The following is a 57,671-nucleotide window of genomic DNA, read 5'->3' on the forward strand; positions in this document are numbered from 1 at the left end:
CGGCCGCAAGGCTGAAACTCAAAAGAATTGACGGGGGCCCGCACAAGCGGTGGAGCATGTGGTTTAATTCGAAGCAACGCGAAGAACCTTACCAGGTCTTGACATCCGCTGACAACTCTGGAGACAGAGCGTTTCCTTCGGGGACAGCGTGACAGGTGGTGCATGGTTGTCGTCAGCTCGTGTCGTGAGATGTTGGGTTAAGTCCCGCAACGAGCGCAACCCTTGATTCTAGTTGCCAGCATTCAGTTGGGCACTCTAGAGTGACTGCCGGTGACAAACCGGAGGAAGGTGGGGATGACGTCAAATCATCATGCCCCTTATGACCTGGGCTACACACGTGCTACAATGGATGGTACAAAGGGCAGCAAAGCCGCGAGGCTAAGCGAATCCCATAAAACCATTCTCAGTTCGGATTGCAGGCTGCAACTCGCCTGCATGAAGCCGGAATCGCTAGTAATCGCGGATCAGCATGCCGCGGTGAATACGTTCCCGGGCCTTGTACACACCGCCCGTCACACCACGAGAGTTGGTAACACCCGAAGTCGGTGAGGTAACCTTTTGGAGCCAGCCGCCGAAGGTGGGATCAATGATTGGGGTGAAGTCGTAACAAGGTAGCCGTATCGGAAGGTGCGGCTGGATCACCTCCTTTCTAAGGATAATTGGAACTACTACTTCGTAGTAGACATCGTAATTGGTTGTTTGTTCAGTTTTGAGAGATCAATCTCTCTTGTGAACCTTGAAAACTAGATAAGAAACAACATGCCAGAACATCAAACTTTAAAGCCGACAATTTATTGTCGCGATTTATAGATTTATCATGCGTTATTAGTTAAGTGAAGAAGGGCGCACGGTGGATGCCTTGGCACTAGGAGCCGATGAAGGACGGGACTAACACCGATATGCTTCGGGGAGCTGTAAGTAAGCTTTGATCCGAAGATTTCCGAATGGGGGAACCCGCTATCCGTTATTGGATAGTACGTATCACTGAATACATAGGTGATACGAGGCAGACCCGGGGAACTGAAACATCTCATTACCCGGAGGAAGAGAAAGCAAATGCGATTTCCTGAGTAGCGGCGAGCGAAACGGAATTAGCCCAAACCAGAAGGCTTGCCTTCTGGGGTTGTAGGACACTCCTTTGGAGTTACAAAGAAACCATATAGACGAAGCGGCTTGGAATGGCCCGCCATAGAAGGTAAGAGCCCTGTATTTGAAATGTGGTTTCCTCCGGAGTGTATCCTGAGTACGGCGGAACACGTGAAATTCCGTCGGAATCCGGGAGGACCATCTCCCAAGGCTAAATACTCCCTAGTGACCGATAGTGAACCAGTACCGTGAGGGAAAGGTGAAAAGCACCCCGGAAGGGGAGTGAAATAGATCCTGAAACCGTGTGCCTACAAGTAGTCGAAGCCCGTTAATGGGTGACGGCGTACCTTTTGTAGAATGGACCGGCGAGTTACGATCCCCTGCAAGGTTAAGTTGTATAGACGGAGCCGCAGCGAAAGCGAGTCTGAATAGGGCGATATAGTAGGTGGTCGTAGACCCGAAACCGTGTGATCTACCCATGTCCAGGGTGAAGGTCAGGTAACACTGACTGGAGGCCCGAACCCACGCACGTTGAAAAGTGCGGGGATGAGGTGTGGGTAGGGGTGAAATGCCAATCGAACACGGAGATAGCTGGTTCTCTCCGAAATAGCTTTAGGGCTAGCCTCAAAGGATGATGGTTGGAGGTAGAGCACTGATTGGACTAGGGGCCCTCATCGGGTTACCGAATTCAGTCAAACTCCGAATGCCAATCAATCTACTTTGGGAGTCAGACTATGGGTGATAAGGTTCATGGTCGAAAGGGAAACAGCCCAGACCGCCAGCTAAGGTCCCAAAGTGTGTGTTAAGTGGAAAAGGATGTGGCGTTGCTTAGACAACCAGGATGTTGGCTTAGAAGCAGCCATCATTGAAAGAGTGCGTAATAGCTCACTGGTCGAGTGACGCTGCGCCGAAAATATACCGGGGCTAAACACACCACCGAAGCTGCGGATTGACATCTACGATGTCAGTGGTAGGAGAGCGTTCTAAGGGCAGTGAAGGTCGATCGTGAGGACGGCTGGAGCGCTTAGAAGTGAGAATGCCGGTATGAGTAGCGAAAAAAGAGTGAGAATCTCTTTCATCGAAAGCCCAAGGTTTCCTGAGGAAGGCTCGTCCGCTCAGGGTTAGTCGGGGCCTAAGCCGAGGCCGAAAGGCGTAGGCGATGGACAACAGGTTGATATTCCTGTACCACCTAAATCCGCTTGAACGATGGGGGGACGCAGGAGGATAGGGAAAGCGCGCTGCTGGTTATGCGCGTCCAAGCCGTGAGGAAGTTGAGCAGGCAAATCCACTCAACACTATTCCAGGCGGTTATGGGGAGGGAAATTTAGTACCGAAGTTCCTGATTTCACACTGCCAAGAAAAGCCTCTAGTGAGGAAATAGGTGCCCGTACCGCAAACCGACACAGGTAGGCACGGTGAGTAACCGAAGATGATCGGGAGAACTCTCGTTAAGGAACTCGGCAAAATGACCCCGTAACTTCGGGAGAAGGGGTGCTTCTTTTAAGGAGAAGCCGCAGTGAAAAGGCCCAAGCGACTGTTTAGCAAAAACACAGGTCTCTGCAAAGCCGTAAGGCGAAGTATAGGGGCTGACACCTGCCCGGTGCTGGAAGGTTAAGGGGAATGGTTAGGGACTTCGTCCCGAAGCTGTGAACCGAAGCCCCAGTAAACGGCGGCCGTAACTATAACGGTCCTAAGGTAGCGAAATTCCTTGTCGGGTAAGTTCCGACCCGCACGAAAGGTGCAACGACTTGGGCACTGTCTCAACGAGAGACCCGGTGAAATTATACTATGCGTGAAGATGCGCATTACCCGCGACAGGACGGAAAGACCCCGTGGAGCTTTACTGTAGCCTGATATGGAATGTTGGTACAGCTTGTACAGGATAGGTGGGAGCCTTAGAAGCCGGAGCGCCAGCTTCGGTGGAGGCATCCGTGGGATACCACCCTGGCTGTATTGACATTCTAACCCAGAACCGTTATCCGGTTCGGAGACAGTGTCAGGTGGGCAGTTTGACTGGGGCGGTCGCCTCCCAAAGAGTAACGGAGGCGCCCAAAGGTTCCCTCAGAATGGTTGGAAATCATTCGTAGCGTGCAAAGGCAGAAGGGAGCTTGACTGCGAGACCTACAAGTCGAGCAGGGACGAAAGTCGGGCTTAGTGATCCGGCGGTGCCGTATGGAAGGGCCGTCGCTCAACGGATAAAAGCTACCCCGGGGATAACAGGCTTATCTCCCCCAAGAGTCCACATCGACGGGGAGGTTTGGCACCTCGATGTCGGCTCATCGCATCCTGGGGCTGTAGTCGGTCCCAAGGGTTGGGCTGTTCGCCCATTAAAGCGGTACGCGAGCTGGGTTCAGAACGTCGTGAGACAGTTCGGTCCCTATCCGTCGTGGGCGTTAGAAGTTTGAGAGGAGCTGTCCTTAGTACGAGAGGACCGGGATGGACGCACCGCTGGTGCACCAGTTGTTCCGCCAGGAGCATAGCTGGGTAGCTACGTGCGGAAGGGATAAGTGCTGAAAGCATCTAAGCATGAAGCCCCCCTCAAGATGAGACTTCTCATCATTTTAAATGAGTAAGATCCCTCAGAGACGATGAGGTAGATAGGTTCGAGGTGGAAGCGTGGTGACACGTGCAGCTGACGAATACTAATCGATCGAGGACTTAACTAAAACGAAAAGCGGAGGGAACCGCTTAGAAACGCAAGTATAAGTGAGAGGCCGGAAAGGGTGATTTTACCCTTGCAGGGCTAACGCTTAGGCTGGAGTTTCTGGTTCCTGGAGCTGGATCTGACGAGTAAGTCAACGCCAAAGTCCAAGCACTCCGGTGCTTGGCCGTATGAAATGTCTGGCAGGACATGTTTCTTATCTAGTTTTGAGGGTTCATTTCCAATTGAATTCTTGCATTGTCTGGTGGTAATAGCGAAGAGGTCACACCTGTTCCCATGCCGAACACAGTAGTTAAGCTCTTCAGCGCCGATGGTAGTTGGGTTCGCCCTGCGAGAGTAGGACGCTGCCAGGCAAGATGAAATCCCTGATCCAATAAGGATCAGGGATTTTTCTTTCTTTATTGTTATAAAGTGTTGCAAAGTGCCCTAAATCATGATATATTATTCAAGTCGCTTCGGAACGGAGCTGACAAAAACGAAAAACATGTTGACAGCATAAGTTAAAACATGATACAATAACTTAGTCGCCAAATGAGTGACGAAACGAAATTGATCTTTGAAAACTGAACAAAACAACCAATTACGAACTAAACGACATGATTGCAAGATCAACGTCAGCTCTAACGAGCAATGCATCAAAACTTTCATGGAGAGTTTGATCTTGGCTCAGGACGAACGCTGGCGGCGTGCCTAATACATGCAAGTCGAGCGCAGGAACCAGTTGACCCCTTCGGGGTGATTCTGGTGGAATGAGCGGCGGACGGGTGAGTAACACGTGGGCAACCTGCCTGTAAGACTGGGATAACTTCGGGAAACCGGAGCTAATACCGGATAGTATTTCCTTTCTCCTGATTGGAAATGGAAAGACGGTTTCGGCTGTCACTTACAGATGGGCCCGCGGTGCATTAGCTAGTTGGCGGGGTAATGGCCCACCAAGGCGACGATGCATAGCCGACCTGAGAGGGTGATCGGCCACACTGGGACTGAGACACGGCCCAGACTCCTACGGGAGGCAGCAGTAGGGAATCTTCCGCAATGGACGAAAGTCTGACGGAGCAACGCCGCGTGAGCGATGAAGGCCTTCGGGTCGTAAAGCTCTGTTGTTAGGGAAGAACAAGTACGAGAGTAACTGCTCGTACCTTGACGGTACCTAACCAGAAAGCCCCGGCTAACTACGTGCCAGCAGCCGCGGTAATACGTAGGGGGCAAGCGTTGTCCGGAATTATTGGGCGTAAAGGGCTCGTAGGCGGTTTCTTAAGTCTGATGTGAAAGCCCACAGCTCAACTGTGGAGGGTCATTGGAAACTGGGGAACTTGAGTGCAGAAGAGGAGAGTGGAATTCCACGTGTAGCGGTGAAATGCGTAGATATGTGGAGGAACACCAGTGGCGAAGGCGACTCTCTGGTCTGTAACTGACGCTGAGGAGCGAAAGCGTGGGGAGCAAACAGGATTAGATACCCTGGTAGTCCACGCCGTAAACGATGAGTGCTAGGTGTTAGGGGGTTTCCGCCCCTTAGTGCTGAAGTTAACGCATTAAGCACTCCGCCTGGGGAGTACGGCCGCAAGGCTGAAACTCAAAAGAATTGACGGGGGCCCGCACAAGCGGTGGAGCATGTGGTTTAATTCGAAGCAACGCGAAGAACCTTACCAGGTCTTGACATCCGCTGACAACTCTGGAGACAGAGCGTTCCCTTCGGGGACAGCGTGACAGGTGGTGCATGGTTGTCGTCAGCTCGTGTCGTGAGATGTTGGGTTAAGTCCCGCAACGAGCGCAACCCTTGATTCTAGTTGCCAGCATTCAGTTGGGCACTCTAGAGTGACTGCCGGTGACAAACCGGAGGAAGGTGGGGATGACGTCAAATCATCATGCCCCTTATGACCTGGGCTACACACGTGCTACAATGGATGGTACAAAGGGCAGCAAAGCCGCGAGGCTAAGCGAATCCCATAAAACCATTCTCAGTTCGGATTGCAGGCTGCAACTCGCCTGCATGAAGCCGGAATCGCTAGTAATCGCGGATCAGCATGCCGCGGTGAATACGTTCCCGGGCCTTGTACACACCGCCCGTCACACCACGAGAGTTGGTAACACCCGAAGTCGGTGAGGTAACCTTTTGGAGCCAGCCGCCGAAGGTGGGATCAATGATTGGGGTGAAGTCGTAACAAGGTAGCCGTATCGGAAGGTGCGGCTGGATCACCTCCTTTCTAAGGATAATTGGAACTACTACTTCGTAGTAGACATCGTAATTGGTTGTTTGTTCAGTTTTGAGAGATCAATCTCTCTTGTGAACCTTGAAAACTAGATAAGAAACAACATGCCAGAACATCAAACTTTAAAGCCGACAATTTATTGTCGCGATTTATAGATTTATCATGCGTTATTAGTTAAGTGAAGAAGGGCGCACGGTGGATGCCTTGGCACTAGGAGCCGATGAAGGACGGGACTAACACCGATATGCTTCGGGGAGCTGTAAGTAAGCTTTGATCCGAAGATTTCCGAATGGGGGAACCCGCTATCCGTTATTGGATAGTACGTATCACTGAATACATAGGTGATACGAGGCAGACCCGGGGAACTGAAACATCTCATTACCCGGAGGAAGAGAAAGCAAATGCGATTTCCTGAGTAGCGGCGAGCGAAACGGAATTAGCCCAAACCAGAAGGCTTGCCTTCTGGGGTTGTAGGACACTCCTTTGGAGTTACAAAGAAACCATATAGACGAAGCGGCTTGGAATGGCCCGCCATAGAAGGTAAGAGCCCTGTATTTGAAATGTGGTTTCCTCCGGAGTGTATCCTGAGTACGGCGGAACACGTGAAATTCCGTCGGAATCCGGGAGGACCATCTCCCAAGGCTAAATACTCCCTAGTGACCGATAGTGAACCAGTACCGTGAGGGAAAGGTGAAAAGCACCCCGGAAGGGGAGTGAAATAGATCCTGAAACCGTGTGCCTACAAGTAGTCGAAGCCCGTTAATGGGTGACGGCGTACCTTTTGTAGAATGGACCGGCGAGTTACGATCCCCTGCAAGGTTAAGTTGTATAGACGGAGCCGCAGCGAAAGCGAGTCTGAATAGGGCGATATAGTAGGTGGTCGTAGACCCGAAACCGTGTGATCTACCCATGTCCAGGGTGAAGGTCAGGTAACACTGACTGGAGGCCCGAACCCACGCACGTTGAAAAGTGCGGGGATGAGGTGTGGGTAGGGGTGAAATGCCAATCGAACACGGAGATAGCTGGTTCTCTCCGAAATAGCTTTAGGGCTAGCCTCAAAGGATGATGGTTGGAGGTAGAGCACTGATTGGACTAGGGGCCCTCATCGGGTTACCGAATTCAGTCAAACTCCGAATGCCAATCAATCTACTTTGGGAGTCAGACTATGGGTGATAAGGTTCATGGTCGAAAGGGAAACAGCCCAGACCGCCAGCTAAGGTCCCAAAGTGTGTGTTAAGTGGAAAAGGATGTGGCGTTGCTTAGACAACCAGGATGTTGGCTTAGAAGCAGCCATCATTGAAAGAGTGCGTAATAGCTCACTGGTCGAGTGACGCTGCGCCGAAAATATACCGGGGCTAAACACACCACCGAAGCTGCGGATTGACATCTACGATGTCAGTGGTAGGAGAGCGTTCTAAGGGCAGTGAAGGTCGATCGTGAGGACGGCTGGAGCGCTTAGAAGTGAGAATGCCGGTATGAGTAGCGAAAAAAGAGTGAGAATCTCTTTCATCGAAAGCCCAAGGTTTCCTGAGGAAGGCTCGTCCGCTCAGGGTTAGTCGGGGCCTAAGCCGAGGCCGAAAGGCGTAGGCGATGGACAACAGGTTGATATTCCTGTACCACCTAAATCCGCTTGAACGATGGGGGGACGCAGGAGGATAGGGAAAGCGCGCTGCTGGTTATGCGCGTCCAAGCCGTGAGGAAGTTGAGCAGGCAAATCCACTCAACACTATTCCAGGCGGTTATGGGGAGGGAAATTTAGTACCGAAGTTCCTGATTTCACACTGCCAAGAAAAGCCTCTAGTGAGGAAATAGGTGCCCGTACCGCAAACCGACACAGGTAGGCACGGTGAGTAACCGAAGATGATCGGGAGAACTCTCGTTAAGGAACTCGGCAAAATGACCCCGTAACTTCGGGAGAAGGGGTGCTTCTTTTAAGGAGAAGCCGCAGTGAAAAGGCCCAAGCGACTGTTTAGCAAAAACACAGGTCTCTGCAAAGCCGTAAGGCGAAGTATAGGGGCTGACACCTGCCCGGTGCTGGAAGGTTAAGGGGAATGGTTAGGGACTTCGTCCCGAAGCTGTGAACCGAAGCCCCAGTAAACGGCGGCCGTAACTATAACGGTCCTAAGGTAGCGAAATTCCTTGTCGGGTAAGTTCCGACCCGCACGAAAGGTGCAACGACTTGGGCACTGTCTCAACGAGAGACCCGGTGAAATTATACTATGCGTGAAGATGCGCATTACCCGCGACAGGACGGAAAGACCCCGTGGAGCTTTACTGTAGCCTGATATGGAATGTTGGTACAGCTTGTACAGGATAGGTGGGAGCCTTAGAAGCCGGAGCGCCAGCTTCGGTGGAGGCATCCGTGGGATACCACCCTGGCTGTATTGACATTCTAACCCAGAACCGTTATCCGGTTCGGAGACAGTGTCAGGTGGGCAGTTTGACTGGGGCGGTCGCCTCCCAAAGAGTAACGGAGGCGCCCAAAGGTTCCCTCAGAATGGTTGGAAATCATTCGTAGCGTGCAAAGGCAGAAGGGAGCTTGACTGCGAGACCTACAAGTCGAGCAGGGACGAAAGTCGGGCTTAGTGATCCGGCGGTGCCGTATGGAAGGGCCGTCGCTCAACGGATAAAAGCTACCCCGGGGATAACAGGCTTATCTCCCCCAAGAGTCCACATCGACGGGGAGGTTTGGCACCTCGATGTCGGCTCATCGCATCCTGGGGCTGTAGTCGGTCCCAAGGGTTGGGCTGTTCGCCCATTAAAGCGGTACGCGAGCTGGGTTCAGAACGTCGTGAGACAGTTCGGTCCCTATCCGTCGTGGGCGTTAGAAGTTTGAGAGGAGCTGTCCTTAGTACGAGAGGACCGGGATGGACGCACCGCTGGTGCACCAGTTGTTCCGCCAGGAGCATAGCTGGGTAGCTACGTGCGGAAGGGATAAGTGCTGAAAGCATCTAAGCATGAAGCCCCCCTCAAGATGAGACTTCTCATCATTTTAAATGAGTAAGATCCCTCAGAGACGATGAGGTAGATAGGTTCGAGGTGGAAGCGTGGTGACACGTGCAGCTGACGAATACTAATCGATCGAGGACTTAACTAAAACGAAAAGCGGAGGGAACCGCTTAGAAACGCAAGTATAAGTGAGAGGCCGGAAAGGGTGGTTTTACCCTTGCAGGGCTATCGCTTAGGCTGGAGTTTCTGGTTCCTGGAGCTGGATCTGACGAGTAAGTCAACGCCAAAGTCCAAGCACTCCGGTGCTTGGCCGCATGAAATGTCTGGCAGGATATGTTTCTTATCTAGTTTTGAGGGTTCATTCCAATTGAATTCTTGCATTGTCTGGTGGTAATAGCGAAGAGGTCACACCTGTTCCCATGCCGAACACAGCAGTTAAGCTCTTCAGCGCCGATGGTAGTTGGGTTCGCCCTGCGAGAGTAGGACGCTGCCAGGCAAGATGAAATCCCTGATCCAATAAGGATCAGGGATTTTTTTATATGGCGGAATGAAGTTGATGAGAGAATTTCCATTTAGGCTCCACCTCTTGAATTTCAAATCGTTGAATTGCTTTGATTAGCTGGATATACAGCTCCTGCTCCATGTCTTCTTTCCATGCATATGATGCGGAGCTGCTCAATTTTCTGATCTTTGGCTGAAATCGGATTAGTATAGCTTCCAGTGCGGCTTTATCTTCTGCCTTTGCTCTAATTGTAAGTTCAAGCAATGTGGTCAATTTTAGTTACCTCCTTTTTGAATCTGTTCTATTAGAACTTGCAGTGTTTGTTCCAGGCGCTTAATATTCTGCTCGAGACGAATGAGCAAGTAAAATGAGACTACTATAGGAAAGCCAAGGTTACCAATCATGGAAATAATCGTTTCTGTTGTCATGGCGTGTCTCCTTCCGGTAAGACTGAACGGAGTTTCCTAAGTGCTGATTGAACTGACTTAGAAACAGCTTGTTGGGAAATGTCCAGCTTCTCTGCAATTTCAGTATGGGTCAGCTGATGGATAAAATGGAGCTCTAGATATTGTTTCTGTTTAGAAGGCAAATCCTGAATAGCAGTTAAAAGAGCAGGATCATGAATGGCCTGTTCCCAGCTGTACACAGTCTGGTCTTCCTTGGCAACGAGCATATCCTTCTTACTGGTTTCTTGGTCTTCGCTAGCAGGCTGGTCAAGCACAGTTAATTCCCTTCCTTGTAGTACGGTTGTTTGTTTGCTGTAATTCCTCGCATAGTAACTAAGAGTCATCGTTAGGTAGTTCGTTAATTGTATTTCTGTATAAAATTGCTGAAAAGCAGAATTAAGCTTTCGCAGGTTTGCCTCGGAAGGATAACGTTCTGCTTGTTCGTAAACAATGCGGTGCTGTTCCTCTTTCAGGAATCCTTGTATCAAAGCTGGATTTGGATGAAATTTTCCTTGTTCGGGTTTTTCCTTGCTGCACATCTTTATGTTCCCCCTCTCAACCAAAAACGAACATATGTTCTATTTTAGTGTAAAAAAAATCAGCCTTTTTGAAAAGACTTTTTCGGATAGTCCCAACCTGCTTGTCCAATTGCGTTTCCTGTTGCAGTTTTCAGAAGCAAGTTTCCTCTTTCTCCTATAGTTTATAAAAGGCAATCAGCACCTCATATGACAACGTCAATACGTACAAACCGTACAAACAACATCTGTCTCAGTTGAACATAAACTTAGAATACAAGATTAGCAGGTATGAAGTTCGTTAGTTTAGGAGAAACTAACCTAACGGAGGTGGAGAATGATGAGCAAAAGCTGTTTATGCGGTATTTGTGACCAAGAGAAACAAGAAGGTATACATCTTTATCGCTTATTTATCTGCAGAGAATGTGAGCAGAAAATCATCGAGACGGAACCGAAGGAAGTACAATACCATTACTTTGTGAAGAAACTTCGGAACTTAAACCAAATGACATTTCATTAAAGCCTAAGCTAGGCTTTTTTCTTTTTGTATGTGTGCGTATAATAAATGAAAAAGCTCAAAGGAAGAATGAAATGAATCAGTTAGATACGCCGCTATACGATAGGTTAGTACAGTTTGCTAAGCAGGAACCAATTTCGTTCCATGTGCCAGGACATAAGCATGGAATGCTCTTTGAAGAGGAAACATTCTTTCAAACTGCTGCATTGCTCGATCAGACGGAGCTGACAGGGTTGGATGATTTGCATGCTCCTGAAGGGGTTATAGCAGAGGCACAGGAATTGGCTGCGTCTTTTTTTGGGGCAAAGCATACACGATTTTTAGTGGCTGGAAGTACGGTTGGAAATATTGCGATGATACTCGGGAGCATCAAAAGAAATCAAATCGTTCTCGTGCAGCGCAACTGTCATAAATCAATACTGAACGGACTGGAGCTCGCTGGCGCAAAGCCAGTCTTTTTGGCACCAGCGTATAATGAGGTGAAAGGGAGATATACCCATCCAACGCAGAAAACGATACAGAAAGCGATCCAAAGGTATCCAGAGGCAAAAGCACTCATATTGACGTATCCGGATTATTTCGGTACGGTATTTGATTTAAAAGAAACCGTAGAGATGGCACATGCAAGCAGGATACCAGTTTTAGTCGATGAGGCGCATGGTGTTCATTTAAAGGCCGCCAAGACACTTCCTTTAAGCGCATTGGAAGCAGGAGCGGATGTTGTCGTCCAGTCCGCTCATAAGATGGCACCTGCACTTACGATGAGTTCCTATCTTCATCTGAATAGCGAGTATATCTCCATTTCTTCTATTGATCGTTACTTGAGGATGCTGCAGTCCAGCAGTCCGTCTTATTTGCTGCTGGCTTCACTTGATACAGCCAGGAAGTACTTGGCTACGCGTACAGAAAGAGATATGGAAAAACTCCGCACTGCTGTCGACGCTCTTCGAAAACTACTGTCTGCGTCGGATTTATGGGATGTGGAAAAGCAGGATGGCGATTGGCTGAAAATAGTTTTACGTGTACATGCGGGTTATCAGCCAAGGCAGCTTGCCAATATGCTGGAGTCATCAGGTATTTATCCGGAATTGGTCACGGATCGGCATATTCTGCTTGTCCATGGATTAGAAGCACTATCAGAGGACGATTTGAATCTTGTCAGAACAGCTATTAGTGATATGGAAGCACCTGCATGTATCCCACCTGTCCAAGCAGCTCACCTTTTCTCTGAGCCGGTACAGGAGCTAGCTGTAAGCTATGCAGAGATGGAAGAGCAGCAGCCAGTCCTTACAAAATGGGATGAGGCTATCGGCTGTATTGCAGCAGAATCGATTATTCCTTATCCTCCAGGTATACCGGTACTTGCAAAAGGAGAAATCGTTACAAAACAGCATGTGGAAATGATACAATTATGGAAGAATAGCAGCATCTCTTTTCAAAATGAACATATTGAACAAGGGATGCTTACGTATAGAGGCACAAACGAAGGAGAATTATTTTGACAGGATTGTTTATCACGCTGGAGGGCGGCGAAGGGGCAGGAAAGACTTCTGCTGTACCGCTTTTGACAGCTCGTTTAGAAGAACAAGGCTATCAGGTGCTTGCTACACGTGAGCCAGGCGGGATCGAGATAGCGGAGGCGATCCGGGCAGTGATTCTGGATCCGGCCAATACGAGCATGGATGGCCGTACAGAGGCACTGCTTTATGCAGCTGCCAGAAGACAGCATCTGGTGGAAAAGGTGTGGCCGGCGCTGAAAAAGGGAATGATTGTACTATGCGATCGTTTTGTGGACAGCAGTTTGGCTTATCAGGGCTATACACGCGGTCTTGGGATGGAAGAAGTGATGGAAATCAATCGATTTGCTGTTGAAACTACCATGCCGGATTTGACATTATTCTTTGATATTTCCCCAGAAGCAGGATTAGCACGAATTTCGGAGAATAAAGGTAGAGAACAGAATCGGTTGGACTTGGAAGCACTATCCTTCCATGAAAGTGTCTATGAAGGATATCGGATTCTTCGGGAACAATACAAGGACCGTTATGTGACACTTGATGCTTCCAAACCGCTTGCTGACGTAGCTGAAAATGCTGTGCAAGCGATCATGGCTTTTTTGCAAGACAAAGAAAAGTGATGGAAAAGACATGAGGAGGAAATAAGATGAAACTAGTATTAGCAATTATTCAGGATAAAGACAGCAACAGGCTGACAGATGCACTCGGAGATAAGAATTTCAAAACAACTAAACTATCCACTACAGGCGGTTTCCTGAAAGCAGGGAATACGACGCTAATGGTTGGTTGTGAGGATGATCAAGTCGATGATGTGCTTGATATTATCAAGGACAATTGCAGTCAGCGTAATCAGATGGTAGCACCAATATCTCCAATGGGGGGCAACGCGGATTCCTATATTCCAAACCCTGTCAAAGTAGAGGTTGGCGGAGCTACTGTTTTCGTACTTCCTGTCGATTCCTTTATAAAGTTCTAAAAAAAGGAGACAATACCGTTGAAAATCGGTCCGGAGTTACGCGCGCAGCTGGATGCTGCACGTAAGAATACAACACAGGCACCAGCTGAGCCGAAGAGGTTTCAGGATTTGGTGCAGTCCCAGAGCAGGAAACTGCAGGGACAGGAACTGCAGCAGCTGATCACGGACATCACCAAGCAAGGGGAACGGCTTGCGCGTACGCGCTCGTTCCGTGAGCTTGCTTTGTATAAACGTAAGATTAAGAAGTTCATGGAAGATGTAAAGGACAACGGGATGGAGCTGCATCATGAGCATTCCTGGAACCAGCATGGGTCCCGGAAGCTTACGACTGTGCGGCTGATCGATGAGAAGCTGATGGAGCTGACGGAAATCCTGATGGATCAGGAGAAACAGCAAATCGGTGTACTTGGTTTGATCGGAGAGATCAAAGGGCTCCTTTTCAATCTTTATACGTGAAGTAACTGATAAAGGAAGAACGTTATGTTAAATTGGGCTGACATGTCTACTAAACAGCCTGTTGTCAGTAAGATGCTCGTCAACAGCCTGAAACGCGACCGTATTTCTCATGCCTACATATTCCAAGGATCGCGTGGAACTGGCAAATCAGCATTAAGCCGCTTGTTTGCCAAGAGTATCTTTTGTAAAAACCGCAAGGACGCAGAGCCTTGCAATGCATGTAAGGATTGCCGCCGCATCGATTCTGGCAACCATCCGGATCTCCATTGGATCGTTCCGGATGGTGCCTCAATAAAAAACGATCAGATTCTGCAGCTGCAAAAGGAATTTTCTTATACAGGTATGGAATCCGACCGTAAGGTATATGTAATGGAAGACGCAGATAAAATGACAGCCAATGCATCCAATCGACTGCTCAAGTTTCTTGAGGAACCAGGTGCCCATACAACAGCGATCCTATTGACGGAAAATAGTCAGGCATTGCTTCAGACAATTCAATCCAGATGTCAGATACTCGCACTGCAGCCTTTACATGAAGGACAGTTCGAGGAATTGCTGGTTTCGGAAGGTCTGCCGCAGTCAACTGCCCGACTTTTGTCCCAGCTAACGCAGAATTATGAGGAAGCAATGGAGATTTCCGGTCAAGAGTGGTTTGCTAAAGCGCGAAAACTAGTGGTACAATTAGTAGAAGTGCTGGAAACCAGGCCTAACGAAGCGCTTTTGTTTATCCATAGTCAATGGATGCCTGTGATGAAGGATCGCGAGCTGCAGCAGCTGGCGTTACATCTGCTATTATTGTGGTTTAAAGACATTATCTATCTTTATGCTGACAGGCCGGATTCCATTATCTATATACAGGAGAAAGACAGGCTTGAGAACAGCCTTCGCCATTGGACAAGGCAGCGAGCTACTGATAGCTTGCAGTCCGTTATGGAAGCGAAACGCCAATTAGACCAGAATGTCCATCCTGCACTTGTTATGGAAAAATTAACACTTCAGATGCAGAGGTGAATGGGTAGATGCAAGTCATTGGTGTCCGTTTTAAAAAGGCGGGTAAAATCTATTACTTCGATCCGGGCAAACTTTCGGTTGCTTTGGACGATTATGTTATTGTAGAGACTGTTCGCGGCGTAGAATTTGGACGAGTTGTGCTTGCAGATAAGCAAGTGGATGAAGAGGATGTCGTCCTTCCTCTGAAAAAAGTCATTCGTATCGCAACAGACAAAGATAAATTTACCGTAGCGGAAAATACAGAGAACGCTGCGCAGGCACATAAGGTTTGTGAGAAGAAGATTCGAGAGCACAAGCTCGACATGAATCTGGTCGAAGTCGAATATACCTTCGACCGAAATAAAGTCATCTTTTACTTCACAGCAGACGGCCGGGTTGATTTCCGGAACCTGGTGAAGGATCTGGCTGCAGTCTTCAAGACTAGAATCGAACTCAGACAGATTGGGGTGCGGGATGAAGCGAAGCTGCTGGGCGGTATTGGTCCTTGCGGCAGAATGCTTTGCTGCTCCACTTTCCTGGGGGATTTCGAGCCGGTATCAATCAAGATGGCAAAGGATCAGAATCTATCGTTGAATCCAGCGAAGATTTCTGGTCTATGCGGACGGCTGATGTGCTGTCTGAAGTATGAAAATGATGAGTATGAAGAGGCGAAACGTGAGCTTCCGGATTTGGGTGAAGCGATTCGGACTTCTTACGGATCGGGTAAGGTAGTCGGCTTGAACATTTTGGAACGGTTGATTCAGATTGAAGTGCCGGAGAAGGAACGGGTTATTGAGTATACCTTAGATGAACTGATCGAAGAAGGAGTTATCTCAACGCAAGCCATGGATTAATGGGGTGGAGAGACGGTGAATAAGAAGGAAATACTGGAGCATGTCACACAGATGGAAGAGCAAATCGGACAGCTGTACAAGCAGTTGGGTGATGTAAAGGGTCATGTAGCGGAGCTATTGGAAGAGAATAACCGTCTGACGGTCGAAAACCATCACCTGCGCAATCGTCTTGATGGTCAAGCTGAACAGGAACAGAAAGCCGGAAGCATTGCCACACCGTCCAAGGATGCACAGATTGGTGAAGGATATGATAACCTGGCGCGTTTATATGAAGAAGGTTTCCATATCTGTAATGTGCATTTTGGCAGTCCTAGACGTAATGAAGATTGCTTGTTCTGTTTGACATTCTTGAATAAGAATAAATGATGTGGCGGCCTTTCTTACAAATTAGTAGGGAAGGCCCTTTTTTGTAAAAAAAACCAGAAGGGAATTAATTGTATGGTGGAACTAAAAGGGGATGAGCGGCTGGATTACTTGCTTGCTGATGAAAATATGCGCATTATCCAGAGCCCGACTGTATTTGCCTTTTCATTGGATGCAGTGCTCCTGGCTGACTTTGCATCAATTCCAATTTCGAAAGGGAGAATATTGGACTTATGCTCCGGTAATGCCGTAATCCCATTATTGCTCAGCAAAAGGACAAGAGCACAAATAACAGGTGTCGAGATTCAGGAGCGTCTATATGATATGGCAGTGCGGAATGTTGTAATGAATGGGCTGGAGGATCAAGTGGAGATGATACATGGTGATCTGAAAGAGATGCCAGCTGTATTAGGGAACGGTCCTTTTGATGCGATTACGTGTAATCCTCCTTATTTCAAAACACCAAGCAAAAACGAGCAAAACCTGAATGAGCATTTAACCATTGCCCGTCATGAAATCATGTGCACGTTGGACGATGTTATTCTAGCTTGCAGGAAACTCGTGAAACCAGGCGGCAAGGTCACCCTGGTTCATCGTCCGGATCGGCTGCTGGATATTGTCACCAGCATGCGTGAGCAGAAAATCGAACCAAAACGGATGAGACTTGTCTATCCTAAGCCCGGGAAAGAAGCAAATATCCTCCTTATTGAAGGCGTCCGTAATGGCAATCCTGGGTTGAAGATTTTGCCGCCGCTGTATTCTCATAAGCAAGGCGGAGGATATACCGAAGAATTAGAGGAAATCCTGTATGGCAGCAAATGAGCATATGGTCTATATGCTGAAATGCAAGGATGGAAGTCTGTATACTGGATATACAAACGCGCTCGCCAAACGCTTAAAGCAGCATGCTTCCGGCAAAGGTGCAAAATATACAAAGGGCAGGGGTCCATTCATCCTTGTTTATATCCGAGGTTTCGATTCCAGGCAAGCTGCTCTCAAAGAGGAATACAGGATCAAGCAGCTCCCGAAAAATAGAAAATGGGCGCTTATCCAGGAAGGAGGAAAACCATATGCAATCACAGAAAAGCTTTGAAGAACGCCAGACAGGTACCCTGTTCATCATTCCTACGCCGATAGGAAACCTGCAGGATATTACGTTAAGAGCACTAGAGACGTTAAAACAAGTACATACTGTCGCTGCAGAGGATACACGGAATACGAAGAAACTGTTCAATCATTTTGAAATTCCAACACCGCTTATCAGCTACCACGAGCATAACCGGAAAGCGCGCGAGCAGATGCTCCTCGATTTGCTGGAAGATGGAAAAGATGTTGGTCTGGTTAGCGATGCCGGTATGCCGGCTATTAGCGATCCGGGCCAGGAGTTGGTTCAAGCAGCTGCAGCAGCTGATTATCCAGTTGTCGTACTGCCAGGAGCAAATGCGGCGCTTGTTGCATTGGTTGGATCAGGCCTTTCCACAGATGCTTATCAATTTTATGGTTTTCTGCCGCGGAAAAAGAAGGAATTGACAGGAGAGTTAGAGAAATTGCGGAAAGTCGCGGCAACTCTGATTTTCTATGAAAGTCCGCATCGATTAAAGGAAACACTCGCTGCCTTGCAGGAGGTTTTTGGGAACCGAAGGATAGCGCTTGGCCGAGAGCTGACAAAGCGTTATGAAGAATTTCTGAGAGGAACCATACAAGAAGCACTGGATTGGGCTTCCTCTGAAACAGTGAGAGGCGAGTTCTGCCTTGTTGTAGAAGGAGCTTCAGAAGCAGAGCAGCTGGAAGAAGTCGAAGCTTTTTGGCAGGATATGAGTGTGCAGGAGCATGTTGACTGGTATATTGAGAATGAGGGATTACCCTCAAAACAAGCAATCAAGCAAGTAGCTGTAGATCGTCAGCTTCCTAAACGAGACGTGTACCAAGCTTATCATGTCGAATAAATAGAAAAACCGCTCCAGAACGGAGCGGTTTTTTTTTATTTGTTCAGGCGTGTTTGGATTTCGTTGATTAGCTCTTCTGCACCTTCGCGGCTAAGAACCAGTTTACCGTTAGCCAAAGACAAGTTGTCATCGGAAATCTCACCAGTAATATGGCAAGTCATGTTCGGTTTGTATTTTTTAAGGATGATGCGGTCATCATCTACGTAGATTTCCAAAGCATCTTTCTCGTTGATTCCTAGTGTGCGGCGCAATTCGATTGGAATAACAACTCTTCCCAATTCGTCGACTTTACGTACAATACCTGTTGATTTCATATAATGTTTCTCCTCTCGGGTGTTTATATATGTTTATTCGTCATTATTCGACAATTTAACTATTGAATATCGTACCAGTGATTGACATAAGTGTCAATTCAAAAATCTTGCAGTTAAGCATGTTGCTGACAGTAAAAACATAAGGAAGGGAATATTTTGGGTATTTAATACTATTATAATGGTTGTATATGTAAAAAGAGTAAATTAAATAGGGATATCTAAATAGAAGGATGATAGGAGAGTTATGTCGAATGCTCGACATAATTCGACACATTTGCTTTATGTGTCGGATTATTACCATAGAAATACGTATATGTGCTTATTTTTATGTCGCATCGGCCAAGAAAAAAATTTCTGCTGGATTGGAATTTATGGAGGAAAGTCGCTACAATAGAGATAAGTGTAATAGCGATACGAGTAGCTCACGCTGGTGGGCTTTTTTCTTAATGGAGGGTAAGCACATGCAGAAAGAGAATAAAACGTTTTATATTACTACGCCAATCTACTATCCGAGTGGCAAGCTGCACATCGGACATGCCTATACGACAGTAGCTGGAGATGCGATGGCTCGCTATAAGCGTCTGCGCGGATATGATGTCGCGTATTTGACGGGTACGGATGAGCATGGTCAGAAAATCCAGCGCAAAGCAGAAGAACAAGGTATAACTCCGCAGCAATATGTGGACAACATCGTAAAAGATATCAAAGCTTTATGGAAGACACTTGAGATCACTAATACAGATTTCATCCGCACTACTGAACCGCGTCATAAGGAAACCGTGCAGAAAATCTTCTCCAGACTATTGGAACAGGATGATATTTACCTGGACCAATATGAAGGCTGGTATTGTACTTCCTGTGAATCCTTCTTCACGGAAACACAGCTGGACGATGGCAGATGTCCGGACTGCGGCGGTCCGGTCGATCGGGTAAAAGAGGAGTCTTATTTCTTGCGGACTAGCAAATATGCAGACCGCCTGCTGAAGTATTATGAAGAAAATCCTGAATTCATCCAGCCAGTGAGCCGGAAGAATGAAATGATCAATAACTTCATCAAGCCTGGTCTGGAAGACTTGGCAGTTTCCCGTACATCATTTGAATGGGGACCGAAAGTGCTTGAGAATCCGAAGCATGTTATTTATGTATGGATAGATGCGCTATCCAACTATATAACGGCACTCGGATATGGCTCCGATGATGACAGTCTTTATCAGAAATACTGGCCAGCGGATGTTCATTTGATGAGTAAAGAGATTGTCCGTTTCCATACAATTTACTGGCCGATCATGCTGATGGCATTGGATCTGCCGCTGCCGAAGAAAGTATTCGCACACGGCTGGATTTTGATGAAAGACGGCAAGATGAGTAAATCAAAAGGGAATGTTGTGAGTCCGGTTGATTTGAAGGATCGCTATGGTCTTGATCCGCTGCGCTACTATTTGCTTCGTGAAGTACCATTCGGCGCAGACGGTGTGTTCACGCCAGAAGGCTTCGTCGATCGTACGAACTTTGATTTGGCAAATGACCTTGGTAACTTGCTGAACCGTACAGTAGCCATGATCAGTCAATACAAAGAAGGAATTGTGCCGGCATATGTTGCTGGAGAGACGGAATTTGAGCAGGCGTTGGAAGAAATGGCGAAACAAACTGTCAAGGAAGTAGAAGACGGAATGGAGAACATGGAGTTCTCTGTCGTCCTTGCGAAAATCTGGCAGCTAGTCAGCCGAGCAAATAAATACATCGATGAAACGAAGCCTTGGGTGCTGGCAAAAGACGAAGCCCAAGCGGACCGTCTTGGAAACGTTCTTGCTCACCTTGCAGAAGTGCTGCGCCAAGTAGCTATTTTGCTTCGTCCGTTCCTTGTCGAAACACCTGCTAAGATCTTTGCACAGCTTGGTGTAGAGGAAGCAAGCCAAGACTGGGATACGCTTCTGACAACAGAAGTGAAAGCAGGCCGTCAAGTGAAGAAAGAAGGCCCGATCTTCCCTCGTCTGGATGCGAAGGTAGAAGTGGAAGCGATCAAGAACATGATGAAAGTTCCTGAACCAGAGAAAAAAGAACAGCCGAAAAAAGAGCAGGAAACTGCCAAACTTCCGGAAGTGCAGTATGAGGACTTTGCGAAGCTTGAGTTCCGCGTGGCGGAAGTTATTGCTGCTGATAAAGTGAAGAAAGCAGATAAGCTACTGAAGATCCAGCTTGATTTGGGAACAGAGAAGCGTCAGGTTATTTCTGGTATAGCAGAGCATTATACTCCAGAAGAGCTTGTCGGCAAAAAAGTGATTTGTGTGGTGAATCTGAAGCCGGTTAAACTTCGCGGGGAGATGTCCGAAGGGATGATCTTGTCTGGTGAAAGTGCAGACGGCAAGCTTGCGCTGGCAACAGTGGAGTCGGATTTGCCGAATGGATCGATCGTAAAATAATAAATGAGGGGGAGACGCTTGCACGCAAGCGTTTTTCCTTTTTTAACAGATAGAAAGGACATCATGCTATGTTATTTGATACACATGCTCATATTAATGATAAGCAGTTTGCGGAAGACCGCGAAGAAATGCTGCAGCGGGCAAAGGATGCGGGCGTCTCCCGTCTTGTAGTTATTGGCTGTGATGCGGATGGAATTACCTCTGCAATCGAGCTTGCGGAGAAATATGACTTCGTTTACGCAGCAATCGGCTGGCATCCTGTCGATGCAATCGATATGACAGATACCGACCTGGATAGAATCGAGGAGCTTTCGGCACATCCAAAGGTTGTTGCGATCGGTGAAATGGGTCTGGATTACCACTGGGACAAGTCACCGAAGGATGTTCAAAAGGACGTGCTGAGAAAGCAGATTCAGCTGGCTAAACGCGTCAAGCTGCCGATCATCATTCATAATCGAGAAGCGACACGGGATATCATTCCGATCTTAAAAGAAGAAAATGCAACTGAAGTCGGAGGCATTATGCATTGCTATAGTGATGAAGCGGATCTTGTACAAGAGTTTTTGGACATGAATTTCTATATTTCCCTTGGCGGACCGGTCACTTTTAAAAATGCTAAGGCGCCGAAGGAAGTAGCGAAAATCGTGCCAGCTGATCGGCTGCTTATTGAAACAGATTGTCCGTATCTGGCACCTCACCCTAACCGCGGTAAACGAAATGAACCAGCTTACGTGAAGTTAGTAGCTGAACAAATCGCTGAGCTGCGCGGCATCGGCTACGAGGAATTGGCAGAGCTGACAATGCGGAATGCAGAAAGACTATATCAAATTAAATCATAGAGGGTATAACGTGCAAATTAAAGAAGTGATTGTCGTAGAAGGCAAAGATGATACAGCGAAGATAAACCAGGCCATCCAGGCAGATACGATTGAGACGAACGGATCTGCCATACATGCAGGTATCATTGAACAAATTAGACATGCGCAAGCGAAGCGCGGTGTAATCATTTTTACTGATCCCGATTATCCCGGTGAGCGTATTCGTCATATTGTCTCTCAGGCGGTGCCTGGTTGTAAACATGCGTTCCTGTCAAAGGACAAAGCGCGTGCGCGTAATAACAAAGGAATAGGGATTGAGCATGCTTCAGCTGAATCGATTCGGACAGCCCTGGAGCAAGTGTATGAGATGAGCGAGCAGTACGAACCGGAGATCTCCAGGGAAGCTGTCATAGCATACGGTCTCCTTGGCGGGCCAAGGGCGAAGCAGCGGCGGGAAAAGCTAGGAGAAAGACTGGCAATCGGCCATACAAATGGCAAGCAGCTTATCAAACGACTTGCTATGTTCCGGATACCGGAGCAGTTGTTTGTCGAAACGATGCAGCAAATTATACAGGAGGAAGACAATGACGAATGAACGGCATATTGCCACACCGACAAGGACGAAGGAACTGCTTAAGAAATATAACTTTTCCTTCAAGAAAAGTCTCGGGCAAAATTTCCTGATTGATACAAATATCCTGCGCAATATCATCCATCACGCAGGAGTGACAGAAGACACAGGTGCGATTGAAATCGGACCGGGGATGGGTGCATTGACGGAGCAGCTGGCTATCGCAGCAAATAAAGTATTGGCTTTTGAGATAGATCAGCGTCTATTGCCTATCCTGGAGGATACATTGTCTCCATATGATAATGTGAAGGTCGTGAATGAGGATATCCTGAAAGCAGACGTGCAGCAGGAGCTGCAGGGCTATTTCGGAGATCAGGAAGTGAAGATTGTCGCAAACCTGCCTTATTATATTACAACGCCGATACTGATGAATCTGCTGACGCGGGATCTTCCTATTTCAAGCATTACAGTCATGATTCAAAAAGAAGTAGCAGACCGTATGGCTGCTTCTCCGAACACGAAAAGCTACGGTTCCCTATCACTGGCAGTCCAGTATTACACACAGGCAGCAGTCGTAATGACTGTACCAAAAACGGCATTTATGCCGCAGCCGAATGTAGATTCTGCTGTTCTTCATCTTGAGCTGCGCAAGGAACCGCCAGTCCGTGTAGATGATGAAAAATTCTTCTTCGACTTGATTCAAGCTTCCTTTGGTCAACGCAGGAAGACGCTTCGCAACAACTTAAATAGACATTTTGCGTCGCGTTTCTCGAAGGAGGAGCTGGAGGATATCATGATCGAAGCTGGAATCGATGGCACTAGAAGAGGAGAATCACTTTCAATGGAGGAATTTGCTGCTCTGGCGAATACCTTTACAGCTAAAGGCTGAACATTTTTGCCCATCCATCATACGCTGTAGGAGAAAGCTTTGGTGGGTGAGGTGAACGGAATGGATTTGGCGATTGGTGATATCGTCACTAGAATATCATATAAACACGATTTATTGTTCCGTGTATCCAGCTTTACAGCTAATAAGGTCATTCTGCATGGGGAAGACATGCGTCTCATTGCAGATGCCCCCCGGGATGATCTTGTAAAGACTGGAACACGTGAAATAAAGAAACGCAAGAAAACGTGGCAGGATAAAGAAGATTACTCCTACCGCCTCTTTCGCCAGGATTACCTGCTGATGAAGGATAAGCGGGATTATGAATCAACCTCAGGTTATCATCATAGCCCAAATTACTTCCAAATTCCTGCGAAGGTACTCCACATAGATGGAGATAAGACATATTTGAAAAAATGCATCGATTTTTATCAGCGTTTCGGTATCCAAGTACATGGTGTCCATCTGCATGAAAAAGAAATGCCTCTTCAAATTGCTTCCCTTCTGGAGAAGATCCAGCCAGATATTATTGTCATTACAGGACATGATGCTTTTCAGAAGAACAAAGGAGATAAGCAGGATATCCGAGCTTACCGGAACTCCCAGTATTTTGTCGAAACAGTGCGGGAGGCACGCAGGCTATATCCGCATTTGGATCAATTAATTATCTTTGCTGGCGCATGCCAATCCCATTTTGAATCCCTGATACGAGCAGGAGCGAATTTTGCAAGCTCACCAAGCAGGATTAACATCCATGCCTTGGATCCGGTTTATATTGTCGCCAAGGTCGCATTCACGCCGTTTATGGAAAAAGTGGGGGTATGGGATGCTCTCCGGAATACATTGACAGGAGAACGCGGTCTTGGCGGTATCGAAACGCGCGGCCTGCTGCGGACAGGATTGCCTTTTGTGGATCCAGATGAGGAGAAGGAAGAGGACTCCTGACTCCTGCGAAATCGTAAATTTACCACTGATGCATAATTTTGTATGGATTTGAAAGAATAAAGTGAAATAAGAAACATTTAATCTTTTCATTGACATCAAAATTGGTATGCTGTTATAATAAAAAGTTTTATTTGACTCTATACCTAAAATATGCTATGATTAGATCAGTGAGGTGGAGTGCAGTGGCTAAAACATTAGTGGAAATTAAGCAGGGTCTGGAAGGACAAATTGGTAAACGTTTAAAATTGAAAGCTAATGGTGGGAGAAAGAAAACCATCGAACGTTGCGGAGTACTTGCAGAAACGTATCCAGCTGTATTCATCGTAGAACTTGATCAGGATGAAAATGCGTTTGAGCGTGTCTCCTATAGCTATGCAGATGTCTTAACCGAAACAGTCGAACTAGATTTTGATACGGATGATTTGAACGAAATTGCGAAATAACGCATGAACGAAAGCAGGGGACTTGATCCCCTGCTTTTTATTTTGTCTTATTTGCAAACATCTGACAGGCATAGTGTACGGTCAGGAACAGAAAATAAGGTTGTCGTGATAATCTCTGAAGGGAGCTGTTTTCTTTGGGCAGAAGAAGAGGAATCATGTCTGATGCACTAAAAGAGGAAATTGCAAAGGAGCTTGGATTTTACGACACTGTACAAAAGGAAGGCTGGGGCGGCATTCGTTCCCGCGACGCCGGGAATATGGTCAAGTATGCCATTGCCATGGCCGAACAGTCGATGCGCGATAAGCAATAAAGGGAAGCCTTCCTCTTTTTTATGAAGAGGAGGGCTTCTTCTTTTTAGGCAGAATAGCCTGTCCTTCCTTTTTATGATACAATTTTGGAGAAATTCAACTAAAGTAGGTGACATGACATGTATTTGCTCGAAAAGGCGCCAGCTAAGATCAATCTTTCGTTGGACGTACTGTATAAACGCCCGGATGGCTATCATGAGGTAGAGATGGTTATGACAACGATCGACCTGGCAGACCGGATAGAGTTAATCGTGTTACAGGAGAACAAGATCGAAATCGAATCGGACAATCGCTTTGTACCGAACGATGAGCGTAATCTTGCCTACCGTGCGGCGCAATTGATCAAAGATACATATAATATCAATAAAGGTGTCAAGATATACATAGACAAGCAGATACCGGTAGCAGCTGGCCTTGCTGGAGGAAGCAGTGATGCAGCGGCAGTATTGCGCGGTCTGAATACACTATGGAATCTGCAGCTATCGTTGGATACGCTGGCTGAGCTCGGTGCGAAAATTGGTTCGGATGTATCCTTCTGTGTATACGGTTCAACAGCATTATCAACTGGACGTGGAGAAAAGATCAAGGAACTTCCGGCTCCTCCAGCATGCTGGGTCGTACTTGCCAACCCTGGAATCGGTGTATCCACCCAGACGATCTATCAGCAGTTAAAAATCGATGATATTCAGAATCCTGATACGGCTGGAATGGTCGAAGCTATTGAGCAAGGCGATTTTCAATCCATCTGTGACAAAGTTGGTAATGTACTTGAACCTGTTACGCTTAAGCTTTGTCCGGAAGTGAAACAAATCAAGCAGCAAATGATTGAAGCAGGTGCTGATGCAGTACTCATGAGCGGAAGCGGACCGACTGTCTTCTCTCTCGTTTCCCAGGAGAGCCGTGCTTATCGGATCTACAACAGTTTAAGGGGATTCTGTGAACAAGTGTATGTGGTACGGATGCTCGGAGGGCGAACGGAGCTTGATTAAATCCGTACGAGAATGTTATTATCTAACAATAACATTCGGTTTTGAGGTGTAGTGATGAAAAGAAGTGAACGTTTGGTTGCGATGACCAATTATTTAATGGATCATCCGCAGCAATTGGTATCCTTGCCATATTTCTCGACGACGTACGCTGCTGCCAAATCCTCCGTCAGTGAGGATTTGTCGATTATAAATGATATGTTCCAGCATGAAGGCATTGGATACTTACAATCCGTATCCGGTGCTGCTGGTGGTGTTCGCTATGTCCCGGTATACTCCAAGGAGAACAGTGCTGCTTTCATTGAAGAGCTATGCAGTAAGCTTGCAGATTCAGACAGGCTTCTTCCTGGGGGATATCTATTCATGAGCGATATACTCGGGGAACCAGCAACAGTGAATAAGATCGGTCGTCTTTTTGCAACAGCATTCCATGACCGTGAAATCGATGTAGTGGTTACGGTCGCTACAAAAGGAATTCCGATTGCTTATGCAACTGCTGCTTATCTGAATGTCCCGGTTGTCATTGTAAGACGAGATCCGAAGGTGACCGAGGGTTCGACGGTCAGCGTGAATTATGTTTCTGGTTCATCCAGAAAGATACAGACGATGGTATTGTCCAAACGCAGTATACCCGATCAAGCCAATGTCTGTATTGTGGATGATTTCATGAAAGCAGGCGGAACCATTAATGGAATGAAGAGTCTTTTGCAGGAATTCAATGCAAATGTGACTGCTATAGGCGTATTGGCTGAAGCAGAGGATGAAGAAGAAGAACGTGTAGTGGAAGATTACACGTCATTGATCAAGATTCAGAACGTTGATGTACGCAATCAGCGAGTCGAAGTACAAAAAGGTAATTACTTTAACTGATCCAGCTTTTCCCCCTCCCGATATAATTTTTAAAAAAAGTTTTAATCAGAGCAGGAGTTCCCAGCTTTATGTAGAATTACTGGTAATAAGTTCTAAATAAGGTAAGGGTGGTGAAGCATAATGGAAGTAACTGACGTAAGATTACGCCGCGTTAATACCGAGGGAAGAATGCGTGCTATCGCTTCTATTACAATGGATCAGGAGTTTGTTGTACACGATATTCGTGTCATCGAAGGAAATAACGGCTTGTTTGTCGCTATGCCTTCCAAACGCACACCAGACGGTGAATTCCGCGATGTAGCACATCCAATCAACTCTGGTACACGGAGCAAGATTCAGGATGCTGTGCTGCAGGAATATCATCGTGCAGGAGAAGAAATAGAAGTGGAGTATGAGGAAGCCGCTGGCGCTTCTTGATATGAGCTCAGATAGATGGCGAATGCGTCATCTTTTATAAAGGTGAAATTAACAGCTGTTCTAACATATGGGATAGCTGTTATTTTTATGCTTATAATCCAGTTGATTGGTGAAAAAATTGTCTCGAATTACGTGAATTCAAGCGCTGCTCCTGTTGAAATGACAATTATTTTAAGATATATTTACAGAGGATAAAAAGAATGGAGGGTTCGCATGTCAAACCGATATGCAGTCATCCTTGCTGCTGGCAAAGGCACCAGGATGAAATCGAAGCTGTACAAAGTGCTGCATCCTGTCATGGGAAAACCAATGGTACAGCATGTTACTGACCAGTTAAATTCTTTACAATTAGATAAATTGATAACCATTGTAGGGCATGGAGCAGAAGACGTGAAAGCCCAGCTTGGAGATGTAAGTGAATATGCCTTGCAGGAGGAACAGCTTGGTACAGGACACGCGGTCCTGCAGGCGGAAGAGTTCCTGAAAGATAAAGAGGGTGTTACGGTCGTTTTAAGCGGGGATACGCCCCTGATTACAGGTCAAACGATTCAAGCATTACTAGATCATCATGAACAGCAAGGGGCAAGCGCAACGGTATTGACTGCAAAAGCACCGGACCCAGCAGGATATGGGCGTGTCATCCGCAGTGACGCTGGAGAGGTACTGCGTATTGTAGAGCATAAAGATGCGAATGCGGAAGAGCTTCTCGTAGATGAAATCAATACAGGTACATACTGCTTTGATAACAAGCTATTGTTCCAGGCATTGCATAATGTATCAAATGATAATGCCCAAGGTGAGTATTATCTTCCGGATGTACTTGAGTTGTTGAAGAAAGATAACAAGCTGGTGACCGCTTATCAGACAACTGATTTCGATGAAACGATGGGCGTAAACGATCGTGTAGCTCTTTCCCAAGCAGAACGGATTATGAAACGTCGTGTCAATGAACAGCATATGCGCAATGGCGTAACAATCATTGATCCGGACTCGACATATATCAGTACCGACGCGGTCATTGAACAGGATGTTACGATCTTGCCAAACACGATGATTCTTGGAAAGACAGTTATCAAAGAAGATGCTGTCATTGGTCCGAATTCAGAAGTGAAGGATGTCACAATCGGCAGCCGCACAGTCGTGAAGCAAAGTGTAGCACACGACAGTGAAATCGGAAATGATGTCAATATCGGGCCTTTCGCCCATATTCGTCCACAAGCACAGCTTGGAGATAATGTGAAAATCGGAAACTTCGTCGAAGTGAAGAAAGCATCTATCGGTGAGGGGAGCAAAGTTTCCCATCTCAGCTATATCGGAGATGCTGAAGTTGGTAAAGATGTAAATGTCGGTTGTGGTACAATAACAGTGAACTATGACGGAAAGAATAAACATCTGACGAAGATTGAAGATAATGCCTTTATCGGTTGTAATGCGAACTTGATTGCGCCAGTGACGGTCGGCAAAGGTGCCCTGGTGGCAGCAGGCTCGACCATAACAAAAGATGTACCAGCAGATGCTTTATCAATTGCCAGAGCAAGACAAGAAAACAAAAATTCTTATCTAAAGAATAAATAATTTTGGAGGGTTACTCGACATGCCTTATAATGATCCATCGTTAAAAGTTTTTTCTTTGAATTCTAATCCGGAGTTAGCTAAGTCAATTGCAGACCACATTGGCGTAGAACTGGGTAAAATCACTGTTTCCCACTTTAGCGATGGCGAAATCCAGATCAATATCGAAGAAAGTATCCGCGGCTGTGACGTCTACGTTGTCCAGTCCACTAGTGCGCCTGTCAACCAGCATATGATGGAACTTCTCATCATGATTGATGCATTGAAACGCGCTTCAGCTAAAACAATCAACATCATCATGCCTTATTATGGTTATGCTCGTCAGGACCGCAAAGCCCGTGCCCGTGAACCAATTACAAGCAAACTGATCGCTGATATTTTGCAAACTGCCGGAGCTACACGCGTCTTGGCATTGGACTTGCATGCACCGCAGATCCAAGGTTTCTTCGATATTCCGATCGACCACTTAGTAGGTGTTCCAATTCTATCCGACTATTTCGAGAAAAAGAATTTGGAAGATATCGTCGTTGTATCTCCTGACCACGGCGGCGTAGTCCGTGCACGCCGTATGGCTGATCGTTTGAAAGCACCGATTGCAATCATCGATAAACGCCGCCCGCGTCCAAACGTGGCAGAAGTGATGAACATCATCGGAGAAATCAAAGGCAAAACTGCAATCATCATCGATGATATCATTGATACGGCTGGAACTTTGACGCTAGCTGCTAATGCGTTGATAGAAAAAGGCGCGACAGCAGTATATGCAGCATGTTCTCACCCAGTTCTATCCGGACCGGCAATCGAGCGAATCCAAAATTCACAAATTAAAGAGCTTGTTGTGACAAACTCAATCCCTCTTCCAAAAGAGAAGCAAATCGAAAATATCACGCAGCTTTCTGTTGCACCATTGTTCGGTGAAGCGATTATCCGCATCCACGAACAGCAATCTGTTAGTATCCTGTTTGATTGATTTTATGTTTATTACTGGAATTGTAAGGGAAACCTTATCTGTAGACACGTAAAAACTATGGAGGGTGATTACGATGGCAGTAAAGCTTAAAGCAGACAAACGAGATAACAATACAAAATCTTATATCAGAGGACTTCGCGAAGAAGGAGTCGTACCTGCAGTCGTATATGGCAAAGGCAAAGAGCCTGTCAGTGTTGCGGTTGATAGTGTGGATCTACTGAAAACTGTACGAGATGAAGGTAAAAACGCCATTATTTCTTTGGATATCAAAGGCGAATCGGTAGATGTAATGCTACATGATTATCAAACTGATCCATTGAAAGCAAGTCTTGTACATGCGGATTTCTATGTGGTGAACATGTCGGAAGCACGTAATGTAGAAGTGCCGATCCAGCTTGAAGGTGAAGCACCAGGATCTAATGAAGGCGGCGTTCTTCAACAGCCATTGTTTGATCTGGAAATCAGTGCAAAACCGAATGACATCCCAGATCAAATTACAGTCGATGTCTCCAAACTTGAAGTCGGTGACAGCATCAGCGTTGGTGACCTGCCAACAGACGGTGCTTATGAGATCCTAACCGATGCTGATACAACAATCGCTACAGTCACTGCACCTACTGCAGAGATTGAAACAGATGATACAACTACTGGTGATGCGGACGATGTAGAAGCAATCAAAGAAGGATCTAAGGACGATAAAGAAGATTAAGTGATTAAAAAAAGCTGTGCCTGAAAAGGCACAGCTTTTTTTATTTTGATTGAACTATTCATATTCCTCACACGTCATATAGTCAGAGAAGAAAGGGGGAGTGAGATGGAGGACTCAGCGGAATCCATATCGATTGAAGATGCCAAACAAGATAAATCGGCATTCGGTCAGCTTTTCCAGCAATACTATACGTTTTTATATCGTTATCTTTTCAAACTCACGATGAATAAAGAAATGACAGAAGACTTGCTGCAGGAAACGATGATTCGAGCTTATATAAATCTTCATAAATTTAATCATCAATCTAAGTTTTCTACATGGCTCATATCTATCGCGACACGCTTATATCTGGATGAACAACGGAAGAGGAAGCGAGATAGGAAAAGGCAACAGCAGCTGACAGAGAATGAGAAACGAAAAATGAAATGGGAACTAGAACAAGGCAATATGGATTGGTCATTGCATCTGAACGAGTTTGCATCGCTATCTATAGAAACTAGAACATTAATATTACTTCGTCATTATTATGGTTATTCATTAGAGGAAATTAGTTCCATGACAAAATTAAGAAAAGGGACAGTGAAGTCTCGTATCCATTATGCGTTAAAGAAATTAAGAGAGGAGTGGTCAGATGAAACAAGATGAATGGGTAAAAAAGATGGACGAAACGTGGAATGAAATAGATGCAAAATTACATATTGACGTTCCTGAAACTGATGAGATGCTGCAGCAGATTAGCTCTGGTGAGAAGCGATATCGAGAAAGAATGCGCAGGGAACTATGCAGGTTTATCATTCTGGCTTGCGTGTTGCTGTCCTTCTACATCCTTATGGCCGTACATATCACCTGGGTGTTCTACGTAGTACAGATTATATCCATTATTGCTGTTGTCGTCCTATTACTAGTTGAAAGAAGCAAAGGAAGGGTCACATGATATCAACGAATGAACTGATACTTATAATCTTGGCAATTCCTATATTGCTGGCACAAGGAATTTGGTTGTACATAGATGCAAAAAGAAGAGGTACTTATGCATGGGCGTGGGGGATTGTTGGGCTGATTCAGTTCCCCACACCGCTTCTTTTATATTATGTATTTATCATTCGCAAAGATAAAAGGAGGAACTGATAAATGGAGAACATTGGGACATTGCTGCTGCCTGTTATATTGATCCAGTTTCTTTTGCTCGTTATTGCGTTGATCAGTTGTATTCGAGCTGAGGAAACCCTTGGGCCCAAATGGGCTTGGATATTAATCATTTTCTGTATCAGTATCATCGGACCTATCCTTTATTTCGTGATCGGGCAAAGAAAGGATGCATATAAATGACTATTTTAGAAGCACAAGGATTGACGAAACGATACGGGAAACATGTCGCAGTAAAAAACTTAAATCTTAAGCTGAAGGAAAATGAGTGTATTGCGCTTTTGGGACCAAACGGAGCTGGTAAAACAACAACTTTGCATATGCTGGCTGGATTGATTACACCTACTGATGGAGTGATATTGAGTGACAACAAGGTACTTAACAAAGATAAAATTGGATTTCTGCCTCAATATCCTACTTTCTTCGACTGGATGTACCCTATAGAATATCTCATGTTAACAGGAACATTATCTGGAATTACGAAACAAACCATAAAAAAACGAAGCTTGCATGTATTGGAAATGACAGGCTTGTTAGAAGCACAGAAACAGAAGATAGGAGCTTTCTCTGGAGGAATGAAACAGCGACTTGGGTTAGCACAAGCAATCATGCATGAACCGAAAATTCTTTTGCTAGATGAACCTGTATCCGCTCTTGATCCGACTGGAAGAATTGATGTCATGAACATATTGGAGGATTTGAAAAAGGATATGGCTATTCTATTTTCTACACATGTACTGCATGATGCTGAACAGATATGTGATAGGGCGTTAATTATGAACTCGAGTCAAAGCATTTCCTATAAAGACATGAAGGAATGGAAAGGAAACCGGCTAAGAGAACGGTATCGTTTAGAAACATCAGATCCTTTACAGATTGAAGAATTACAGGAGTTGTATGAAGAGATTGATATAAAGGAACCAAGGAAGATCATTGGTACTCTGCGTCATAATGTAACGCCCAATATCTTACTGCAAAATTGCATCCAGAAAAATATAGGAGTTCGGTACTTCGGAGCAGAAGAAAAAACCTTAGAAGAACATTACATAGAGGTGATAGAAGGTTGAAGAGGTTCAACGCACTATTTCATAAAGAATGGGTAGAAGCTTGGAGAGAGAAGAAGCTCGTTTGGCTTCCTGCTGTCATCCTGCTAGTGACACTTCTACAGCCAATTAGTTTGTATTTTATGCCAACCATTTTAGAGAATTCGAATAGTCTGCCGCCAGGCGCAGTAATTGAACTGCCAATCCCTAGCGGTGCTGAAGTTCTGGCGGGGACTTTGTCTCAACTACATACAATTGGCACAGCAATTATTGTGCTAGCTTGTATGAATGTAATTGTACAGGAGAGAAATAATGGCTCTCTTATGCAGCTATTTTCCAGACCTGTAAATACCGCCACCTACATATTCAGTAAGTGGACGATGCTCGTATTGCTTCATCTCGGTGCCTTTACTATCTCCTATGGAGCCGCATGGTATTATACAAATATCCTATTTTCTGATGTGTCGTTTAGTTCCGTCTGGAAAAGTTTTATAATTTATTGTTTATGGATTGTACTAGTTATAACAGTGACGTTGTTTGTTAGTACGTTTCTCCGTCGAAGTGGAGGAGTAGCAGGCATATCCATTCTAATAATGGCGAGTATCGCCATCTTGTCGACTGTTATACCTGATATAGCTATTTATTTGCCTTCAAGTCTTCTCAACTTGGCAACGGAGGCACTGAATGCAAATAAGGGAAATATGCACATGGGAGCTATCCTCGCTACAACTATTAGCTTTATTGCTTTATTACTTTTAACCATGATTAAACAATTTGAAAAAAGTGTAAAGTTTTAATGAAGTAGGATTATTCCTTAAGCGCATAGGATATGATAAAAGTATAGGCAAAGCATGTCAAGGATGGGAAAGAAGCATCCTTGATGTGCTTTTTGTGCAGGAAGGAAGGAATTTTCCTTTCTGTCGGAGAAGGATAAGAGCTGGAGTGTTAAGCGCTTCTAACCGTACTTCTCCGCTCTTCCGGTTATGTTTAGCTACAGAAACCAGAAACTGCGCCGTAAGTGATAAATCCCTGCGTGAGGAAAAGCATCTCACTCCGGGCTTTCTCGCTTACTTCTCCGTTTCTGAACGGCTTTCTCCGCTTTTCGATTTTGTCTAGCTGCGAAAGCCAGAAACTGCGCCGTAAGTGATAAATCCCTGCGTGAGGAAAAGCATCTCACTTCGGGCTTTTTCGCTTACTTCTCCGTTTCTGAACGGCTTTCTCCGCTTTTCGATTTTGTCTAGCTGCGAAAGCCAGAAACTGCGGTATAGGCGATAAATCCCTGCGTAAGGTAAATACGCCTCACTTCGGGCTTTCTCACCTATTCCTCTGTTTCTGAACGGTTTCTTTCGCTTTTCGGTTTTTGTCTAGCTCCAAAGACCAGAAACTGCGCTGTAAGCAATGGATCCCTGCGTGGAAAGGTCATCCACTCCGGGCTCCCTTGCTTACATCTTCGTTTCTAAACGGTCTTTTCCGCTTTTCGGTTTTCTTGTATTTTATTTTCTGTTAAGGTATAGTTTTTTGGGAATGGACTATGAGTAAAGGGCGTTTATAAATATGAAAATGATTGTTGGACTTGGGAATCCGGGTCAAAAATATGATCAGACACGGCATAATATTGGGTTCATCGCGATTGATGAATTAGTGCACCGGCACAATTTGCCGTTAACAAATAAAAAGTTCAATAGTGTATATGCGACAGGCATGATAAATGGGGAAAAGGTAATCTTGGTAAAACCTATTACTTTTATGAACCTTTCAGGTGAAGCGGTACGACCGCTGATGGATTACTATAATGTCGAGCTTGAGGATTTGGTTGTCATTTACGATGATTTGGATCTACCGGCAGGGAAGGTAAGACTGCGGGAAAAAGGCGGTCATGGGGGCCATAATGGAATCCGTTCTTTGATTTCGCATTTAGGCACGAAGGAATTCAAACGCATTCGTCTGGGAATCGGCCGCCCGGTCGGTCAGCAGCCAGTTGTAGATTATGTTCTCCAGCGTTTCCATAAGGAAGAATTGCCGGACATCGTCGATAGTGTGAAGAAGGCTGCCGATGCAACAGAAACATGGCTTAAGGAGCCTTTCCTGAACGTGATGAATGATTTTAATCGCTAATTCATACACTGCAAGGTGATAAGTATGAATCCAGATGCTTTCGGGCAGACTTTGACAGAGTCAAATCTAAGTCCCGGAGGCATAACTATGGCTATCGTTTACCGTTGTCGACATTGCAAAACGCAGCTAGCAGAGCTAGATGAATATAAGGTGGATATCAAAGCGCTCGGATGGGATCGATTATCCGCGGCGGACTATCAGGAAATGGTGCAGATCGATTCGGGTCATATCGTCTGTCAGGTCGCATGTGAGGATTGTGAAAATGCGCTGCAGCAAAACCCGCATTATCATGAACTGGATCATTTCATGCAATAACGTAAAGCTAAATAATGCTGTCATACAAAGCTTTGGTGCCTGAACCAAGGCATTTTTTGCTTATGACATGTACTAGCAGAAGGAGGCATTATGCAAGAGATCAAGCAATTTATCTCAACTCAGGATGACATCCAATCAGTCATCAATGGGATAAAGTCTGGGATGCACGAACAGCTTTTAACAGGATTGTCTGGTTCGGCAAGGGGAGTCCTGGCAACTGTGCTGCAGGACTCCATACGGCGAAAAGTAATCCTGGTCACACATCAGCTGACTCAGGCGCAGACACTTTATGAGGACTTATTGGAGATGAGTACGCATTCCAATGTGTACCTGTATCCTGTGAATGAATTATTAGCATCGGAAATTGCCATCTCCAGTCCGGAGCTTCGCTCACAGCGTTTAGATGCATTGCGGAATTGGATGCATAGTGAGAATGGCGTCCTAGTAGCTCCAGCTGCAGCACTAAAAAGAATACTGCCACAACCAGCTAAATGGGAAAGCTATCAGCTGGCTTTTCGTGTTGGGGAAGAAATCGATTTAGAGCACTACTTACGTGCGTTGGTCGATATGGGATACGAACGTACGGATATGGTTGCGTCTCCAGGAGAGTACAGCCTGCGCGGAGGTATATTGGATATTTATCCATTAACGGAAAACAACCCGATCAGAATCGAATTGTTCGATACAGAAGTCGATTCCATTCGTTATTTTGATTCGGACACACAGCGCTCTCTGGAGAAGAAAGACACGGTTGAAGTAGGCCCTGCAACGGAATTGCTCATCGATAACGAGGATATCGCCCGAGCAGCGGACCGATTGGAGAAAGCATTAGGGGAAACAATAGCCAAACTGCAGGCCGATGAGCATAAGCAGCAAGTTTTAGAGGCTGTCAGTCAGGATCTTGAAAGGTTACGGCAGCAAGAGCGATTTCAGGGCATGGCCAAGTATGCAGGCTATTTCTACGAGGAACCAGCTAGTCTGTTAGATTATCTTGGTGAAGGCGGCTATATCATCCTGGATGAAATGAGCCGAATCCAAGAAACAGCTAACCGGCTCGATGAAGAGGAAGCAGAATGGCATCAGAGTCTGCTGGAAGCACATCAAACAGTAAGAAAGCTGAAACTGTCGTTTGACTGGCATGAAGTACTACAGCAGATGAAGCAGCCACGTTTGTATTTAAGCGTGTTCTTGCGTCATATACCAAATACACAGCCCCAAAATATTGTGAACGTGACATGCAGGGCTATGCAGCAATTTCATGGACAGATGCATTTGCTGAAAAATGAGCTGGAACGGTGGGAAAAGAGCAATTATTCTACTATCTTAATGGCACCTACCCAGCAGCGTGCAGAGAAGATACAAGCAGTTCTGGATGATTATGATATGGAAGCAGTCATCGCAGAGCGTGTTTCCTTGCCGGTGAGCACACCGACTATCTTGATAGGTAATATCAGCAGCGGTTTTGAGCTGCCATTTCATAAGCTGGCAGTGCTGACAGAGAACGAACTGTTTAAAAAGCGTTCAGCAAGACCGAAGCGCAAGCAAAAAATATCCAACGCGGAGCGGATTAAAAGCTACCAGGAGCTTGCTGTAGGCGACTACGTTGTTCATGCAAACCATGGTATCGGCCGCTATGTTGGTATAGAAACATTGCAGGTGCAGGATCTGCATAAAGATTTCATGCTCATCCGCTATTCCGGAGACGACAAGTTATTTGTGCCAATTGATCAGATTGACCTTGTTCAAAAGTACGTTGGATCAGAAGGAAAAGAACCGAAGCTTTACAAGCTTGGCGGAACAGAGTGGAAAAAGGTTAAAAGCCGAGTCCAATCGTCAGTGGAGGATATTGCTGATGAGCTGATCAAGCTTTATGCCGAGAGGGAAGCCTCCAAAGGATATGCGTTTTCAGAAGACACCGAGATGCAGCGGGAGTTCGAAGCTGCGTTTCCTTATCAGGAAACCGAAGATCAGCTTCGTACCATTGATGAAATCAAAAAGGATATGGAACGGGAACGTCCTATGGACAGGCTGCTTTGCGGGGATGTCGGATACGGGAAAACAGAAGTGGCTATCCGTGCAGCTTTCAAAGCAATTGCGGATGGCAAGCAGGTAGCGATTTTAGTACCGACAACCATTTTGGCGCAGCAGCATTATGAGACGATTCTGGAACGATTCCAGGATCATGCGATCAATGTAGGTCTAATGAGCCGATTCCGTACGCGTAAGCAGCAAAATGAAGTTATGACCGGGTTGAAGAGTGGGGTTATCGATATTGTTGTGGGCACACACCGCCTATTATCCAAGGATATCGTATACAAAGATCTTGGCTTATTAGTGGTGGACGAAGAGCAGCGCTTTGGCGTTAAACACAAAGAAAAGCTGAAACAGCTTAAGACGAATGTTGATGTTCTGACATTGACTGCCACACCAATCCCCCGTACATTGCATATGTCCATGCTTGGTGTGCGTGATCTTTCCGTTATTGAGACACCACCTGAAAATAGATTCCCGATTCAAACGTATGTAATGGAGTACAATCCAGTCTTTATCCGCGAGGCAATCGAACGGGAAATGGCTCGGGATGGACAGGTATTCTTCCTTTATAACAAGGTAGAGAATATTGAGCGTAAAGCACAGGAAATCGCAGCTTTGGTTGATGATGCCAGAGTCGCCTTTGCGCATGGTCAAATGAACGAATCTGAGCTGGAAAGTGTTATGCTCGCCTTCCTTGAAGGGGAGTATGATGTACTTGTCAGCACGACTATCATTGAGACAGGGGTGGATATCCCGAATGTGAACACATTGATCGTTGACAATGCAGACAGAATGGGACTTAGTCAGCTATACCAATTACGCGGTCGAGTAGGACGTTCCAATCGGGTAGCATATGCTTATTTCACTTATCAGCAGGATAAAGTGTTAACAGAGGTGGCGGAAAAGCGTCTGCAGGCAATCAAGGAATTCACTGAACTTGGATCAGGATTCAAAATTGCGATGCGGGACTTGTCTATCCGCGGAGCAGGCAACTTGCTCGGTTCTCAGCAGCATGGATTTATTGATTCTGTCGGTTTCGATATGTATTCCCAGATGCTTACGGAAGCAGTGGAAGCACGGAAGGCAGGTAAGCCAGCAGAAGAGATCAAACCATTCGAAGTTGAGCTTGACCTGGATATCAATGCGTATATCCCGGAGTCTTATATCAGTGACGAGAAACAGAAAATCGATATGTATAAACGTTTCCAGAGCTGTTCATCCCAAGAGGAAATCCATGATTTGCGGGAAGAACTGATTGATCGATTCGGTGATTACCCGGAAGAAGTGGCCAACCTCTTCCATGTAACTACATTGAAAATGTATGCTAAACGGGAAAAAATCGAATCCATCAGTGAGAAGAAGAAAAAACAGCGCATGGAGATCTTAGTCGATTCTAATATGAGCCAGCACGTTGACGGCAGCAAGCTGTTCGAATTCGCTAATCAATATGGCCGGATGGTCCAGCTAGGTACAGAGGACAAGAAATTGAAGATCGTCTTCAATTGGGATCGGAACTCTTATGAACGCCGGTATGAGATAGCTGAAGAATTCATACAAGCTATGCGCGAACTAAAACGAGCTAGTTAAACTTCCACTACAAAAAATCTACAGGAAATGTATAGTAATGCCGATGTGTATCATACTAACAGCACAACTGGTGAATTCTTCTTTTCTTCATAATAAGTAGAAAATATCCCAGAGCAGCTTATGATACAGAAAGAGAGGCAATGGAAGATGAAGGCTACAGGAATCGTACGTAGAATCGATGACTTGGGACGTGTTGTTATCCCGAAGGAAATACGCCGGACACTGCGCATTCGAGAGGGGGATCCGCTGGAGATCTTTGTTGACCGTGATGGTGAAGTTATCTTAAAGAAATACTCTCCGATCAGCGAGTTGGGCGATTTTGCAAAAGAATACGCAGAGGCATTATTTACTTCGATTGACCACGGAGTACTTATATGTGACCGTGATGAATACATTGCAGTTGCAGGAGAATCGAAGAAAGAATACATGAATAAAGGCATCGGGGCTGTAATTGAAAAGGCGATGCAGGAAAGATCGACTGCCACGAATAATCAAGCAGGCAGTATCGAGCTTGTAGAGGATAAGGAAGAAGACATCCAAGCATATGTGGTAAGTCCGATCATTGCAAGCGGTGACCCAATTGGGTGCGTTATTATTGTCAGCCGCAATGATGGTGAATTAAGCAAGGTAGAAGAAAAAGCAGCAGAAACAGCTGCTAATTTCCTCGCAAGACAGATGGAATAGTGAAGAAGGAATCCCGCAGCTTATTATGTTGCGGGATTCTTTTTATGCTAAGCTAATCCCAAAGAGGAGGAGAGCTTATGATAGAGGAGCATGCGAATGGTCTCTTATTAAACCGGACAACAATGCTTGGTGAAAGAAACTGGCGGGATGATGATACATATAAATTGATTTTCAGCCCTAACGGTCATGCTGTCTACCAATTTCAGGGACATAATATGCAATTGTCTGATGGTGAGGCTATGCTCCTTAATCCGCATGAGATACATAAACAGCTCCGCCATACGTCGGAGAAGTGGATTGTTGAAGTGCAGCCAGCTTTTATAACAGAAGTAGCACAGGAACTGAGCGGTAGCAGGGTAGATCCGATGTTCGCACTAGTAGCATGTAAACACCCACTTCTTCACCAATGGTTTTCTACGACTCGTCTCTACTTGGGAATGGCTGCTACAGAAAAGGAAAGTGCTCTATGGCTGGAGAATAGCTGGATTCAGCTTGCGATGGTTCTGCTCCGCCTTGTACCAGGCACCCATAGCGATAAGTGGGACATGAAAGGATATGAGCCAACTGTGCACATCGTTTTGGATGCTTTGAAACAAAGTTATCAGCAAGACTGGACACTGGATAAGATGGTACAGCTGACCCAACTAGGGAAATATCAATTCAGTCACCTTTTTAAAAAGGAAACGGGTCTGTCACCGTATAGCTGGCTCCAAATATATCGTGTCATCCAAAGTCAGAAGCTGCTCCGTCGTACCGATGCTTCCATTCTTTCCGTCGCCTTGCAAGTAGGCTTTAAGAATGTGTCTTCTTACCATGCTGTATTTCGGCGAATCTACGGTCAGACTCCTGGTTTATTTCGGAAAAGCATATGTAATGTATAGAAACAAACAATTACTAAAATACTCGCTCCGCTTATCAGGATGAGACTTCGAATAGATAGGAAGGATAAAAAGCTGGCATACAGTGCTAGTGACAAGGTATTTGAAGCGTATAGCAGTACGGCATTAGAGCTGAATGCCCTTCCTAGCATCAATTTTGGTACATGAGTCTGTATGAGATACACCCTGGTTAGGCTGCTCACAGGAAGACCTATACCGATAAGGATAGCGCCGACAAAGAAGAAGGGTTCCTTGTAAGCTAAACCGATTATACAGATTCCTGCACCCCATATAACGCATCCTAGTACATATTTTTTCATGTCCAATCGTTTTATCAGTATAGGAATTAGAATGCTGACAATTGTCGCTCCGATGCCAAATACAATCTGAAGTGCGTTATACCACGGCTCGCCATTTTCCGTAATTTCCTCGAATGCGAGCAAAATTCCAACCTGCCATACCCAAGTGTTGAAAAAGACTACGAAAAAGGTAGTAATGAATAGATGCACTAGGGCAGGCTTTTTTCTTACCCATTTAAAGAAATCAAATAGTGACCTATAAAGCGATGCGATAGACAGTCTGACTTCCTTATCGGTCGGAGCCATAGCCGGCAAACGAGAAAGACAGAGAGCACTAATAGCATAGGAAGCTGCATCTATAAAAAAAAATAGATAATATCAGCACTTGCAATCAGCCAAGCAGCGAGAACCGGACCCATTAAGGAAGCGGAACGTTGGATTGTATCCCAGGTACTATTGGCGTTAGGTAGTTCTTCTTCCGGTATTATCTCAGGGAGTACAGCTCGGTGAGCCGGATTGAAAAAGCATCCACAGCATTGAAGCAAGAAACTTCCTGCAAGAAGATAAGGGTAGGTCAGACCATCCTGTAGATAGAGAAAGATGATTATTGTAAGGATGATCAGTCTTATTAAGTCTATGATTACCATTATATTTCTTCTGTTTATATGGTCTGCTAAAGCTCCGCCGAATAATCCGAAGAGAAGGTATGGCATAGTTTCCGCAATGGCTACAATTGTTGTATGTATGCTAGAGTCAGTCATACGAAAAGCAAGAAACAGGAATGCCAACCCGGATAGGATATCACCGATGTGGGAGACTGCTCCACCTAGAAAGTAATAGACTGCATTTTTATTTTTGATAACTGCCATATACATGCTGTTCACCTCTTATCCAGCATATATCCTTAATGGATGAAGGTCGTATTGAATCTTGCTCAAAGTTAAAGCAGGATATGGCATATGGTATAATCCCAATAGGAAAAGTTTGGAGGAATCATTGAATGGGGTTAGGGATGAAGCGGCTGTTTCACGGTGCTTTTGTGCTGGCGGTCGCTGGTTTGATCAGTAAGATTTTAAGTGCGGGCTATCGGGTCCCGTTTCAAAATATAGTAGGCGATAAGGGCTTTTATATTTATCAGCAGGTATATCCATTCCTTGGGATAGCGGCAAGCCTTGCTCTATACGGTATTCCGGCAGCTGTGTCCAGATTAGTTGCTGATCGTTATCGCAGCACATCGCCGTCTCTTCGTTCGTTCTATTTACCGGTAGGGACTTTCTTGCTCGGTCTGGCTGTGATTACCTTTGCTTTGCTGTATATGCTAGCACCGCAAATAGCCGAATCGATGGGCGATAAAGCTTTGGTGAAACCACTCCAAGCAGCGGCTTTTATTTTCTTGGCAGTTCCGTTCACTTCGATTCTGCGAGGCGTTTATCAAGGAAAGCAGAATATGACGCCGACAGCTGTTTCACAAGTAGTGGAGCAGCTAGTCCGCGTAAGTTTGCTTCTTGCTGTCACTTTCCTGCTTGTCCGTTCAGGGAGTGATTTGTATGACATAGGAGCTAAAGCTGCAATGGCATCTTTAGCAGGGGCGTGCTTTGGTATTGTAGTACTTAGCTTTTATATGAGAAGAGAACCGATTATTTCTTCTGTGGAGCAGCGGCTTCCGTGGGGATATATCATAAAGACGATCCTCGTATACGGCCTTTTTATTTGTCTAAACTATATGCTATTGCTGTTATTGCAGTTTGCCGATGCTTTTACGCTCGTTTCCGGATTGCTGTCACATGGTTTGAGTTTGGATGAAGCACGTGAATGGAAAGGGATATATGATCGCGGACAGCCGCTAGTACAATTAGGTATCGTCGTCGGCTCCTCCCTGGCATTAGCATTCGTACCGTCTATAACAAAGGATCAGCTGATCAGTGAGAAGAAAGCGGTCCTTCATTTGCTGCATAGCGGGTGGAAACTAAGCTTCCTGTTATCAATTGCAGCTACAGCTGGATTAGTCGCTCTGCTCCCATTAGTCAATGAATTGCTGTTTAAGGACGATGTTGGTACATATTCTTTGCAAGTATTCACGCTGACGATCTTTGTTTGTTCCCTCACATTGACTACTGCTTCCATGTTAGAGACTTTAGGGAAATGGAAGCAGACAGCTGCTATAATCGCGGCCGGTTTTATTCTCAAGTGGTTTATGAATGTATGGCTCGTTCCGATTTACGGCATCTTGGGTGCTTCATTGGCGACTGTCATTACTGTAACATGCATATTAGCTTGCAATATGTATTTGCTTAAACGGCATCTGCCGGAGATTAAATTATTCCAGCTTCCATGGAAAAGTCTATTTGTCGGATTGCTGTTCATGCTTGTCGCAGTAGGACTTTTATATGTAGCTACCGTCGAATTGTTTCACGTGAAAACACGAATTTTGTTATTAGGGTATGTATTGTTTGCGGTTATGGCTGGTGCTTTATTGTATGGAATAACCTTAATTAGGACTGGGGCATTCAATCGGGCAGAGTTAGAATCATTGCCGTTCAGCAAACATTTACTGCGCTTAGAAGGGAGAAAAGAAAAATGAAACATACCATTGAAGTTGTCGGTCTTGGTGGTGGTGATATAAATCAGTTGTCACTAGGAATCTACAAGAAGTTAAAAGAGCATGGACAACCAATCTTTGTAAGAACGAAGGACCATCCTGTCGTCAGAACACTGGAGGAAGAAGGGGTGGAGTTCCATTCCTATGACGAAATCTACGAAAATTATCCTGATTTTCAATCGGTTTATGAAGAGATAGCTAACAGCTTGTTTCGGCAAGCAGAAGAAGGGTCATTGATTTATGCAGTTCCCGGTCATCCGATGTTAGCAGAAATGACAGTTCAGCTGCTGCTTGCTCAGCAAGAAGTGGACGTAAAGATTATTGGGGGGCAGAGCTTTTTGGATGATTTGTTCTCTGCTCTGCGAATTGATCCTATTGATGGTTTTCAATTCGTCGATGCGACGTCATTCAAGCGTGATGAGCTGGAATACAGACAACACCTCATTTTCTGCCAAGTATATGATCAAATGGTGGCATCGGAAGTAAAACTGGAGTTATTGGAAGATTTACCGCCGGAATATCCAATTACGATTGTGGATGCAGTAGGCAGCTCGGATGAGAGTATCAAGACTGTAATGCTGGAGGATCTGGACAGGAGCGTAGAATTCAGTAACTTGATGAGTGTGTATGTACCGCCAGCAGTATCTTTGGAGATGAACCACAAATTCTATCGATTGCGTGAGGTAATTCAGACGCTGAGGGGTCCGGGCGGCTGTCCATGGGATCAAAAGCAAACACATGAATCCTTGAGGAAGTACTTGATTGAAGAAGCTTACGAGCTTATTGATGCCATCAATAAGGAAGATGATGAAAATCTTATTGAGGAATTAGGAGATGTACTGCTCCAGGTTATGCTGCACAGTCAGATTGGAGAAGATGATGGTTATTTCTCTATTGAAGATGTCATTCGAAGTGTGACCGAAAAAATGATCCGCCGTCATCCACATGTTTTCGGAGAGGCAGTTCTGGAGACTGAAGAAGAGCTGAGCAAGAGCTGGGAAGCTATCAAGCAGGAAGAAAAGGCAGAATATAACCCTGATCAGAATGAAGAATCAATGCAGCCCGAGCTGATGAAAGCAGCAGAGATTGGCAAGCAGAAACCTTCTCCATCTAATTTGGCGCAGCAGCTGGCTGAATTCAGCAGAAGAGCATCAGTGGCAGAGGTGGATGAAAATGTCATTGGAGAGCTTCTGTTTGCTATTGCTTCTTATGCGGGCTATTATAAAATAAATCCAGAAATTGCGTTACATCAAGCAATAGAGGGAAAGAAAAGTACGGATAAGGGAAGTGAATGATATGCGTTTGGATAAATTTCTAAAAGTCTCACGATTGATCAAACGCCGGACATTGGCAAAAGAAGTGGCCGATCAAGGCCGTATCACTATTAATGGCGTTCAGGCAAAGGCTTCAACGAATGTAGCTGTTGGTGATGAGATGGCGATCCGTTTTGGTCAGAAGTTGTTAACGATCGAGGTGCAGCAGCTGAAGGAAGCAGTTAAGAAGGAAGATGCTGCGACACTGTACACAGTGAAAAAGGAAGAGCCTGTACAATAAAACCGTTCTAACCTTGTCCCTGCCTTCATAGATTGTTAGGGATAAAGGGAGGCGGTAACGATGGATCAAACCCGGAAAACCCAAGCGGATCATGATATAAAGATGTTCAATCGGAAATCGCTCGAGATCAGCGGTGTGAAGGAAGTGGACAGCTTCGACAGTGAAGAATTCCTGCTCCAGACTGAGATGGGCTATATGATCATTCGCGGGAGCAACCTGCATATGAAGAACCTTGATCTGCAGGAGGGGAAGGTATCAATCAAAGGCAAAATCCAAGAGCTATCCTATTTGGATGAGCATCATGGGGAGAAGGCTAAAGGAATCTTTAGCAAGCTCTTCAAATGACGCTCACTGTCCAATTCCTCACCATCGTGTCGATGATTGCCGGCGGGGTTTATCTTGGCGCAGCCATGGATACATTCCGCCGCTTCGAACGACACTGGAAAAAGCAGGTCTTCATGCGTTACATCATGGAATGCGGGTTCTGGCTGCTGCAGACGTTGCTATTGTTTTCCTTGCTGTTTCAAGTGAATCAGGGGGAAATGCGCTTTTATATACTTTTAGCATTGTTATGTGGCTTTGCAGGATATAGAGCTTTATTCCAGACAAGTTATCGACGAGTGCTTGAATGGCTAATCCGTGTCATCCGGCGGACTATCCTGATTGTCAGAAGGATTTTACAGGTACTTATCTTTACACCAATACGTTTGCTGCTGCAAGGGCTCCTGCTGCTGACAGGAGGAATAGTGACCCTGATATGGAGATTGATACGTTTGGTTTTGGTTATCCTCTTCTATCCAATCCGTCTGATCGGGCGGCTGGTATGGAGAATGACGCCAAGTAAGCATAGAAAAATTTACTCCAAATTAGCAGGTATATATAGTAAAATGAAGAATATAGCAAGGAAAGCACTAGATTCACTGCGCAGAGCAAGGAGGTAAAAATGGCGTGGCAAGAAAGAAACGAAATGTAACGAAGATGGAGTCCAACTACACGAGACAATACGATGCATATACGGAACGGCAGCGAAAAAAACAGAAAAGACTCTTTCGGCGTTTGATCTTGTTCGCCGCTTTTGCAGTTGTTCTGCTTGGATTAATGACAGGTTATCATATTCATCAGCGAGGTGTTTATGCTTCTAAGCAAGCAGAATATAAAGAGAAGCAGGAAGAGTTGGCCAGCTTGCAGAAGAAGGAAGAGGATCTCAAGGAGGAAATCGAACTTTTGAACGATAAGAGTTATGTACTGGAAATTGCCAGAACGAACTACTTCTATTCAAAAGACGGTGAAACCATCTTTAAAATCACCGAAGAGGAACCCTCTTATTGACACCCTTTTCCAAGCTTTTATATAATATATAAGAAGTATATTTCTTTCAAACTTTAAGGAGGAGCATTTTTTTTATGTCAATTGAAGTAGGCAGCAAGTATCAGGGTAAGGTAACGGGAATTACTAATTTTGGCGCATTCGTAGAACTGCCAGGAGGTTCTACCGGTCTAGTCCATATTAGTGAAGTTGCCGATAATTACGTGAAAGACATTAATGAACATTTGTCTGTTGGTGATATGATCACAGTCAAAGTCATTAATGAAAAGGACGGAAAGATTGGACTTTCTATCAAGAAAGCGAAAGATAATCCGCCACCAGCACGTCGTAATAACAACAACAGAGGTTCCGGACATGGCGGCGGTCATCGTGAGCGCACCGAAACTTTTGAAGCAAAAATGAATCGCTTCTTGAAGGATTCAGAGGACCGTCTGGCGTCCCTTAAGAAACACACAGAATCAAAACGTGGTGGCAGAGGCGCTAAAAAAGGTTAAACTTGCTGTCTATATATTGGGATTTGATAAAATGCAAATCTTGAGATATAAAATAATGAATCGGATGCAAAAAAGCATCCGATTTTTTTATGTAAATATATATACAAAAAAACAAGGAATGCGATTTGCATTCCTTGTTTAGGGATAGCGGCGGAGGGGATCGAACCCCCGACCTCACGGGTATGAACCGTACGCTCTAGCCAGCTGAGCTACACCGCCATATAAATGAATTGTTTAGAAGCACAAGGAATATAATACAATAGCCTGGACTATATGTCAACAACAATTTTATCGATAACGATTAACAGGAAAAATACGGTATAGTAAGACTATAGATTAGGGGAGGGGATCAGGATGATTTGTCTTGTCAGGCATGGAGAAACAGATTGGAATAAACTAGGAAAAGTACAGGGGAGTACAGATATACCACTGAATGAAAGAGGAATCAGACAGGCGCAAGCTACTCGTGATTATCTGGCAGGAAGTGATTTTGATCTGATCATAGCAAGTCCAATGAAGCGGGCCAGAAAGACAGCTGATATTCTTAATGAAGCATTACAGCTGCCGCTTGTAGAGATGGAAGGTTTCGTTGAAAGAGGTTTTGGCGAGGCAGAGGGACTGACTCGGGCAGAACGGGAGGCAAAGTATCCTAGCTGGGACTTCCCTGGTATGGAATCATGGGAGGACTTAGTAGAACGTGTCATGCTGGCTTTGCGGGAAGTGAATGCGAAGTACGGTGATAAGAAGGTGCTGCTCGTTTGTCATGGCGCCGTCATCTCAGCCATACTATCTACTATCTCAAATGGAGAAATTGATACTGAAAATACACATCTAGTCAACGCTTGCTTGAGCAATATCCAGTTTATCGAAGAAAAGTGGAAGGTACATGATTATAACCTTTCCGAACATCTGGCCAATATATAAAAAAAACCTGCATCCATTACGGATGCAGGTTTTTCTATTAATGCGTTTCGGAAGGTTTTCCGACAGGTGTTGTAGTAGCTGTTGATTGTTCCTGTTCAATCTCATCTGCAGGGCGAACCTTTTTCAGGAAGAAGGAAAGGATGAAACCGACAGCTGCGATAAGTGTAGCAATCCAGAAGGCATCATTGATACCTTCAATGGAACCTAGCAATGTAGCTTGCTGCTGCGGTGTGCCAGACGTCATCAGGTCTGTAACGTGTTCCTTTGTTTGAGTAGAGAACACAGTAACCAGCAATGCAGTACCGATTGCACCTGCCATCTGACGAAGTGTGTTCGCCATCGCTGTACCGTGAGCGTAATACCGTTTAGGAAGTTGATTCAAACCAGCTGTCATAATTGGCATCATAACCATGGATACACCGATCATACGGAAGGTATAGACAGTCATCATATACGTGTAAGTTGTATCAATAGACAACGTACTTAGGAAGTAAGTTGTGATTGTTGTAATCAATAGTCCGATCAATGCCAGCGGACGAGCACCGATCTTATCAAACAATTTACCAGTAATCGGCGACATGATCGCAGAAACCAGAGCACCAGGCAGTAGCAATAGACCTGATTTAAGCGGTGAATAACCTAGCATATTCTGTGTGAAAATCGGGATCAATAGCATCGCTGCAAACATAGCCATTGTAATAACGACGTTGATTGTAGTCGATAGAGAGAACATCCAGTATTTGAATACACGGAACTCGAGCATTGGTTTTTTGATTGTCAATTGTCGGATGATGAAGATGAGTAAGGATATACCACCCACTACAAGTGTAGTGATAACCGGTGCGGAATCCCAGCCTTTATCTCCGGCAACACTAAAGCCATACAACAAGCCGCCGAATCCGATGGTGGAAAGGATGACGGATAAGACATCAACTGATGATTTCTGAGTTTTCGTTACATTTCGCAGGATGAATACTGCAAGAATGATATCGATGATAGCGATAGGCAGAATGATGAAGAATAACCATCTCCATGATACGTGCTCAACTACAAAACCAGAAAGTGTAGGTCCGATTGCAGGTGCGAACATCATCGCTAGACCGATTACACCCATGGCGCTTCCTCGTTTTTCAATTGGGTAAAGGCTCAATACAGTATTGAATAACAATGGCATCATGATACCAGCGCCGGCTGCTTGTACGATACGACCGATTAAGATTGTTGTAAAATCAGGTCCGACTCCACAAATAAGTGTTCCGATTGCGAACAAGCTCATTGCAGTGATAAATAGCTTACGAGTTGTGAATCTTTCCATAAAGAAGGCAGTAATCGGAATTAAAATACCATTTACCAGCATAAATGCTGTTGTCAGCCATTGTGCTGAGTTTTCTTCTATATCCAAATCCACCATCATGACAGGTAACGCGATGTTCATCAGTGTCTGGTTCAGGATAGCTACGAAAGCACCCAAAACCAAGATAGCGACTATCGGGCCTCTGGTTAATGATTCTGGATTAACATAGGCTGAACGATCTTTCATGTTGTTTCATCTCCTTGAGTTGTTATCTTTTTCAGCAAACGGCTGTGAAGAGACAATAAAGTCTCCACTTCCTCCGTGCTGAAGTCTGAAATGTTCCCCAGTCTTTGCAAATAGGTTCGGTAGGCTGTCTTTTTCTGCTCCAGTCCCTTTGGAGTTAGTGACAGAACGATTGCGCGGCGGTCATGGGTAGAGCGCTCTCGTTTCACCAATTCAGCTTTAACAAGCCTTTCAACCGTTTCGCTTACTGTACTCTTGCTTCCATTCACCTTTTGGGCAAGGTCGTTCAAGCCAGTTCCGGGCTCGTCCGCTAATACTTTCAGGATGTGCAGTTGAACGACAGTCACACCTAATTGATCAGCATTATGCCAAAATTGCTTATGAAAAGCTTGATTCAGACATCGAAACGATTGGATCACTTGGCTGATTTTTTCCTCATCAGTCAAAGTTGTCATCCCCTCAACAAAAAAATAGTTCGTATGCGAACTGTTTCAGTAGGAACTATTCTACTCCTCTTTCACAAAAATGCAATATAGAAGTTTTATGGAAAACGCTTCCTATAAAAAATAAAAGTTTTCTGACAAGACTTACGAAACCAGAGCTAAATACGACAGGGAAAAATGCCGCAAAAAAGCTTAAGCTGTCCAAGTCGTGTTGAAGCCGGTGAGAAGGTATGGGATTAAGTCGAAATGTTTTTAAGTCACGCTCGGTTCTTTTGACAAATTATGAATATGGGATGTGGTTAAATGACTATATTCAAATAAGAGTTTGTCCCGGGGATTACCATAGTATGTACACAGAGCCTCGGTAAATATGAGGATAGGATAGGAGTGTTAATGAAATGGAGACAGTATCAAGAAAGAAATGGGGCATTTACGGAGTGGAGCAGAAGCGGTTGGAAAATTGGAAGAAGAAGGGATTCGATCTGGCGAAACTTCTATTGATAGAGAAGGCATGGCTTTTGGCTTTAGTAGGCTTCTTGCTTGGACGGGCTGTCGTACTGACCACTGTCTCCCCATTTGCGGCAGCATTCCTGGCATCTATCTGGCTGACAAGAAGAAAGAGAATGGTGCCAATCACATTGGCAACAATCGCTGGTGCGGGAACCTATCATTGGACACATGGACTATATATAGCAGGTACAGCATTCGTACTTTATTTCCTTGCCATGATTAGTAAGAAGATACCGCATCAAATTCGGGTCATGGCTGTACTCGTCTTTCTGGCAAGTTCCCTCCCGAGGATGCTGGCACTCTCCTATGAAAACACCTTGACCAGCTTTGACTGGATGATGATCGGCGTCGAAGGAATTCTTGGTTCTGTACTCTTTATCATCTTTATGCAAAGCATTCCGTTATTATCCATCAAAAGATATTATCCGGCATTAAAAAATGAAGAGATAGTCTGCTTGATCATTTTGCTAGCCTCAGTACTCACCGGCACGATTGGCTGGCAGATCCAAGGGGCTGGAGTGGAGCAGATATTCTCCCGCTACTTCGTATTGCTGCTGGCTTTGATCGGCGGGGCGGCAATGGGCTCGACTGTTGGGGTAGTTGCCGGCTTGATTCTCAGTCTCGCCAATGTTGCAAGTCTCTATGAGATGAGCCTCTTAGCCTTTGCTGGTCTGCTTGGCGGCTTATTAAAGGACGGGAAAAAATTCGGGGTGAGCATCGGTCTTATTATAGGAACATTACTTATCGGTGTGTATGGGCAGGAGCAGGGCATGCAGGAGGTATATCCATCCTTGCTTGCATCGGCTATTAGTATTCTGCTGCTCGTTTTGACGCCGGACAGCTGGATCCGGCGTATGTCCCGTTTCGTTCCTGGCACTGCTGAGCACAGCCAGGAACAGGAGCAATATCTTCAAAAGGTACGCGACGTTACGGCTAATCGCGTGCAGCAGTTCTCCAATGTGTTTGATGCATTGGCGAAGAGCTTCGCTACGCCTGATCGGGAGGCAGAGGATGTGCGGAATCGAGAGACTGATTTTCTGCTTGGCAATGTGACCGAGCAGACATGCCAGCTGTGCTTCAAAAAGGATCGCTGCTGGGGCGCACAGCAGTTTGATCGAACCTATCAATTAATGGAGAGTCTGAAAGAGGATATGGAGGACGGAGGGCCTCCGAATAAACTGCTGGAGCGGAACTTGGAGTCCCACTGTGTCAAATCGAAGAAAGTGATTGAAACGATGAAGCATGAGCTGAGTTTCCATCAAGCTAATCAGATGCTGCGGCGGCAGGTGCAGGAAAGCCGTCGCTTTGTTGCCGATCAGCTTAACGGTGTATCCGAGGTTATGGGCGACTTTGCAAAGGAGATCGTCAAGGAAAAGGAGAACCATGAGCATCAAGAGGTGGAGATGATGGCTGCTTTGCGGGCGGCTGGCTTAGTCGTGGACAAGCTGGATGTATTCTCCCTGACGAAAGGGAGCATCGATATTGAGATGCATGTATCTATACAAGGATACCATGGCGAGGGGCAAAAGCTAATCGGCCCTATTTTATCCGACATTCTGGGGGAGACTGTCGTCGTAACGAAGGAAGAAATAGCGCCGTTTCCGGATAAGTTCTGTTTCCTGGCGTTCTCTTCCATTAAGAAATTCGTCGTGGATACAGGTGTTGCACATGCGGCAAAAGGTGGGGGGTTCGTATCTGGAGACAGTTTTTCCACGATCGAACTAGGGGCGGGCAAGTACGCGATTGCAATCAGTGATGGTATGGGCAATGGAGACAGAGCACATGAGGAAAGCACCGAGACATTACGGCTGCTTCAGCAGATTCTGCAATCAGGCATCAGAGAAGAAGTGGCAATCAAATCGATCAATTCCATCCTCTCGCTCCGCTCCAACGAAGAGATATTCGCAACATTGGATCTGGCAGTCATCGATTTGCATGACGCAGCAGTCCAATTCCTTAAAATCGGATCGACACCTAGCTTCATTAAGCGCGGTGATCAGGTCCTTAAAATAGAGTCGGGCAACTTACCGATCGGCATCGTACAGGATCTGGAGGTGGACGTCGTACAGGAGCAGCTGCAGCCGGGTGACTTGCTCGTCATGATGAGTGACGGAATCTTTGAGGCTCCGCGGCATGTGGAGAACACGGATATCTGGCTGAAGCGGAAGATCAAGGAGATGAATACAACTGTGCCGCAGGAGATGGCAGATTTGCTCCTGGAAGAGGTTGTTCGCCACCGTGCTGGAGAAATAGAGGATGACATGACTGTCATGGTGGCAGCAATTGATCGCAATATGCCGGAATGGGCTTCCATCCCTACTTATAAAAACAAAGTGAAGGAGGCATAGCGAACGTATATTATCTCTCTTTCCCGTCGATGATGAAGATAACGAATTGGAGAAGAGGGATAACGATGAAACCGAGTACGCTGAAACAGATCCTGCTGATCACAGATGGATGCTCCAACCGCGGCGAAGATCCAGCAGCGGTCGCTGCCTTGGCTTATGCCCAACACATTACGGTTAATGTAATCGGTATTCTGGAGGAGGGGCATACGGAACATTCACTTAGCCTCGAAGAAGTGGAGAACATTGCTAAAGCAGGGGGCGGTGTCAGTCAGTTGATTTATAAGCAAGCTTTGACAGAGACAGTCCAAATGGTGACAAAACAGGCAATGACCCAGACGATCGAGGGGGTCGTTAATCGGGAATTAAAGCAAATCTTAGGGCCAGGTAATTCATTGGACGATTTGCCGCCGGAAAAAAGGGGCGATGTACTGGAAGTCGTTGAGGAAATAAGTGAAACGGCTAATCTGGAAGTGCTTATACTTGTAGATACGAGTGCCAGCATGCACCATAAGCTTCCTGTAGTAAAGGAGGCGCTGATCGATCTTTCCATTAGTATGAATGCACGCCTTGGCAATAATAAGTTTGCCATACTTGGTTTCCCTGGAAAAAGGGATCCTGCAGTCAAAGTGATGGAGTGGACGGAGCGACTGGAAAACGTGTCTTCTGTTTTTCCGAAGCTTGCTACAGGCGGAGTCACACCGACAGGGCCTGCGCTGCGGGAAGCAATTCACGAATTCAGCCGCAAATCTCTGCCAAAGCGTACAGACGGGATAGCTGAATATGAAGAATTCGGCAGCTGATTTACAACCCGGTATCCGTTTGACGGGCAAATGGCATAAAGGAAACTATCCGCTGATACGAAAACTTGGCAGCGGAGCAATCGGCACTGTTTATCTGACAAAAAGAAACGGCGTCGATGCCGCCTTGAAAATCAGTGATAAACGTACCTCAATGACGATGGAAATCAATGTACTGCAATCGCTGAAAAAGGTCCAGGGACATTTCCTAGGACCTTGTTTGTTTGATAGCGATGATTATGTCAGTCCAAGCGGCAAACTGTATACCTTTTATGTGATGGAATATATTCAGGGAAGCAAACTTGATACATACATAAAAGCAAAAGGTTCGGAGTGGCTGCCGGTATTGCTGCTGGGATTGCTGGAGGATTTGGATCACCTCCATCAAGCAGGTTGGGTTTTCGGTGATTTGAAGCTTGATAATTTGGTTGTTTGTGAAAACCCTGTTCGGCTTCGGTGGGTAGATGTAGGAGGGACAACACAGAAAGGCAGGGCAATCAAGGAATATACCGAGTTTTATGACCGAGGACACTGGGGTATGGGAAGCAGGAAAGCAGAACCCTCATACGATCTATTTGCACTTGCTATGACAGCCTTGGAAATTGTGAATGGCGGAAGATTTCTGAAAGGAGATACACCGAAAGCAGCCATAAGGGCGGCGCTATCCCGTGCTGAAAAACTGCGGCCAATCCTGGATAAGGCTTTGACAGGCAAATATTCAGACAGCGCTGCGATGAAGCAGGATCTGGTAAAGCATCTTATGAGGAGGAAGGCTCCTGCACCGGCAGCAACTCCTTCCCGAGTAGCGAAGAGCAATAGGCGCAAGACCGGTTTGGGAGAGTGTGTCGTATTAAGTGTCTATGGCATTGCTTGCTATGTCCTTTATCTGCTGCAATAAACTTTTTGTCTCGCAGCATAAGTGGTACGATAAAAGCAGCAACTACATAAGGATGACGGAAAATGGAACATACTGTGACAGCATTTATGGACAGACATGGTTTATGGAAGGAAGGTTCGACTATCCTGGCTGGTGTATCTGGCGGACCCGATTCAATGGCATTGCTTCATTTCCTGAAGGAACAGAAGCAGCGGCGAAATTGGCACATCATTGCCTTAAGTGTCGACCATGGTTTACGGGGCGAAGAATCCAGGTTAGACACGGTATTCGTAAAAGAAATATGCGAAAAATGGGGGATTGTATCGGAAGCTGTAACTTTAGACGTTCCGGGATGGAAGGAAGCACATCAGCAAAGCACCCAGGTTGCAGCCAGGGAAATGCGCTACAGCTATTTCGAGGAGTGCATGTCGCGTTTTGATGCAGACGCTTTGTTTCTTGCCCATCATGGGGACGATCAGGCAGAAACCATCCTGATGCGGCTGGCACGGGGATCTAATCCTTCTGCAGTCAGCGGCATGGATATCAAGCGGCCATTCGCTGGCGGAGAACTCATCCGTCCGATGCTGTCGTGCAGCAAAGCCCAAATTCAACAATATTGTGAACAGCATGACATACCATATCGTATCGATCCGTCAAATGCATCAGAGGATTATACGCGTAATTTCTTCCGTCACCGTGTACTGGATCCGATAAAGAAGGAATTCCCGACCTTCCATCAGCATGCGCAGCGCTTTAGCGAAGCGCTTAAAGCAGATGAAGCTTATCTGGAGGGACAGGCCGCGGAGATGTTTGCAGAATTGGTGGAATATGATGCCGGGAAACAGGCGGCAGCCTTTGAAATAGACCGATTTCTTACATACCCGATTGCTTTACAAAGAAGAGTGTATCATCTAATATTGATGTATCTGTATCAAGCGCTTCCGGTGGACTTGCACCATCGGCACGAAGCGCAGTTCTTTGAACTGATAGCTAGCTCTAAAGCAAACAGCTCTTTAGATTTTCCGGCAGGATTACAACTGACAAAGTCCTATAGCCGAATGACGGTATCTTTTCGTAATGAGGCAAAGGACTTATTCCATTATACATTTCACGCTCCCGGATGCGTCACGTTACCTGATGGATCTCTATTATCGGCTTCTTTTACCCCACACTCAACCGAAAACGGTTCCCACGACTTCGTACTGCCCCTTGCGGATGTTACCTTGCCTTTACAGGTCCGTACAAGGAAAAATGGCGACAAAATGAAGCTGCGCGGAATGAGAGGGACCAAAAAAGTAAAAGATATTTTCATTGATGAAAAAATTCCTGCTGTTAAAAGGCGGGACTGGCCGATTGTGGAGGATGCGACTGGCACTATTTTATGGCTTATCGGTTTAAGAAAAGGGGAAACAGGCAGAACAACAGGAGAATCAGGCAGCTATTTGCGTCTGTGCTACCAAGCGAAAAAAGGGGAACAAACAGGAGGACCGAGCAATGCATGATGAGATTGAGAAAGTACTGATTACAAAGGAAGAGATCGAAGCAAAATGCGCTGAGATCGGGAAGCAGCTTACAGAGGAATACAAGGATTCCTTCCCGCTTGCTATTGGCGTATTGAAAGGCGCCCTTCCGTTCATGTCCGATGTACTCCGTCATATGGATACACATCTGGAGATGGATTTCATGGATGTGTCCAGCTACGGCGGCGGCATGACATCTTCTGGTGAAGTGAAAATCGTCAAGGACTTGGATACAAAAGTGGAAGGCAGAGATCTTTTGATCATCGAGGATATTATCGATAGCGGTCTCACATTGAGCTATCTGGTTGATTTATTCAAATACCGGAAAGCAAAGTCGATTAAAATCGTCACGCTTCTTGATAAACCTTCAGGACGTACGGCGAAGATCCAGGCGGACTTGGTCGGTTTCCGTGTGCCAAATGAATTCGTTGTCGGATATGGTTTGGATTATCAGGAGAAATATCGTAATTTGCCGTATATCGGTGTTTTGAAACCGGAAGTGTATGGCGGCGCCCGTACCGAATAATCGGTACCGGTATGGATCATCTTCCTTTTACATAAGGTAAAGGGTATTTAGTTGTATAGCAGGTTTTGCATATGGTAGTATTTACTATAGTTTTCTCGTTTGGGAGGAGGTAGGCAATGAGCAAAGTGTTCCGTAATACCTTAATGGTTATAATTATTTTTGTAGTCATTATAGGTGTGATCAACTTATTCAAGAATCAGACGAACGAAATCGAACAGTATGACATTAACAAGTTTAGAACCACGCTTGAGAGTGGTGATATACAAAGCATGACCGTCCAGCCTACTAACAATATCTATACGGTAAGAGGTGAGACGGAAGATAACAAGCAGTTCCAGACTGAGATACCTCAGAATGAACAGCTGATGAGTGAAATCATCAATACGGCAAATGAACAAGGCGTTAAGATGAATGCAGATGAAGAGCCGCAGCCAAGTTTCTGGCAGACTCTACTGACAACCCTCTTCCCTATCTTGCTGCTTGTATTAATCTTCTTGTTCTTCATGAGTCAGGCACAAGGCGGAGGCAGCCGAGTGATGAACTTTGGTAAGAGTAAGGCGAAGATGTACAATGAAGAGAAGAAGAAAGTTAAATTCCGTGATGTAGCTGGAGCCGACGAAGAGAAGCAAGAGCTTGTCGAAGTTGTCGACTTCCTAAAAGATCCGCGTAAATTCTCTGCAGTAGGAGCACGTATCCCGAAAGGTGTCCTCCTTGTAGGTCCTCCGGGTACAGGTAAAACATTGCTTGCTCGTGCGGTAGCAGGAGAGGCAGGCGTGCCGTTCTTCTCTATTAGTGGTTCGGACTTTGTAGAGATGTTTGTAGGGGTCGGTGCATCCCGTGTACGTGATTTGTTTGAAAATGCTAAGAAAAACGCACCATGTATCATCTTTATCGATGAGATTGATGCTGTGGGACGTCAGCGTGGAGCCGGTTTAGGCGGCGGTCACGATGAGCGTGAGCAGACATTGAACCAATTGCTTGTTGAAATGGATGGTTTCGGTGCAAATGAAGGAATCATCATCATTGCTGCAACAAACCGTGCAGACATTCTTGACCCAGCCCTTCTTCGCCCTGGCCGTTTCGACCGTCAAATTACAGTTGACCGTCCTGACCTAGGCGGACGTGAGGCAGTCCTGAAAGTACATGCTCGCAACAAACCGCTTGATGAGTCCGTTAATCTGCGTACAATCGCGATGCGTACTCCAGGATTCTCCGGAGCGGATTTGGAGAACCTCTTGAACGAAGCTGCACTAGTAGCCGCACGAAGTGACCGTAAGCAAATTATCATGGACGACGTTGATGAAGCGATCGACCGTGTCATTGCAGGTCCTGCGAAGAAGAGCCGAGTCATCTCCAAGAAAGAACGTAATATCGTTGCTTACCATGAGAGCGGTCATACCGTGATCGGTATGGTGCTTGATGATGCTGATATGGTGCATAAAGTAACAATCGTTCCTCGTGGCCAAGCTGGCGGTTATGCTGTCATGCTTCCAAGAGAAGATCGCTATTTCATGACCAAGCCCGAATTGCTTGATAAAATCACCGGATTGCTCGGCGGACGTGTTGCAGAAGAAGTCATCTTCGGTGAAGTAAGTACCGGAGCACATAATGACTTCCAGCGTGCAACAGGTATTGCCCGTAAGATGGTTACAGAATACGGTATGAGTGATAAGATTGGACCGTTGCAGTTCACAAGCAGCGGCGGAAATGTATTCCTCGGCCGTGATATTCAGAATGAACAAACGTACAGTGAAGCAATTGCTTATGAGATCGATCAGGAAGTACAGAACTTCATCAATCAGTGTTATGCACGTGCGAAGCAGATTCTTACTGAAAATAAAGAGAAGCTTGAGCTTATTGCCCAAACACTCCTTGAGATCGAAACATTAGATGCTT

General features: G+C 45.6%; 57 protein-coding genes, 1 tRNA gene and 6 rRNA genes (2 of these 64 only partly in view). 55 read left to right on the plus strand and 9 right to left on the minus strand.

The genetic code is table 11. The features are described 5' to 3' along the window. The 6 genes from ABXS78_RS18065 to rrf (ABXS78_RS18090) form a co-directional block, all read left to right on the plus strand. Positions 1-649: ribosomal RNA gene (locus ABXS78_RS18065) — 16S ribosomal RNA — on the plus strand; it begins 913 nt to the left of the window's first position. A gap of 178 nt (positions 650-827) precedes the next feature. Next, positions 828-3,752, plus strand: a 23S ribosomal RNA gene (locus tag ABXS78_RS18070). A 236-nt stretch (positions 3,753-3,988) separates the two neighbouring features. Next, positions 3,989-4,101, plus strand: a 5S ribosomal RNA gene (rrf, locus tag ABXS78_RS18075). Between the two features lie 290 nt (positions 4,102-4,391). Continuing rightward, positions 4,392-5,952: ribosomal RNA gene (locus tag ABXS78_RS18080) — 16S ribosomal RNA — on the plus strand. Positions 5,953-6,130: 178 nt separating this feature from the next. Continuing rightward, positions 6,131-9,055: ribosomal RNA gene (locus tag ABXS78_RS18085) — 23S ribosomal RNA — on the plus strand. A 235-nt stretch (positions 9,056-9,290) separates the two neighbouring features. Next, a 5S ribosomal RNA gene (gene rrf, locus ABXS78_RS18090) occupies positions 9,291-9,403 on the plus strand. The 16S, 23S and 5S rRNA genes sit together here, the layout of an rRNA operon. Positions 9,404-9,442: 39 nt before the next feature. Here rrf (ABXS78_RS18090) and ABXS78_RS18095 read toward each other — a convergent pair. Genes ABXS78_RS18095 through ABXS78_RS18105 form a run of 3 tightly spaced genes read right to left on the minus strand, consistent with a single transcriptional unit; the run spans position 9,443 to position 10,394 of the window. Then, on the minus strand, positions 9,443-9,682 hold the full coding sequence (locus ABXS78_RS18095) for a helix-turn-helix domain-containing protein (protein WP_366248391.1): 240 nt from the start codon (positions 9,680-9,682) through the stop codon (positions 9,443-9,445). 2 nt (positions 9,683-9,684) lie between these two features. Continuing rightward, a complete protein-coding gene (locus tag ABXS78_RS18100; protein ID WP_366248392.1) occupies positions 9,685-9,837 on the minus strand; it encodes a YvrJ family protein in 153 nt (50 codons plus the stop codon). Further along, positions 9,834-10,394: a sigma-70 family RNA polymerase sigma factor gene (locus tag ABXS78_RS18105; protein ID WP_366248393.1), complete on the minus strand. Its 561-nt coding sequence runs from the start codon at positions 10,392-10,394 to the stop codon at positions 9,834-9,836. The genes ABXS78_RS18100 and ABXS78_RS18105 overlap by 4 nt, the downstream gene beginning before the upstream one ends. Positions 10,395-10,710: 316 nt before the next feature. On the opposite strand from ABXS78_RS18105, the gene ABXS78_RS18110 reads away from it, so the two are divergent. From ABXS78_RS18110 to rsmI, 11 genes are all read left to right on the plus strand, one after another. Continuing rightward, the gene (locus ABXS78_RS18110; RefSeq protein WP_095224712.1) at positions 10,711-10,890 is read left to right on the plus strand and encodes a sigma factor G inhibitor Gin; all 180 of its coding nucleotides are present in this window, start codon (positions 10,711-10,713) and stop codon (positions 10,888-10,890) included. A gap of 71 nt (positions 10,891-10,961) precedes the next feature. Continuing rightward, the gene (locus ABXS78_RS18115) at positions 10,962-12,389 is read left to right on the plus strand and encodes an aminotransferase class I/II-fold pyridoxal phosphate-dependent enzyme (protein ID WP_366248394.1); all 1,428 of its coding nucleotides are present in this window, start codon (positions 10,962-10,964) and stop codon (positions 12,387-12,389) included. After that, positions 12,386-13,024 (plus strand): dTMP kinase, encoded by a 639-nt coding sequence (gene tmk / locus ABXS78_RS18120; RefSeq protein WP_366248395.1) that lies wholly within the window; start codon positions 12,386-12,388, stop codon positions 13,022-13,024. The genes ABXS78_RS18115 and tmk overlap by 4 nt, the downstream gene beginning before the upstream one ends. 26 nt (positions 13,025-13,050) lie before the next feature. Further along, positions 13,051-13,380 carry a cyclic-di-AMP receptor gene (locus ABXS78_RS18125; protein ID WP_095224682.1) on the plus strand — a complete coding sequence of 110 codons (330 nt, stop codon included), beginning with the start codon at positions 13,051-13,053 and terminating at the stop codon, positions 13,378-13,380. An 18-nt stretch (positions 13,381-13,398) separates the two neighbouring features. Further along, positions 13,399-13,836, plus strand: coding sequence for a YaaR family protein (locus ABXS78_RS18130; RefSeq protein ID WP_095224683.1), 438 nt, complete (start codon positions 13,399-13,401; stop codon positions 13,834-13,836). A 24-nt stretch (positions 13,837-13,860) separates the two neighbouring features. After that, a complete protein-coding gene (gene holB, locus ABXS78_RS18135) occupies positions 13,861-14,847 on the plus strand; it encodes a DNA polymerase III subunit delta' (protein ID WP_095224684.1) in 987 nt (328 codons plus the stop codon). An 8-nt stretch (positions 14,848-14,855) separates the two neighbouring features. Continuing rightward, the gene (locus ABXS78_RS18140) at positions 14,856-15,680 is read left to right on the plus strand and encodes a stage 0 sporulation family protein (protein ID WP_095231283.1); all 825 of its coding nucleotides are present in this window, start codon (positions 14,856-14,858) and stop codon (positions 15,678-15,680) included. A 15-nt stretch (positions 15,681-15,695) separates the two neighbouring features. Continuing rightward, positions 15,696-16,046 (plus strand): DNA replication initiation control protein YabA, encoded by a 351-nt coding sequence (yabA, locus tag ABXS78_RS18145; RefSeq protein ID WP_095224686.1) that lies wholly within the window; start codon positions 15,696-15,698, stop codon positions 16,044-16,046. Between the two features lie 72 nt (positions 16,047-16,118). Beyond that, positions 16,119-16,865 (plus strand): tRNA1(Val) (adenine(37)-N6)-methyltransferase, encoded by a 747-nt coding sequence (locus ABXS78_RS18150; protein ID WP_366248396.1) that lies wholly within the window; start codon positions 16,119-16,121, stop codon positions 16,863-16,865. After that, on the plus strand, positions 16,852-17,136 hold the full coding sequence (locus ABXS78_RS18155) for a GIY-YIG nuclease family protein (RefSeq protein WP_095224688.1): 285 nt from the start codon (positions 16,852-16,854) through the stop codon (positions 17,134-17,136). Before ABXS78_RS18150 ends, ABXS78_RS18155 begins: the two co-directional genes overlap by 14 nt. Then, on the plus strand, positions 17,114-17,989 hold the full coding sequence (gene rsmI / locus ABXS78_RS18160) for a 16S rRNA (cytidine(1402)-2'-O)-methyltransferase (RefSeq protein WP_366248397.1): 876 nt from the start codon (positions 17,114-17,116) through the stop codon (positions 17,987-17,989). Before ABXS78_RS18155 ends, rsmI begins: the two co-directional genes overlap by 23 nt. A gap of 35 nt (positions 17,990-18,024) precedes the next feature. Here rsmI and ABXS78_RS18165 read toward each other — a convergent pair whose 3' ends face one another. Next, positions 18,025-18,303: an AbrB/MazE/SpoVT family DNA-binding domain-containing protein gene (locus ABXS78_RS18165; protein WP_038562480.1), complete on the minus strand. Its 279-nt coding sequence runs from the start codon at positions 18,301-18,303 to the stop codon at positions 18,025-18,027. Positions 18,304-18,764: 461 nt separating this feature from the next. Between ABXS78_RS18165 and metG the strand changes: the two genes are divergently transcribed. The 24 genes from metG to ABXS78_RS18285 all read left to right on the plus strand — a co-directional run bounded on the left by metG (position 18,765) and on the right by ABXS78_RS18285 (position 40,024). Then, positions 18,765-20,723 carry a methionine--tRNA ligase gene (gene metG / locus ABXS78_RS18170; protein ID WP_366248398.1) on the plus strand — a complete coding sequence of 653 codons (1,959 nt, stop codon included), beginning with the start codon at positions 18,765-18,767 and terminating at the stop codon, positions 20,721-20,723. Between the two features lie 68 nt (positions 20,724-20,791). Continuing rightward, entirely contained in the window at positions 20,792-21,562 is a 771-nt protein-coding gene (locus ABXS78_RS18175) for a TatD family hydrolase (protein ID WP_366248399.1), read from the plus strand. 10 nt (positions 21,563-21,572) lie between these two features. Next, the gene (rnmV, locus tag ABXS78_RS18180) at positions 21,573-22,136 is read left to right on the plus strand and encodes a ribonuclease M5 (protein ID WP_095224692.1); all 564 of its coding nucleotides are present in this window, start codon (positions 21,573-21,575) and stop codon (positions 22,134-22,136) included. Beyond that, positions 22,126-23,001, plus strand: a complete 876-nt coding sequence (gene rsmA / locus ABXS78_RS18185; RefSeq protein ID WP_366248400.1) for a 16S rRNA (adenine(1518)-N(6)/adenine(1519)-N(6))-dimethyltransferase RsmA — start codon at positions 22,126-22,128, stop codon at positions 22,999-23,001. Before rnmV ends, rsmA begins: the two co-directional genes overlap by 11 nt. A 60-nt stretch (positions 23,002-23,061) precedes the next feature. After that, the gene (yabG, locus tag ABXS78_RS18190; RefSeq protein WP_366249983.1) at positions 23,062-23,943 is read left to right on the plus strand and encodes a sporulation peptidase YabG; all 882 of its coding nucleotides are present in this window, start codon (positions 23,062-23,064) and stop codon (positions 23,941-23,943) included. Positions 23,944-24,125: 182 nt separating this feature from the next. Further along, entirely contained in the window at positions 24,126-24,386 is a 261-nt protein-coding gene (gene veg / locus ABXS78_RS18195; RefSeq protein WP_038562465.1) for a biofilm formation stimulator Veg, read from the plus strand. Between the two features lie 134 nt (positions 24,387-24,520). After that, positions 24,521-24,697, plus strand: coding sequence for a small, acid-soluble spore protein, alpha/beta type (locus tag ABXS78_RS18200; RefSeq protein ID WP_038562461.1), 177 nt, complete (start codon positions 24,521-24,523; stop codon positions 24,695-24,697). Between the two features lie 117 nt (positions 24,698-24,814). Beyond that, positions 24,815-25,684 carry a 4-(cytidine 5'-diphospho)-2-C-methyl-D-erythritol kinase gene (ispE, locus tag ABXS78_RS18205; RefSeq protein WP_366248401.1) on the plus strand — a complete coding sequence of 290 codons (870 nt, stop codon included), beginning with the start codon at positions 24,815-24,817 and terminating at the stop codon, positions 25,682-25,684. Between the two features lie 54 nt (positions 25,685-25,738). Beyond that, entirely contained in the window at positions 25,739-26,551 is an 813-nt protein-coding gene (purR, locus tag ABXS78_RS18210; protein ID WP_366248402.1) for a pur operon repressor, read from the plus strand. A gap of 120 nt (positions 26,552-26,671) precedes the next feature. Then, the gene (gene spoVG, locus ABXS78_RS18215) at positions 26,672-26,968 is read left to right on the plus strand and encodes a septation regulator SpoVG (protein ID WP_038562451.1); all 297 of its coding nucleotides are present in this window, start codon (positions 26,672-26,674) and stop codon (positions 26,966-26,968) included. Positions 26,969-27,181: 213 nt separating this feature from the next. Beyond that, positions 27,182-28,543, plus strand: a complete 1,362-nt coding sequence (gene glmU, locus ABXS78_RS18220; protein WP_366248403.1) for a bifunctional UDP-N-acetylglucosamine diphosphorylase/glucosamine-1-phosphate N-acetyltransferase GlmU — start codon at positions 27,182-27,184, stop codon at positions 28,541-28,543. Between the two features lie 19 nt (positions 28,544-28,562). After that, entirely contained in the window at positions 28,563-29,510 is a 948-nt protein-coding gene (locus ABXS78_RS18225) for a ribose-phosphate diphosphokinase (protein ID WP_366248404.1), read from the plus strand. Between the two features lie 73 nt (positions 29,511-29,583). Then, on the plus strand, positions 29,584-30,219 hold the full coding sequence (locus tag ABXS78_RS18230; RefSeq protein ID WP_366248405.1) for a 50S ribosomal protein L25/general stress protein Ctc: 636 nt from the start codon (positions 29,584-29,586) through the stop codon (positions 30,217-30,219). Between the two features lie 105 nt (positions 30,220-30,324). Next, on the plus strand, positions 30,325-30,864 hold the full coding sequence (gene sigY, locus ABXS78_RS18235; RefSeq protein ID WP_366248406.1) for an RNA polymerase sigma factor SigY: 540 nt from the start codon (positions 30,325-30,327) through the stop codon (positions 30,862-30,864). After that, positions 30,851-31,153, plus strand: coding sequence for a YxlC family protein (locus ABXS78_RS18240; RefSeq protein ID WP_366248407.1), 303 nt, complete (start codon positions 30,851-30,853; stop codon positions 31,151-31,153). The genes sigY and ABXS78_RS18240 overlap by 14 nt, the downstream gene beginning before the upstream one ends. Continuing rightward, positions 31,153-31,347 (plus strand): transcriptional regulator, encoded by a 195-nt coding sequence (locus tag ABXS78_RS18245; protein ID WP_366249984.1) that lies wholly within the window; start codon positions 31,153-31,155, stop codon positions 31,345-31,347. The genes ABXS78_RS18240 and ABXS78_RS18245 overlap by 1 nt, the downstream gene beginning before the upstream one ends. A gap of 3 nt (positions 31,348-31,350) precedes the next feature. Further along, entirely contained in the window at positions 31,351-31,548 is a 198-nt protein-coding gene (locus ABXS78_RS18250) for a PLDc N-terminal domain-containing protein (protein WP_366248408.1), read from the plus strand. After that, entirely contained in the window at positions 31,545-32,432 is an 888-nt protein-coding gene (locus ABXS78_RS18255; RefSeq protein WP_366248409.1) for an ABC transporter ATP-binding protein, read from the plus strand. Before ABXS78_RS18250 ends, ABXS78_RS18255 begins: the two co-directional genes overlap by 4 nt. Next, positions 32,429-33,205: an ABC transporter permease subunit gene (locus ABXS78_RS18260; protein ID WP_366248410.1), complete on the plus strand. Its 777-nt coding sequence runs from the start codon at positions 32,429-32,431 to the stop codon at positions 33,203-33,205. The genes ABXS78_RS18255 and ABXS78_RS18260 overlap by 4 nt, the downstream gene beginning before the upstream one ends. A 757-nt stretch (positions 33,206-33,962) precedes the next feature. Then, on the plus strand, positions 33,963-34,523 hold the full coding sequence (pth, locus tag ABXS78_RS18265; RefSeq protein WP_366248411.1) for an aminoacyl-tRNA hydrolase: 561 nt from the start codon (positions 33,963-33,965) through the stop codon (positions 34,521-34,523). A gap of 24 nt (positions 34,524-34,547) precedes the next feature. Continuing rightward, the gene (locus ABXS78_RS18270) at positions 34,548-34,838 is read left to right on the plus strand and encodes an anti-sigma-F factor Fin (protein WP_366248412.1); all 291 of its coding nucleotides are present in this window, start codon (positions 34,548-34,550) and stop codon (positions 34,836-34,838) included. A gap of 90 nt (positions 34,839-34,928) precedes the next feature. After that, the gene (mfd, locus tag ABXS78_RS18275) at positions 34,929-38,459 is read left to right on the plus strand and encodes a transcription-repair coupling factor (protein WP_366248413.1); all 3,531 of its coding nucleotides are present in this window, start codon (positions 34,929-34,931) and stop codon (positions 38,457-38,459) included. A gap of 147 nt (positions 38,460-38,606) precedes the next feature. Next, complete coding sequence (spoVT, locus tag ABXS78_RS18280) at positions 38,607-39,143, plus strand: stage V sporulation protein T (protein WP_095224703.1); 537 nt, start codon at positions 38,607-38,609, stop codon at positions 39,141-39,143. 77 nt (positions 39,144-39,220) lie between these two features. Continuing rightward, on the plus strand, positions 39,221-40,024 hold the full coding sequence (locus tag ABXS78_RS18285; RefSeq protein WP_366248414.1) for an AraC family transcriptional regulator: 804 nt from the start codon (positions 39,221-39,223) through the stop codon (positions 40,022-40,024). Here ABXS78_RS18285 and ABXS78_RS18290 read toward each other — a convergent pair. Beyond that, a complete protein-coding gene (locus tag ABXS78_RS18290) occupies positions 39,982-40,464 on the minus strand; it encodes a hypothetical protein (RefSeq protein ID WP_366248415.1) in 483 nt (160 codons plus the stop codon). The two genes, ABXS78_RS18285 and ABXS78_RS18290, sit on opposite strands and share 43 nt — an antisense overlap. A 212-nt stretch (positions 40,465-40,676) precedes the next feature. Beyond that, positions 40,677-41,195, minus strand: coding sequence for an MFS transporter (locus ABXS78_RS18295; RefSeq protein WP_366248416.1), 519 nt, complete (start codon positions 41,193-41,195; stop codon positions 40,677-40,679). A gap of 125 nt (positions 41,196-41,320) precedes the next feature. Between ABXS78_RS18295 and ABXS78_RS18300 the strand changes: the two genes are divergently transcribed. From ABXS78_RS18300 to ABXS78_RS18330, 7 genes are all read left to right on the plus strand, one after another. Then, complete coding sequence (locus tag ABXS78_RS18300) at positions 41,321-42,901, plus strand: polysaccharide biosynthesis protein (protein WP_366248417.1); 1,581 nt, start codon at positions 41,321-41,323, stop codon at positions 42,899-42,901. Beyond that, positions 42,898-44,214 carry a MazG family protein gene (locus ABXS78_RS18305; protein WP_366248418.1) on the plus strand — a complete coding sequence of 439 codons (1,317 nt, stop codon included), beginning with the start codon at positions 42,898-42,900 and terminating at the stop codon, positions 44,212-44,214. Before ABXS78_RS18300 ends, ABXS78_RS18305 begins: the two co-directional genes overlap by 4 nt. Position 44,215: 1 nt before the next feature. Next, positions 44,216-44,473: an RNA-binding S4 domain-containing protein gene (locus ABXS78_RS18310; protein ID WP_038562415.1), complete on the plus strand. Its 258-nt coding sequence runs from the start codon at positions 44,216-44,218 to the stop codon at positions 44,471-44,473. A gap of 60 nt (positions 44,474-44,533) precedes the next feature. Further along, a complete protein-coding gene (yabP, locus tag ABXS78_RS18315) occupies positions 44,534-44,818 on the plus strand; it encodes a sporulation protein YabP (protein WP_095224708.1) in 285 nt (94 codons plus the stop codon). Further along, positions 44,815-45,414 (plus strand): spore cortex biosynthesis protein YabQ, encoded by a 600-nt coding sequence (yabQ, locus tag ABXS78_RS18320; RefSeq protein ID WP_366248419.1) that lies wholly within the window; start codon positions 44,815-44,817, stop codon positions 45,412-45,414. Before yabP ends, yabQ begins: the two co-directional genes overlap by 4 nt. Before the next feature lie 7 nt (positions 45,415-45,421). Continuing rightward, positions 45,422-45,802, plus strand: a complete 381-nt coding sequence (locus ABXS78_RS18325) for a septum formation initiator family protein (RefSeq protein ID WP_095224710.1) — start codon at positions 45,422-45,424, stop codon at positions 45,800-45,802. Positions 45,803-45,876: 74 nt separating this feature from the next. After that, positions 45,877-46,293 (plus strand): S1 domain-containing RNA-binding protein, encoded by a 417-nt coding sequence (locus tag ABXS78_RS18330; protein WP_095224711.1) that lies wholly within the window; start codon positions 45,877-45,879, stop codon positions 46,291-46,293. 145 nt (positions 46,294-46,438) lie between these two features. Here ABXS78_RS18330 and ABXS78_RS18335 read toward each other — a convergent pair. After that, a tRNA-Met gene (locus tag ABXS78_RS18335) sits at positions 46,439-46,512 on the minus strand. 129 nt (positions 46,513-46,641) lie between these two features. On the opposite strand from ABXS78_RS18335, the gene ABXS78_RS18340 reads away from it, so the two are divergent. After that, positions 46,642-47,217, plus strand: coding sequence for a histidine phosphatase family protein (locus tag ABXS78_RS18340; RefSeq protein WP_366249985.1), 576 nt, complete (start codon positions 46,642-46,644; stop codon positions 47,215-47,217). A 37-nt stretch (positions 47,218-47,254) separates the two neighbouring features. Here ABXS78_RS18340 and ABXS78_RS18345 read toward each other — a convergent pair whose 3' ends face one another. After that, entirely contained in the window at positions 47,255-48,757 is a 1,503-nt protein-coding gene (locus ABXS78_RS18345) for a DHA2 family efflux MFS transporter permease subunit (protein WP_366248420.1), read from the minus strand. Continuing rightward, positions 48,754-49,200: a MarR family transcriptional regulator gene (locus ABXS78_RS18350; RefSeq protein WP_366248421.1), complete on the minus strand. Its 447-nt coding sequence runs from the start codon at positions 49,198-49,200 to the stop codon at positions 48,754-48,756. Before ABXS78_RS18350 ends, ABXS78_RS18345 begins: the two co-directional genes overlap by 4 nt. 395 nt (positions 49,201-49,595) lie before the next feature. On the opposite strand from ABXS78_RS18350, the gene spoIIE reads away from it, so the two are divergent. From spoIIE to ftsH, 6 genes are all read left to right on the plus strand, one after another. Further along, complete coding sequence (gene spoIIE / locus ABXS78_RS18355) at positions 49,596-52,055, plus strand: stage II sporulation protein E (RefSeq protein ID WP_366248422.1); 2,460 nt, start codon at positions 49,596-49,598, stop codon at positions 52,053-52,055. A gap of 65 nt (positions 52,056-52,120) precedes the next feature. Continuing rightward, the gene (locus tag ABXS78_RS18360) at positions 52,121-52,855 is read left to right on the plus strand and encodes a vWA domain-containing protein (RefSeq protein WP_095224718.1); all 735 of its coding nucleotides are present in this window, start codon (positions 52,121-52,123) and stop codon (positions 52,853-52,855) included. Beyond that, positions 52,836-53,750, plus strand: a complete 915-nt coding sequence (locus ABXS78_RS18365) for a serine/threonine-protein kinase (RefSeq protein WP_366248423.1) — start codon at positions 52,836-52,838, stop codon at positions 53,748-53,750. The genes ABXS78_RS18360 and ABXS78_RS18365 overlap by 20 nt, the downstream gene beginning before the upstream one ends. Before the next feature lie 62 nt (positions 53,751-53,812). Beyond that, positions 53,813-55,231, plus strand: coding sequence for a tRNA lysidine(34) synthetase TilS (tilS, locus tag ABXS78_RS18370; RefSeq protein WP_366248424.1), 1,419 nt, complete (start codon positions 53,813-53,815; stop codon positions 55,229-55,231). Continuing rightward, positions 55,224-55,775, plus strand: coding sequence for a hypoxanthine phosphoribosyltransferase (hpt, locus tag ABXS78_RS18375; RefSeq protein WP_095224721.1), 552 nt, complete (start codon positions 55,224-55,226; stop codon positions 55,773-55,775). Before tilS ends, hpt begins: the two co-directional genes overlap by 8 nt. Before the next feature lie 116 nt (positions 55,776-55,891). Then, a protein-coding gene (gene ftsH, locus ABXS78_RS18380) for an ATP-dependent zinc metalloprotease FtsH (protein ID WP_366248425.1) crosses the window boundary here: on the plus strand, positions 55,892-57,671 show its 5' portion. The gene runs 269 nt beyond the window's last position; the window shows 1,780 of its 2,049 coding nt (coding positions 1-1,780); its start codon is at positions 55,892-55,894; its stop codon lies off the right edge, out of view.

The sequence above is a fragment of the Terribacillus aidingensis genome, from assembly GCF_040703035.1.
Classification (GTDB): Bacteria; Bacillota; Bacilli; order Bacillales; family Amphibacillaceae; genus Terribacillus.

Bases quoted from the DNA above. Each gene is read 5' to 3' on its own strand.
- ABXS78_RS18100 (WP_366248392.1), bottom strand. From the start codon at position 9,837: ATGACAACAGAAACGATTATTTCCATGATTGGTAACCTTGGCTTTCCT.
- ABXS78_RS18105 (WP_366248393.1), bottom strand. From the start codon at position 10,394: ATGTGCAGCAAGGAAAAACCCGAACAAGGAAAATTTCATCCAAATCCA.
- ABXS78_RS18110 (WP_095224712.1), top strand. From the start codon at position 10,711: ATGAGCAAAAGCTGTTTATGCGGTATTTGTGACCAAGAGAAACAAGAA.
- ABXS78_RS18115 (WP_366248394.1), top strand. From the start codon at position 10,962: ATGAATCAGTTAGATACGCCGCTATACGATAGGTTAGTACAGTTTGCT.
- ABXS78_RS18125 (WP_095224682.1), top strand. From the start codon at position 13,051: ATGAAACTAGTATTAGCAATTATTCAGGATAAAGACAGCAACAGGCTG.
- holB (WP_095224684.1), top strand. From the start codon at position 13,861: ATGTTAAATTGGGCTGACATGTCTACTAAACAGCCTGTTGTCAGTAAG.
- ABXS78_RS18140 (WP_095231283.1), top strand. From the start codon at position 14,856: ATGCAAGTCATTGGTGTCCGTTTTAAAAAGGCGGGTAAAATCTATTAC.
- ABXS78_RS18150 (WP_366248396.1), top strand. From the start codon at position 16,119: ATGGTGGAACTAAAAGGGGATGAGCGGCTGGATTACTTGCTTGCTGAT.
- ABXS78_RS18155 (WP_095224688.1), top strand. From the start codon at position 16,852: ATGGCAGCAAATGAGCATATGGTCTATATGCTGAAATGCAAGGATGGA.
- rsmI (WP_366248397.1), top strand. From the start codon at position 17,114: ATGCAATCACAGAAAAGCTTTGAAGAACGCCAGACAGGTACCCTGTTC.
- ABXS78_RS18165 (WP_038562480.1), bottom strand. From the start codon at position 18,303: ATGAAATCAACAGGTATTGTACGTAAAGTCGACGAATTGGGAAGAGTT.
- metG (WP_366248398.1), top strand. From the start codon at position 18,765: ATGCAGAAAGAGAATAAAACGTTTTATATTACTACGCCAATCTACTAT.
- ABXS78_RS18175 (WP_366248399.1), top strand. From the start codon at position 20,792: ATGTTATTTGATACACATGCTCATATTAATGATAAGCAGTTTGCGGAA.
- rsmA (WP_366248400.1), top strand. From the start codon at position 22,126: ATGACGAATGAACGGCATATTGCCACACCGACAAGGACGAAGGAACTG.
- yabG (WP_366249983.1), top strand. From the start codon at position 23,062: ATGGATTTGGCGATTGGTGATATCGTCACTAGAATATCATATAAACAC.
- ispE (WP_366248401.1), top strand. From the start codon at position 24,815: ATGTATTTGCTCGAAAAGGCGCCAGCTAAGATCAATCTTTCGTTGGAC.
- purR (WP_366248402.1), top strand. From the start codon at position 25,739: ATGAAAAGAAGTGAACGTTTGGTTGCGATGACCAATTATTTAATGGAT.
- spoVG (WP_038562451.1), top strand. From the start codon at position 26,672: ATGGAAGTAACTGACGTAAGATTACGCCGCGTTAATACCGAGGGAAGA.
- glmU (WP_366248403.1), top strand. From the start codon at position 27,182: ATGTCAAACCGATATGCAGTCATCCTTGCTGCTGGCAAAGGCACCAGG.
- ABXS78_RS18225 (WP_366248404.1), top strand. From the start codon at position 28,563: ATGCCTTATAATGATCCATCGTTAAAAGTTTTTTCTTTGAATTCTAAT.
- ABXS78_RS18230 (WP_366248405.1), top strand. From the start codon at position 29,584: ATGGCAGTAAAGCTTAAAGCAGACAAACGAGATAACAATACAAAATCT.
- sigY (WP_366248406.1), top strand. From the start codon at position 30,325: ATGGAGGACTCAGCGGAATCCATATCGATTGAAGATGCCAAACAAGAT.
- ABXS78_RS18240 (WP_366248407.1), top strand. From the start codon at position 30,851: ATGAAACAAGATGAATGGGTAAAAAAGATGGACGAAACGTGGAATGAA.
- ABXS78_RS18250 (WP_366248408.1), top strand. From the start codon at position 31,351: ATGGAGAACATTGGGACATTGCTGCTGCCTGTTATATTGATCCAGTTT.
- ABXS78_RS18255 (WP_366248409.1), top strand. From the start codon at position 31,545: ATGACTATTTTAGAAGCACAAGGATTGACGAAACGATACGGGAAACAT.
- pth (WP_366248411.1), top strand. From the start codon at position 33,963: ATGAAAATGATTGTTGGACTTGGGAATCCGGGTCAAAAATATGATCAG.
- ABXS78_RS18270 (WP_366248412.1), top strand. From the start codon at position 34,548: ATGAATCCAGATGCTTTCGGGCAGACTTTGACAGAGTCAAATCTAAGT.
- mfd (WP_366248413.1), top strand. From the start codon at position 34,929: ATGCAAGAGATCAAGCAATTTATCTCAACTCAGGATGACATCCAATCA.
- spoVT (WP_095224703.1), top strand. From the start codon at position 38,607: ATGAAGGCTACAGGAATCGTACGTAGAATCGATGACTTGGGACGTGTT.
- ABXS78_RS18285 (WP_366248414.1), top strand. From the start codon at position 39,221: ATGATAGAGGAGCATGCGAATGGTCTCTTATTAAACCGGACAACAATG.
- ABXS78_RS18295 (WP_366248416.1), bottom strand. From the start codon at position 41,195: ATGTATATGGCAGTTATCAAAAATAAAAATGCAGTCTATTACTTTCTA.
- ABXS78_RS18300 (WP_366248417.1), top strand. From the start codon at position 41,321: ATGGGGTTAGGGATGAAGCGGCTGTTTCACGGTGCTTTTGTGCTGGCG.
- ABXS78_RS18305 (WP_366248418.1), top strand. From the start codon at position 42,898: ATGAAACATACCATTGAAGTTGTCGGTCTTGGTGGTGGTGATATAAAT.
- ABXS78_RS18310 (WP_038562415.1), top strand. From the start codon at position 44,216: ATGCGTTTGGATAAATTTCTAAAAGTCTCACGATTGATCAAACGCCGG.
- yabP (WP_095224708.1), top strand. From the start codon at position 44,534: ATGGATCAAACCCGGAAAACCCAAGCGGATCATGATATAAAGATGTTC.
- yabQ (WP_366248419.1), top strand. From the start codon at position 44,815: ATGACGCTCACTGTCCAATTCCTCACCATCGTGTCGATGATTGCCGGC.
- ABXS78_RS18330 (WP_095224711.1), top strand. From the start codon at position 45,877: ATGTCAATTGAAGTAGGCAGCAAGTATCAGGGTAAGGTAACGGGAATT.
- ABXS78_RS18345 (WP_366248420.1), bottom strand. From the start codon at position 48,757: ATGAAAGATCGTTCAGCCTATGTTAATCCAGAATCATTAACCAGAGGC.
- spoIIE (WP_366248422.1), top strand. From the start codon at position 49,596: ATGGAGACAGTATCAAGAAAGAAATGGGGCATTTACGGAGTGGAGCAG.
- ABXS78_RS18360 (WP_095224718.1), top strand. From the start codon at position 52,121: ATGAAACCGAGTACGCTGAAACAGATCCTGCTGATCACAGATGGATGC.
- ABXS78_RS18365 (WP_366248423.1), top strand. From the start codon at position 52,836: ATGAAGAATTCGGCAGCTGATTTACAACCCGGTATCCGTTTGACGGGC.
- tilS (WP_366248424.1), top strand. From the start codon at position 53,813: ATGGAACATACTGTGACAGCATTTATGGACAGACATGGTTTATGGAAG.
- hpt (WP_095224721.1), top strand. From the start codon at position 55,224: ATGCATGATGAGATTGAGAAAGTACTGATTACAAAGGAAGAGATCGAA.